The sequence below is a fragment of the Luteimonas sp. RIT-PG2_3 genome (assembly GCF_054902115.1).
Genome location: NZ_JBUBPF010000004.1, coordinates 288,358 through 346,028, shown reverse-complemented (window position 1 = coordinate 346,028; position 57,671 = coordinate 288,358). Strand labels below are relative to the sequence as shown.

General features: G+C 67.5%; 49 protein-coding genes and 1 tRNA gene (2 of these 50 only partly in view). 33 read left to right on the top strand and 17 right to left on the bottom strand.

What is annotated here, in order from left to right:
- Positions 1 to 1,196 carry the 5' portion of an amidohydrolase gene (locus ACYX7E_RS08510; RefSeq protein WP_462080139.1) on the bottom strand. Its footprint begins 424 nt before the window's first position, so only the first 1,196 of its 1,620 coding nucleotides appear in the window; the start codon lies at positions 1,194 to 1,196; its stop codon lies beyond the left edge, outside the window.
- Positions 1,197 to 1,380: 184 nt separating this feature from the next.
- Between ACYX7E_RS08510 and ACYX7E_RS08505 the strand changes: the two genes are divergently transcribed.
- Entirely contained in the window at positions 1,381 to 2,256 is an 876-nt protein-coding gene (locus ACYX7E_RS08505) for a hypothetical protein (protein ID WP_462080138.1), read from the top strand.
- 152 nt (positions 2,257 to 2,408) lie between these two features.
- Here ACYX7E_RS08505 and ACYX7E_RS08500 read toward each other — a convergent pair whose 3' ends face one another.
- The 3 genes from ACYX7E_RS08500 to ACYX7E_RS08490 all read right to left on the bottom strand — a co-directional run bounded on the left by ACYX7E_RS08500 (position 2,409) and on the right by ACYX7E_RS08490 (position 4,438).
- Positions 2,409 to 3,206, bottom strand: a complete 798-nt coding sequence (locus ACYX7E_RS08500) for a glycine zipper 2TM domain-containing protein (RefSeq protein ID WP_462080137.1) — start codon at positions 3,204 to 3,206, stop codon at positions 2,409 to 2,411.
- A gap of 103 nt (positions 3,207 to 3,309) precedes the next feature.
- A complete protein-coding gene (locus ACYX7E_RS08495; RefSeq protein ID WP_462080136.1) occupies positions 3,310 to 4,011 on the bottom strand; it encodes an alpha/beta fold hydrolase in 702 nt (233 codons plus the stop codon).
- Complete coding sequence (locus ACYX7E_RS08490; protein ID WP_462080135.1) at positions 4,004 to 4,438, bottom strand: OsmC family protein; 435 nt, start codon at positions 4,436 to 4,438, stop codon at positions 4,004 to 4,006. The genes ACYX7E_RS08495 and ACYX7E_RS08490 overlap by 8 nt, the downstream gene beginning before the upstream one ends.
- Positions 4,439 to 4,760: 322 nt before the next feature.
- Here ACYX7E_RS08490 and fusA point away from each other — a divergent pair, with 322 nt between their 5' ends.
- The 5 genes from fusA to ACYX7E_RS08465 all read left to right on the top strand — a co-directional run bounded on the left by fusA (position 4,761) and on the right by ACYX7E_RS08465 (position 10,151).
- Complete coding sequence (gene fusA / locus ACYX7E_RS08485) at positions 4,761 to 6,839, top strand: elongation factor G (RefSeq protein WP_462080134.1); 2,079 nt, start codon at positions 4,761 to 4,763, stop codon at positions 6,837 to 6,839.
- Positions 6,840 to 7,395: 556 nt separating this feature from the next.
- Entirely contained in the window at positions 7,396 to 7,788 is a 393-nt protein-coding gene (locus ACYX7E_RS08480) for an HU family DNA-binding protein (RefSeq protein WP_462080133.1), read from the top strand.
- Positions 7,789 to 8,062: 274 nt separating this feature from the next.
- Complete coding sequence (locus tag ACYX7E_RS08475; protein ID WP_462080132.1) at positions 8,063 to 8,722, top strand: tellurite resistance TerB family protein; 660 nt, start codon at positions 8,063 to 8,065, stop codon at positions 8,720 to 8,722.
- Between the two features lie 109 nt (positions 8,723 to 8,831).
- Entirely contained in the window at positions 8,832 to 9,395 is a 564-nt protein-coding gene (locus ACYX7E_RS08470) for a DUF1439 domain-containing protein (RefSeq protein ID WP_462080131.1), read from the top strand.
- 66 nt (positions 9,396 to 9,461) lie between these two features.
- Positions 9,462 to 10,151, top strand: coding sequence for a hypothetical protein (locus ACYX7E_RS08465; protein WP_462080130.1), 690 nt, complete (start codon positions 9,462 to 9,464; stop codon positions 10,149 to 10,151).
- A 92-nt stretch (positions 10,152 to 10,243) separates the two neighbouring features.
- Here the strand turns inward: ACYX7E_RS08465 and ACYX7E_RS08460 are convergent, their stop codons facing one another.
- Complete coding sequence (locus tag ACYX7E_RS08460; protein ID WP_462080129.1) at positions 10,244 to 10,720, bottom strand: SET domain-containing protein; 477 nt, start codon at positions 10,718 to 10,720, stop codon at positions 10,244 to 10,246.
- Between ACYX7E_RS08460 and ACYX7E_RS08455 the strand changes: the two genes are divergently transcribed.
- The 10 genes from ACYX7E_RS08455 to ACYX7E_RS08410 all read left to right on the top strand — a co-directional run bounded on the left by ACYX7E_RS08455 (position 10,719) and on the right by ACYX7E_RS08410 (position 21,107).
- Positions 10,719 to 11,072: a hypothetical protein gene (locus ACYX7E_RS08455; protein ID WP_462080128.1), complete on the top strand. Its 354-nt coding sequence runs from the start codon at positions 10,719 to 10,721 to the stop codon at positions 11,070 to 11,072. The two genes, ACYX7E_RS08460 and ACYX7E_RS08455, sit on opposite strands and share 2 nt — an antisense overlap.
- Positions 11,073 to 11,127: 55 nt before the next feature.
- On the top strand, positions 11,128 to 11,583 hold the full coding sequence (locus ACYX7E_RS08450) for an SUF system Fe-S cluster assembly regulator (protein WP_462080127.1): 456 nt from the start codon (positions 11,128 to 11,130) through the stop codon (positions 11,581 to 11,583).
- A 16-nt stretch (positions 11,584 to 11,599) separates the two neighbouring features.
- Positions 11,600 to 13,072, top strand: a complete 1,473-nt coding sequence (sufB, locus tag ACYX7E_RS08445; RefSeq protein WP_462080126.1) for a Fe-S cluster assembly protein SufB — start codon at positions 11,600 to 11,602, stop codon at positions 13,070 to 13,072.
- 185 nt (positions 13,073 to 13,257) lie between these two features.
- Entirely contained in the window at positions 13,258 to 14,022 is a 765-nt protein-coding gene (gene sufC, locus ACYX7E_RS08440) for a Fe-S cluster assembly ATPase SufC (RefSeq protein ID WP_462080125.1), read from the top strand.
- Positions 14,022 to 15,290: a Fe-S cluster assembly protein SufD gene (gene sufD / locus ACYX7E_RS08435; protein ID WP_462080124.1), complete on the top strand. Its 1,269-nt coding sequence runs from the start codon at positions 14,022 to 14,024 to the stop codon at positions 15,288 to 15,290. The genes sufC and sufD overlap by 1 nt, the downstream gene beginning before the upstream one ends.
- A gap of 62 nt (positions 15,291 to 15,352) precedes the next feature.
- Positions 15,353 to 16,585: a cysteine desulfurase gene (locus tag ACYX7E_RS08430; RefSeq protein WP_462080123.1), complete on the top strand. Its 1,233-nt coding sequence runs from the start codon at positions 15,353 to 15,355 to the stop codon at positions 16,583 to 16,585.
- 106 nt (positions 16,586 to 16,691) lie between these two features.
- Positions 16,692 to 17,240: a GNAT family N-acetyltransferase gene (locus ACYX7E_RS08425; protein WP_462080122.1), complete on the top strand. Its 549-nt coding sequence runs from the start codon at positions 16,692 to 16,694 to the stop codon at positions 17,238 to 17,240.
- Positions 17,237 to 17,569, top strand: a complete 333-nt coding sequence (locus ACYX7E_RS08420; protein WP_462080121.1) for a non-heme iron oxygenase ferredoxin subunit — start codon at positions 17,237 to 17,239, stop codon at positions 17,567 to 17,569. Before ACYX7E_RS08425 ends, ACYX7E_RS08420 begins: the two co-directional genes overlap by 4 nt.
- 423 nt (positions 17,570 to 17,992) lie before the next feature.
- The gene (locus ACYX7E_RS08415) at positions 17,993 to 18,460 is read left to right on the top strand and encodes a hypothetical protein (protein WP_462080120.1); all 468 of its coding nucleotides are present in this window, start codon (positions 17,993 to 17,995) and stop codon (positions 18,458 to 18,460) included.
- 349 nt (positions 18,461 to 18,809) lie between these two features.
- Positions 18,810 to 21,107 carry a TonB-dependent receptor domain-containing protein gene (locus tag ACYX7E_RS08410; RefSeq protein WP_462080119.1) on the top strand — a complete coding sequence of 766 codons (2,298 nt, stop codon included), beginning with the start codon at positions 18,810 to 18,812 and terminating at the stop codon, positions 21,105 to 21,107.
- A gap of 52 nt (positions 21,108 to 21,159) precedes the next feature.
- Here ACYX7E_RS08410 and ACYX7E_RS08405 read toward each other — a convergent pair whose 3' ends face one another.
- Positions 21,160 to 21,819 (bottom strand): HutD/Ves family protein, encoded by a 660-nt coding sequence (locus ACYX7E_RS08405; protein WP_462080118.1) that lies wholly within the window; start codon positions 21,817 to 21,819, stop codon positions 21,160 to 21,162.
- 277 nt (positions 21,820 to 22,096) lie between these two features.
- Complete coding sequence (locus ACYX7E_RS08400; RefSeq protein ID WP_462080254.1) at positions 22,097 to 22,423, bottom strand: ComEA family DNA-binding protein; 327 nt, start codon at positions 22,421 to 22,423, stop codon at positions 22,097 to 22,099.
- 204 nt (positions 22,424 to 22,627) lie between these two features.
- Between ACYX7E_RS08400 and ACYX7E_RS08395 the strand changes: the two genes are divergently transcribed.
- Complete coding sequence (locus tag ACYX7E_RS08395) at positions 22,628 to 24,121, top strand: M20 family metallopeptidase (protein WP_462080117.1); 1,494 nt, start codon at positions 22,628 to 22,630, stop codon at positions 24,119 to 24,121.
- A gap of 245 nt (positions 24,122 to 24,366) precedes the next feature.
- Positions 24,367 to 24,633 carry a GlsB/YeaQ/YmgE family stress response membrane protein gene (locus ACYX7E_RS08390; RefSeq protein ID WP_462080116.1) on the top strand — a complete coding sequence of 89 codons (267 nt, stop codon included), beginning with the start codon at positions 24,367 to 24,369 and terminating at the stop codon, positions 24,631 to 24,633.
- Positions 24,634 to 24,719: 86 nt separating this feature from the next.
- Here ACYX7E_RS08390 and cysC read toward each other — a convergent pair whose 3' ends face one another.
- Entirely contained in the window at positions 24,720 to 26,549 is a 1,830-nt protein-coding gene (gene cysC / locus ACYX7E_RS08385) for an adenylyl-sulfate kinase (RefSeq protein ID WP_462080115.1), read from the bottom strand.
- The gene (gene cysD, locus ACYX7E_RS08380; RefSeq protein WP_462080114.1) at positions 26,549 to 27,475 is read right to left on the bottom strand and encodes a sulfate adenylyltransferase subunit CysD; all 927 of its coding nucleotides are present in this window, start codon (positions 27,473 to 27,475) and stop codon (positions 26,549 to 26,551) included. Before cysD ends, cysC begins: the two co-directional genes overlap by 1 nt.
- Before the next feature lie 185 nt (positions 27,476 to 27,660).
- Between cysD and ACYX7E_RS08375 the strand changes: the two genes are divergently transcribed.
- The 5 genes from ACYX7E_RS08375 (at position 27,661) to ACYX7E_RS08355 (ending at position 34,814) form a co-directional block, all read left to right on the top strand.
- The gene (locus ACYX7E_RS08375) at positions 27,661 to 29,481 is read left to right on the top strand and encodes an assimilatory sulfite reductase (NADPH) flavoprotein subunit (RefSeq protein ID WP_462080113.1); all 1,821 of its coding nucleotides are present in this window, start codon (positions 27,661 to 27,663) and stop codon (positions 29,479 to 29,481) included.
- 108 nt (positions 29,482 to 29,589) lie between these two features.
- Entirely contained in the window at positions 29,590 to 31,353 is a 1,764-nt protein-coding gene (gene cysI / locus ACYX7E_RS08370) for an assimilatory sulfite reductase (NADPH) hemoprotein subunit (protein ID WP_462080112.1), read from the top strand.
- Positions 31,350 to 32,087, top strand: coding sequence for a phosphoadenylyl-sulfate reductase (locus ACYX7E_RS08365; protein ID WP_462080111.1), 738 nt, complete (start codon positions 31,350 to 31,352; stop codon positions 32,085 to 32,087). Before cysI ends, ACYX7E_RS08365 begins: the two co-directional genes overlap by 4 nt.
- Positions 32,088 to 32,641: 554 nt before the next feature.
- Positions 32,642 to 33,889 (top strand): beta-ketoacyl-[acyl-carrier-protein] synthase family protein, encoded by a 1,248-nt coding sequence (locus ACYX7E_RS08360; RefSeq protein ID WP_462080110.1) that lies wholly within the window; start codon positions 32,642 to 32,644, stop codon positions 33,887 to 33,889.
- A gap of 10 nt (positions 33,890 to 33,899) precedes the next feature.
- Positions 33,900 to 34,814 carry a crotonase/enoyl-CoA hydratase family protein gene (locus tag ACYX7E_RS08355; RefSeq protein WP_462080109.1) on the top strand — a complete coding sequence of 305 codons (915 nt, stop codon included), beginning with the start codon at positions 33,900 to 33,902 and terminating at the stop codon, positions 34,812 to 34,814.
- A 30-nt stretch (positions 34,815 to 34,844) separates the two neighbouring features.
- On the opposite strand, the gene ACYX7E_RS08350 is transcribed toward ACYX7E_RS08355, so the two are convergent.
- A complete protein-coding gene (locus ACYX7E_RS08350) occupies positions 34,845 to 36,953 on the bottom strand; it encodes an ATP-binding protein (RefSeq protein WP_462080108.1) in 2,109 nt (702 codons plus the stop codon).
- Positions 36,954 to 37,048: 95 nt separating this feature from the next.
- On the opposite strand from ACYX7E_RS08350, the gene ACYX7E_RS08345 reads away from it, so the two are divergent.
- On the top strand, positions 37,049 to 37,294 hold the full coding sequence (locus ACYX7E_RS08345; protein ID WP_462080107.1) for an acyl carrier protein: 246 nt from the start codon (positions 37,049 to 37,051) through the stop codon (positions 37,292 to 37,294).
- A gap of 500 nt (positions 37,295 to 37,794) precedes the next feature.
- Here the strand turns inward: ACYX7E_RS08345 and ACYX7E_RS08340 are convergent.
- Positions 37,795 to 37,870 (bottom strand) — tRNA-Phe (locus tag ACYX7E_RS08340).
- A gap of 256 nt (positions 37,871 to 38,126) precedes the next feature.
- Here ACYX7E_RS08340 and ACYX7E_RS08335 point away from each other — a divergent pair.
- The 5 genes from ACYX7E_RS08335 (at position 38,127) to dxs (ending at position 44,627) form a co-directional block, all read left to right on the top strand.
- Positions 38,127 to 38,615, top strand: coding sequence for an LEA/WHy family protein (locus ACYX7E_RS08335; protein WP_462080106.1), 489 nt, complete (start codon positions 38,127 to 38,129; stop codon positions 38,613 to 38,615).
- Positions 38,616 to 38,703: 88 nt separating this feature from the next.
- The gene (locus ACYX7E_RS08330) at positions 38,704 to 40,494 is read left to right on the top strand and encodes an acyl-CoA dehydrogenase C-terminal domain-containing protein (protein ID WP_462080105.1); all 1,791 of its coding nucleotides are present in this window, start codon (positions 38,704 to 38,706) and stop codon (positions 40,492 to 40,494) included.
- A gap of 109 nt (positions 40,495 to 40,603) precedes the next feature.
- On the top strand, positions 40,604 to 41,287 hold the full coding sequence (locus ACYX7E_RS08325; protein ID WP_462080104.1) for an HNH endonuclease: 684 nt from the start codon (positions 40,604 to 40,606) through the stop codon (positions 41,285 to 41,287).
- A 161-nt stretch (positions 41,288 to 41,448) separates the two neighbouring features.
- Complete coding sequence (locus tag ACYX7E_RS08320; RefSeq protein WP_462080103.1) at positions 41,449 to 42,627, top strand: hypothetical protein; 1,179 nt, start codon at positions 41,449 to 41,451, stop codon at positions 42,625 to 42,627.
- A 74-nt stretch (positions 42,628 to 42,701) separates the two neighbouring features.
- Positions 42,702 to 44,627 carry a 1-deoxy-D-xylulose-5-phosphate synthase gene (dxs, locus tag ACYX7E_RS08315; RefSeq protein WP_462080102.1) on the top strand — a complete coding sequence of 642 codons (1,926 nt, stop codon included), beginning with the start codon at positions 42,702 to 42,704 and terminating at the stop codon, positions 44,625 to 44,627.
- 204 nt (positions 44,628 to 44,831) lie between these two features.
- Here the strand turns inward: dxs and ACYX7E_RS08310 are convergent, their stop codons facing one another.
- From ACYX7E_RS08310 to ACYX7E_RS08285, 6 genes are all read right to left on the bottom strand, one after another.
- Positions 44,832 to 47,225, bottom strand: coding sequence for a TonB-dependent siderophore receptor (locus ACYX7E_RS08310; protein WP_462080101.1), 2,394 nt, complete (start codon positions 47,223 to 47,225; stop codon positions 44,832 to 44,834).
- Between the two features lie 210 nt (positions 47,226 to 47,435).
- Complete coding sequence (locus ACYX7E_RS08305; RefSeq protein WP_462080100.1) at positions 47,436 to 48,503, bottom strand: FecR family protein; 1,068 nt, start codon at positions 48,501 to 48,503, stop codon at positions 47,436 to 47,438.
- Positions 48,500 to 49,072: an RNA polymerase sigma factor gene (locus ACYX7E_RS08300; protein WP_462080099.1), complete on the bottom strand. Its 573-nt coding sequence runs from the start codon at positions 49,070 to 49,072 to the stop codon at positions 48,500 to 48,502. The genes ACYX7E_RS08305 and ACYX7E_RS08300 overlap by 4 nt, the downstream gene beginning before the upstream one ends.
- Before the next feature lie 178 nt (positions 49,073 to 49,250).
- Positions 49,251 to 50,345, bottom strand: coding sequence for a TraB/GumN family protein (locus tag ACYX7E_RS08295; RefSeq protein WP_462080098.1), 1,095 nt, complete (start codon positions 50,343 to 50,345; stop codon positions 49,251 to 49,253).
- Between the two features lie 268 nt (positions 50,346 to 50,613).
- Positions 50,614 to 52,797 (bottom strand): glycoside hydrolase family 3 N-terminal domain-containing protein, encoded by a 2,184-nt coding sequence (locus ACYX7E_RS08290; protein WP_462080097.1) that lies wholly within the window; start codon positions 52,795 to 52,797, stop codon positions 50,614 to 50,616.
- 177 nt (positions 52,798 to 52,974) lie between these two features.
- On the bottom strand, positions 52,975 to 53,961 hold the full coding sequence (locus ACYX7E_RS08285; protein ID WP_462080096.1) for a LysR family transcriptional regulator: 987 nt from the start codon (positions 53,959 to 53,961) through the stop codon (positions 52,975 to 52,977).
- Positions 53,962 to 54,171: 210 nt separating this feature from the next.
- Between ACYX7E_RS08285 and cysG the strand changes: the two genes are divergently transcribed.
- From cysG to ACYX7E_RS08265, 4 genes are all read left to right on the top strand, one after another.
- A complete protein-coding gene (gene cysG, locus ACYX7E_RS08280) occupies positions 54,172 to 55,671 on the top strand; it encodes a siroheme synthase CysG (RefSeq protein ID WP_462080095.1) in 1,500 nt (499 codons plus the stop codon).
- Positions 55,672 to 55,744: 73 nt separating this feature from the next.
- Complete coding sequence (gene cysK, locus ACYX7E_RS08275; RefSeq protein WP_462080094.1) at positions 55,745 to 56,719, top strand: cysteine synthase A; 975 nt, start codon at positions 55,745 to 55,747, stop codon at positions 56,717 to 56,719.
- Between the two features lie 24 nt (positions 56,720 to 56,743).
- Entirely contained in the window at positions 56,744 to 56,947 is a 204-nt protein-coding gene (locus ACYX7E_RS08270; RefSeq protein WP_462080093.1) for a DUF2292 domain-containing protein, read from the top strand.
- A gap of 183 nt (positions 56,948 to 57,130) precedes the next feature.
- Positions 57,131 to 57,671 carry the 5' end (the start) of an OprO/OprP family phosphate-selective porin gene (locus tag ACYX7E_RS08265; protein ID WP_462080092.1) on the top strand. Its footprint extends 1,073 nt past the window's final position, so the window shows 541 of its 1,614 coding nt (coding positions 1-541); the start codon lies at positions 57,131 to 57,133; the stop codon falls past the right edge of the window.

Here is a 57,671-nt window from a genome sequence, read left to right as displayed (position 1 = left end):
ATGTCGGACGTCGCATGCGTGGGCTGCATCGAGGCCGTGACCTTCAATGCCGCGAAGCGCGGGATGTCGTCCAGTGCGACGATCTGCGCATGCTCGATCCGCCAGCGGTGGTCGCTGCGGGCGCGATCGCCGAGCACGCGCGCATAGGTATCGAGCACGATGCGGTTGCCGCGATCGCCGATGGCATGGGTCGCGACCTGCAGCTTGCAGGCATCGCCCTTGCGCACGATGCGTTCGTAGTTGGCTTCGTCGACGATCAGCAGGCCGCGGTTGCCCGGATCGTCGCTGTAGTCCTCGATCATCGCCGCGCCGCGGCTTCCGAGCGCGCCATCGATCAGCAGCTTGAGCCCGCGCATCTGCAGGCGTCCGCCGGCATGCTGGTAGGGTCCGTTCGCGCACAGCCACGCCAGCGCTTCATTCTCGCCGTCGGCATAGGCACTGACCCGCAACGGCAGCCGCCCTTCATCGGCAAAGCGTCGCAGCTGCAGGAAATCCTGCTGGCTGGTGCCCATGTCGTGGACGCCGGTCAGCCCCTGCCGCACCGACATCGCCAGCGCACGTTCGAGCGCATCGTCGCGCGAGGCCTGCGTCGCCGCGGGCACCACCACCGACACCACGCGCTCGGCCAAGTCGATGAACACGCCGGTCGGCTTGCCGTCAGCATCGCGGATGATCTGGCCGCCATCGGGCTGGCCCGATGCCAGCCAGCGTGCGCTGGCGGGATCCTGCGCGGCCGCGCGCAGCGCCGCGGAGTTCGCCCACGCGGCATGCCCATCCACGCGCGACAGCCAGACCGGACGATCGGGGAATGCGGCATCGAGGTCGGCCACGGTCGGGAAGGCCTTGCCGGGCCAATGGTTCTGGTCCCAGCCACCGCCGAGCAGCCAGGCATCGTCGGGCAGCGTTTTCTCGAAGGTGCGCAGCCGCTCGATCACTTCGGCCATGTTGCGGGTGCCGACCAGGTCGGCATGGGTCAGGGCCTGGCCCAGCCCGACGATATGCGCATGCGCATCGATCAGTCCGGGCACGACGGTCGCCGCACCGGCATCAATGCGCCGGGCATCGGGATACTGCGCCTGCAACGCGCGGGCATCGCCGGTCGCGACGATGGCACCGCGGGCATCCCAGACCATCGCCTGGACCGTCGGCCTGGCAGGATCCTGCGTATGGATGCGCGCCGCCTGCAGCAGCGTCAACGCATCGTCCCCAGCATGCAAGGACGTGCACGCCATTAGGGCCAAAGACAACACCGCGATCCTGCAACGCATCCCGCACTCCCCCAGCGACAAGAGTGCGGATGCTACTACGCGCGTGCGGCGCTGTCCTTTGTCGGCGCGGCGATCCGTTAGCCTGATGGCCACCGAACCGGAGAACCCCGCGATGACCAGGCTCGCTTTCGCTGCCATGGCTGCTGGACGCCTGCGCCGTCATGCCTGCGCCATCGCAGCGCTGTCGCTGCTGGCCGCCGCCTGCAGCCGCACACCGCCTATCCAGCTCGAACCCACATGGACCGCGACGGGCCTGCTGGACCCGGAAAGCCTCGCGCTCAGCGAAGACGGCAGCGTCCTGTACGTCTCCAATGTCGATGGCGATGCCTCGGCCAAGGATGGCAAGGGCAGCATCAGCAGGCTGGGACGCGATGGCACGATGCTCGAGGCCGCCTGGATCGACGGCCTGCATGGCCCCAAGGGCATCGCCGTGCGCGACGGCCGCCTGTATGTCTCCGACATCGACACCCTGGTCGAGATCGACATCGCCAGTGCCACCATCGTCAAGCGCCATGCCGTCACGGACGCACAGTTCCTCAACGATGTCGCCATCGCCGACGATGGCAGTGTGCTGGTCAGCGACTCCAGCGCCGGACGCATCCACGTGCTGCGCGACGGCCAGGTCTCGCCCTGGCTCGACGATCCGCTGCTGGCCCGCGTCAATGGGCTGTTGCCGCAGGCCGATCGCCTGATCGCAGCGACCATGGAAGGCCGCTTGCTGGCGATCGACTGGAAGACACGCGCCATCGCGCCGCTCGCGAAAGGCCTGGGCAAGGCCGATGGCATCGGCGCGCTGGCCGAGGGCGGCTTCGTGGTCAGCGATTGGCCGGGACGCCTGTTCCATGTCGATGCGCAGGGCCGCAAATCGATCCTGCTGGACCTGCGCAAGCAGGAGCACACGATCAACGACCTGCTGCTCGACGGCGACGCGCTCTACCTCCCCAACTGGGAGCCCGGCACGATCACCGCCTACCGGATCAAGCGCTGAAACCTCGCTGCCAACATCAGATCAGGTAGAGGTCAGCGCACGGCATTGAACGACTCCGCGTGCATCTCCGTGCGCATCACCGCCGGCAGCAGGCAGCAAAGGCCGACGGTTGCACGGGCTGACGGCTGCAAAGGGCGACTTGTGCAGGCCGGCTAATCCGCCCGCACATCGACGCGGATGCGGATGCGTTCGCCGGGGTGATGGTTGGTCCGGGTCACATAGTCGCGGCCAGCGTAGCGGTAGGTCACGTCATAGGCATTGACGCCAGCGGCGTCCGGATAGCCGTAGGCGCCCCCCTGGCGATCGTCCGCGCCGTAGTAGCGGCTGCCGCCACCCTCGCGATAGACGCGCCCATCATCCTGCACCGGCTCGCACACGGTGACCACGCCGTCGCGCGGCTGGCGTGCGCGACGGTTTGCGTCGTAGATGCCGCGACCGGCCATGCCGCCGACCATCGTGCCTACCGCGGAGCCGACATAGCGGCCACTGCCATCGCCGATCTTGCTGCCCAGCACGGCACCGGCAATGCCGCCGACCACGGTCGCGATCGTGCGTCCGTTGTCGGTGCGACGCTCGACCTCCCGCACAGTATCGCGATCGCCGTAACGGTCTGTCGTGACCTCGCGTCCGTAGGCATCGTAGTCACGGTCATCGCCACGCCCGTCATCGACGACCTCGCCATATTCGTTGCGGCGGTAGCATCGCTGCTGTCCGCGCGCGCCTGCGTCACGCGCGTCGTAAAAGACCGGATGGACGCTGACCACCTGGGCGTATTCGTAGTGCACGTTGTCGGACTGTATGTTCCGCCCGTCACCGTCGCCGTAAGCGCGCTGATCGAGCGGCGGATAGGACTCGCGCCCGGCGGGATAGGCATAGGTCTGCGCCAACGCGCCGCCTGACGCGCCGGCCAGCAATGGCAGCGCAAGGACCGTGTAGAAGATGGGGTTCATGGTCGACTCTCCACGCCGGCATCGGCGTGAGGCTCACGCTAGAGATGCGCGGCTAAAGGCGTGCTGAACTGAAAACGCTTGCAGGTGCGCTGTCCAGATGCGTTTATCTCGTCGACAGCCAGGACAGCACCCCGGCCGCACAATCGGCCGCGGTCCGGCCCAGCAAGGGACCAACGTGGCTGACCGCAGAGACCTGGATCATGTCCGCGTGCCAGTCGGCCGCGAGCGCTGCGGTCAGGGCCGGCGGCACCTCGTCGTCGACCATCGAGGCCACGCACAGCACCGGACAATCCGGTGCCTGCACGCGGATGCCGGCATGGCTTCGCCGCAACACCTCGCCGCTTTCGTCGCGCCAATGCGTGAAGGCCAGCCGGGCCATGGCGTCGTCGGCGTCGGGCAGTGCACGATGGGTCGATGTCAGCCTTGCGTCCGTGCCCCATGGCACGATGTCGGGCCACTGCCGTTGCGGCAGCTGCGAATGCCAGGGCGCCGGCGGCAATGGATTGACCAGCACCAGCGCATCGGCATGTTCGGCGCAACTGGCCGCCAGCAGGCCGCCCAGGCTGGCCCCGACCAGCGCACGTGGCCGGGGCAGTTGCGTCAGTGCCTGGAAAACCTGGCTGCGATAGTGTTCGAAGCGCGTCTGCGCCAGCCCCGACGCTGCCGGCTGCAGGTCGGGGCTGTCCACGCGAACGCCGGCGGCCTCGAAGACCTGCCGCCATACGGTCCATTCCCAGCCGCCACCACCGGCGCCATGCACGCACAGCACCGACAGTCGCGCACCGGAGAACAGGCCTTCATCCAAGCAATTCCGCCTCCAGCGTGATCGGCACCGCGCTCAAGGCCTTGGACACCGGGCAATTGTGCTTGGCATCGTCGGCAATCTTGCGGAACTGCGCGTCGTCGATGCCCGGGATCTTGGCCTTCATGCGCAGGCGGATCTGGCTCAGTGCCGGCCCGCCTTCCAGCGACAGGTCGACTTCGGCCGTGGTGTCGATCGCATCGGGGGTGAATCCGGCTTCGCCAAGCTTGGCCGAGAACGCCATCGTGAAGCAGCCCGCATGGGCGGCAGCGATGAGCTCCTCGGGATTAGTGCCCTTGACGTCGCCGAAGCGGCTGTTGAAGCCATATGGGGTCTGGTCGAGCAAGCCGCTCTGCGGCGTGTCCAGGCGTCCCTTGCCGGATTTCAGGTCGCCTTCCCAGTGTGCGTTGGCCTTGCGGGTAATGCCCATCGGTCTACTCCTCGACAAAAGAGTCGACACATTACCGCGCGCCCCGTTACGACGCCGTGCGTGGCCCTCGACCGCCCCTGCCGGACCTCCTGCACATCCCCTGCATCTGCTGCGATGCAACGCGACGCTCGCGATGCCGGCGCGCTATCTTGCAGGTCCGCCATGACCGCCTGCCGGGTCCAGCCCCGAACGGCAGCGTCTCCCCGGCAGTCAGCCATGACGGCTCCAGCGGCACGCGCCGCACGCCCGGCCCTCACCGGCCGGACTTTCCGATGTCCATCGATGCCGCCAGCGGCAGGACCCAGCCAGGAGAGTCAGGCATATGCCGTACAGCACCGAGCAGATCCGCAACGTCGCGCTGGCCGGGCATCCGGGTGTTGGCAAGACCTCCCTGTTCGAAGCCCTGCTGCATGCCGGCGGCACCCTGCAGGCAGCCGGCAGCGTCGAACGCGGCAATACCCTGTCCGACCATGACGCGATCGAACGGCAGCGTCGCCACTCCATCGATGCCGCCATCGCGAGCCTCGACCACGCGTCCACCGCATCCACGACGTCCGCGCCCGCCAGCATCCACGTCAACCTGATCGACACGCCCGGCTACCCGGATTTCCGCGGCCCCGCCCTGGCCGCATTGAGCGTCGTCGAGACCGTCATGGTCGTCGTCGCTGCCGACAACGGCATCGAGCACGGCACCGAACGGATGATGGCGCGCGCGAAGGACCGCGGGCTGTGCCGGGTCATCGTCGTCAACAGGATCGATGCCGGTGCGGCCGCCTGCGCGACCATACTGGACGCGCTGCGCGAACGCTTCGGCAACGAAGTACTGCCATTGAACCTGCCCGCCGGCGATGGCACGCGGATCGTGGACTGCTACGGCCAGTCGACCGGCGACAGCGACCTGGGGCCGGTCGCCGACTGGCATCGGCGCATCATCGACCAGGTCGTGGAGATCAATGAGACGGTCATGGACCGGTACCTGGACCAGGGCGAAGACGGCCTGGACCAGCAGCAACAGCACGACGCCTTCGAACAGTGCCTGCGCGAGGGCCACCTGCTGCCGGTGTGCTTCGTGTCGGCACGGACCGGCGTTGGCGTGCGCGAACTGCTGGACATCATGGCGCGCCTGTTCCCGCATCCCGGCGAGGCCAATCCGCCGCCGTTCCAGAAAGGCCTCGGCGACCAGGCACGGCCGTTCACGACCACGCCCGATCCGCAGGCACACGTGGTCGCGGACGTGTTCCGCATCGTCAACGATCCCTTCGTCGGCAAGCTCGGCATCTTCCGCGTCTACCAGGGCACGGTGCGCAAGGACACCGCGCTGTTCGTCGACGACGGCCGCAAACCGTTCAAGGTGGGACACCTGTACCGCATCCGCGGCAAGGAGCACCTGGAGATCGAACAGGCCGTGGCCGGCGACATCGCGGCGGTCGCCAAGATCGACGACCTGCATGTCGATGCCGTGCTGCACGACAGCCACGACCAGGACCACATCCACCTGGCGCCGATCGATTTCCCGCGACCGATGTTCGGCCTGGCGATCCAGGCCAGCAGCAAGGGCCAGGAACAAAAGCTGGCCAACGCGCTGCACAAGCTGGCCGAGGAAGATCCCTGTTTCCATGTCGAGCACGAAAGCGAGACCAACGAGACCGTCGTCCGCGGCCTGTCGGACCTGCACCTGCGCATCCAGCTCGAACGCCTGCGCGATCGCCATGGCGTCGAAGTGGAGACCCACCCGCCGCGCATCGCCTACCGCGAAACGATCGCCGGACATGCCGAAGGCCACCACCGCCACAAGAAGCAGACCGGCGGCGCCGGGCAGTTCGGCGAGGTGTTCCTGCGCGTGGAGCCGTTGCCGCGCGGCGGTGGCTTCGAATTCATCGATGCGGTCAAGGGCGGCGTGATCCCGGGCCAGTTCCTGCCCGCCGTGGAGAAAGGCGTCCGCCAGGTCATCGCCGAAGGCGCGCTGGCCGGCTATCCGATGCAGGACATCCGCGTGACCGTGCATGACGGCAAGTCCCACGCCGTCGACAGCAAGGAGGTCGCCTTCGTCGCGGCCGGACGCAAGGCCTTCCTGGATGCGGTCGGCAAGGCCGGCCCACAGGTGCTGGAGCCGATCGTCGACCTGCAGGTCAACGCGCCCGAATCGAGCATGGGCGACATCAGTGGCGGCCTCGCCGGCAAGCGCGCGCGCATCAACGGCACCGATGCCGGCACGCGCGGCGACATTGTCGTCAAGGCCCAGGTCCCGCTGTCGGAACTGGAGGGGTATGCGGCCGAACTCAAGTCCGCCACCGCCGGCCAGGGGCGTTACAGCCTGGACTTCAGCCACTACGAACCGGTGCCGCCGCAGGTCCAGAAACGCCTGGTCGATGCCTGGAAGCCACGTCACGAGGACGACTGAGCAACGCATCCACGTGCGCAGTTCGCGCCTTTTCCCTGCCGCAGTGCGGCATCCACGACGCGTGCGAGGCGCGGATGCATCGGCGGTGCTGCATGCGCCATTGACCATCGGTCATCTGCACATGCCACCCACGCCATGACCCAAGGCCCAGGTATCCGGAGGCGGATGCGCATCGGCAACACGCTCGCGACGCTCCCGCCTTCGCCCTTGCCTCGCGTAGACCGGCAGCGTGATCGCACTTCAAAAACGAGCAAATCAGGCTACTTAGCGCTGATCCTTCATGCAGTGGATCGCGAGCATTCGCGGCAAACACCGGCAACGAACGCGCACGAACGCAGCGCAGCCGCACCCGAGGCGCCGCGCCCATCGTGGATCGCGCAGGGACGATCCCCATCGTCCGGCATGAACCGTATCCCCGCCCGATTTTGGATGCACGCGAAAAACCACTGTTTTTTTGCCGTTTCCTATTGGCGATTCGATTGTGATGCCCTACATTTCGCATGCCGGCACGTTCGGCCCTAGACATCACAAACCCATCAGAGGGAATACAAGACCCATGGCAAAGAAGAAGGCCACCAAGAAAGCTGCTCCGAAGGCTGCTCCGAAGAAGGCCGCTGCCAAAGCCGCAGCTCCGAAGCCGATCAAGGAAGCACTGAGCAAGTCGGGCCTGGTTGCACACATCGCCGAAGCGTCTGGCGTTGTTGCGAAGGACGTGCGTTCGGTCCTGGCGACGCTGGAATCGGCCGTGCACGGCTCGATCAGCAAGAAGGGCGCCGGCGCGTTTACCCTGCCTGGCCTGCTGAAGATCACGGTCGTCAACGTTCCGGCCAAGCCGAAGCGCAAGGGCATCAACCCGTTCACCAAGGAAGAGCAGGTCTTCGCGGCCAAGCCGGCCTCGGTGAAGGTGAAGGTCCGCCCGCTGAAGAAGCTCAAGGACGCGGCCGCCTGATCCAGGCAGTCCAAGCCTGACAGTCGACTGCGCTGCCAGGCTGCGATACGAACGGGACGGCTTGCCGTCCCGTTTCTTTTGGGAAGCATCGCCACGGCTTGCCGTCCCGATTTTTTTGGAAAGCATCTGCTGAGGGCTTGCCGCCGCCCATCCCTGAACGTCGGCAAGGCGGCTTTCATCTTTGCTGACGCCACCCACCTACAATCGTGAGGACTGCGCTGCGATGGCGCCTTGCGCATCCGCCCGCCCCCACCTTCCTCTCACGAGATACGCCATGAGCCTCCAGGGATTCCTCGACCACCTGCTGAAATCCGCCACCTCCAGTTCGGGCCCCGCATCCGGCGGCGCGCCGATGGGCAATGGCCCGGGCAGCCTGCTCAATGCCGATTTCGGCAAAGGCGCGCTTGCCGGCGGTGCACTGGGCCTGCTGCTGGGCAAGAACAAGAAGACCCGCAAGCTGGCCACCTACGGCGGGTTGGCAGCGATTGGCGTCATGGCCTACAAGGCCTACGGCGACTACAAGCAGAAGCAGGGCGACAGCACCGCGCCACAGACGGTCGACCGCCTGCCGCCTCCGCAGGCGGAGACGCACAGCGCCGCGATCCTGACCGCGCTGGTCGCTGCGGCCAAGGCCGACGGCCATGTCGACGATCGCGAGCGTGCCGTCATCGAAGGCGAGTTCTCGCGCCTGCCGATCGGCTCCGACGTCCAGCAATGGCTGCAGCGCGAACTCGCCAAGCCGCTCGATCCGGTCGAAGTGGCCGCCAGCGCGACCACGCCTGAAATCGCCTCGGAGATGTACCTGGCCAGCCTGGTCGCGATCGACGAGCAGAACTTCATGGAGCGCACCTATCTGGACGAACTGGCACGCCAGATGAAGATCGACCCGGAACTCAAGGCCAGCCTCGAGCAGACCTATCGCCAGCAAGGTTGACGCCCTCATGGAAGCACCTGCGTATCGATCGCAGGCGCTTCCGGCCTCCCCGCCGACATCGCGCCCCCACCCGGGGACGCACCTTCCCCATCCCACGCGAGGAATCCAGATGCGCATTGCAACGCGGACTGCCCTGATGCTGCTGGTCGTCTCGATCCTGGCGGCCTGTTCGACGATCGGCGCGGTCTCGGCCTGGCTCAACAACCAGGTGGCGTTTACAGCGCCACAGATCCAGCGCCATCTCGATCGCCGCTTCCCGCGCGAGTTCGACAAGCTCGGCGGCCTGGTCTCGGTCACGCTGGACAATCCGCGCGTATCGATTCCGTCCGGCAATTCGCGCATCCGTCTCGACTTCGATGTCGGTATCGGCGCGCTGGGCAGCCAGGGCGCGACCACCGGCCGTCTGGCGCTGGCCAGTGGCCTGCGCTACGAGCCGGCGACGCAGGGCCTGCACCTGCAGGATCCGGAAGTCCTGCAGTTCGAGCTGCCCGGCTCGGGCGCGTTGCTGCAGGGCGGCGCGCGCGGCATCGTCAACAGTCTGCTGGCCGAGTACGCGCGCACCGAGCCCGTGTACCAGCTCGATCGCGACCTGCTCGACAAACTGCCGGCTGGCAAGCGCATTGGCGAGGTCGACGTCCAGCGTGGCACGATCGTCGTCCACCTCGACCGCTGACCGCCCAAGCAGCCTCCACGCCGTCCAGCGCCTGCCCCTTCCGCCCGTCCTGCTTCCGGAGCTTTCATGCGTACGCCCACCGCCTTGCTGACCTTCTCCCTGGTGGCATCGCTTGCGGCCTGCGGGGGCGACGCGGGGACGCAGTCACATGATCCCGACAATCCCGATGCGCTGCCGCAGCCGCAGGCCACCAGTGGCGGCATCACCGGCATGCCGTCGAAGCCGGGCCCGGGTGAAGTGCCGCTGACCGGCGAACCGCCCGCGTCGCCGCCGCCGTTGTTGCCGGCCGAAGCGTTCGGGCTGCCATCGCTGGAGGACAACCCGGAAGCCGGGCTGCGCGAGGCCGACGCCGCAACGGGCGATCAGGCCGTCGCCGCCAGCGAGCCGGGCCCGGCCGAAGCCGCCGCCGTGGTCTCGGGCTACTACGCTGCGATCAACACCCGCAACTATCCGCTTGCCTATGGCCTGTGGTCCGATAGCGGACGCAGCAGCGGACAGACCCCGGAACAGTTCGCGGCGGGCTTCGCGCAGACGGCCACCGTCGCGCTTGCGACCGGCACGCCGGGCGAGATCGAAGGCGCTGCGGGATCACGCTTCATCGAGGTCCCGGTGTCGATCACGGCGACGATGAGCGATGGCAGCCTGCGCCGCTACAGTGGACGCTATACCCTGCGGCGCGCGGTCGTCGATGGCGCCAGCAACGAACAGCGCGCCTGGCGGATCGCGTCAGCCGACCTCAAGCCGGTCGCGCCCTGATCGTCTGATCCGCTGACAAGTGATCCGCTGACAAGGGTCCGACCGGAAGGAGCGTGCCGCGCGGATGCCGCGCGATCGCGCCCCCGGATGCCTCAACGCTTGGGCTGCAGCATGGTCCCGGTGCAGTCCTTGGATCCGCAGCGGCAGCCCCAGAGCTTCTTCAGCTTCGCGGTATGCCGCTCGTCGAGCGTGATGCCGTAATTGTAGGTCAGCTCTTCGCCGGCCTTGATGCTGCGGATGGCCTCGATGTAGACCTTGTCCTTGTGACGCTTGCCGTTGCTGTTTTCCTCAATCACCGCTTCGCAGTTCGGGCTGCAGCTGTGATTGATCCAGCGCGCGATATTGCCGTCGACGTTGGCGTCGATGACATAGTCGTCGTTGAGCGTGAACAGGAAGGTGTGGCCGTCCTCATCGACGTCGGCATACGCCGCATCGACGTCGTCATGGGTCCGCAGCAGGCCCTTGTAACGGACCACGCGTTCGCCCTTGGCGAGCGCGTCGATGGCGAACACGCCATTGCCGTGGATGGACGACAGGCGGGCTTCGATCTTCTTCTGCTTCTTCGTCATGGTCTGGCGGCTGGCAATGGAGCCGGCATTGTCGCAGCAATCACGGCAAGCCGGCCAGCGCGGCCATGGTGGACGCATCGACGCCGACGGCACGACCCAGTCGCTGCCGGCGATCAGACAACCCGCCTGGTCGGTCATGGCCGATGGCGTCGACACCGGCGGCATCGACACGGTCGCGCGGACCGGACCCGGTACCAGGGCACTCGGCCGCGCACGCCCTTGCCCCTTCACCCTTGCCCCCTTGCTTCCTCACTCCATGCCCCTCCCCCTCGCGATCACGCAGGCGCGATCAAGCAGGGCTACGGTCATCGCGCTGTCGTGCCAGCGTCACGCCGCAACCGGCGGAGATTGAGCCGGCGGGAAGGAAAGCGTACAATTTCGGTACGCTTTCGAGGCCCAGCCCATCCATGCTCCGCGTGACCCGACTGACCGACTACGCCACCGTGGTACTGACCGTCATGGCCAGCCATCACGATGCCGTGCTCAGCGCCGCCGAACTGGCCGAACTGGCCGGCCTGGAAGCGCCCACCGTCAGCAAGCTGCTGAAGCCGCTGGCCCAGGCCGAACTGGTCGAGGGCTTCCGTGGCGTGCGTGGCGGCTATCGGCTAGCCCGACCGGCGTCCGAGATCTCGCTGATCGAGATCGTCGAGGCCATGGAAGGTCCGCTGGCGATGACCGAATGCAGCCTGGACCACAGCCAGTGCGGCATCTCTCACCAGTGCGGCGTGCGCGCCAACTGGCGGCGGATCAACGACGTGGTCTCCGACGCGCTGCGCAACGTCAGCCTGGCGCAGATGCTCGACAACACTCCCTCCCCGGGCAGCAGCGACCGGCGCATCGCCGCGCAGCTGACCCATGCATAGACAGTAGGCAGCCCCCATGGCCACCGACATCGCAGAACCGATTGCGAACAAGCCGCTTCAGAACGAGGCGATCCACGAGCAGCTGGGCCGTCGCTACGACGCCGGCTTCATCACCGATATCGAGTCCGACAGCTTTGCGCCCGGCCTGGATGAGGACGTCGTCCGCGCGCTCTCGGCCAAGAAGGAAGAGCCGCAGTGGATGACCGACTGGCGCCTGGCGGCCTACCGCCACTGGCTGACCATGCCGGTCCCGCACTGGGCCAAGCTCGACATCGCCCCGATCGACCTGCAGTCGGTCAGCTATTACTCGGCGCCCAAGGCCAAGTACGCCTCGCTCGACGAAGTCCCGCAGGAGCTGCTCGACACCTACGACAAGCTGGGCGTGCCGCTGCATGAACGCGCCAGGCTGGCCGGTGTCGCCGTCGACGCGGTGTTCGATTCGGTGTCCGTGGGCACGACGTTCCGCAAGGAGCTCGCCGAGAAGGGCATCGTGTTCTGCTCGATGTCCGAGGCCATCAAGGACCATCCCGACTTGGTCAAGCAGTACCTCGGCAGCGTGGTGCCGGTCGGCGACAATTATTTCGCCGCGCTGAACTCGGCGGTGTTCTCCGATGGCAGCTTCGTGTTCATCCCCAAGGGTGTGCGCTGCCCGATGGAACTGTCGACCTACTTCCGTATCAATGCCGGCCACACCGGGCAGTTCGAGCGCACGCTGATCATCTGCGAGGACAAAGCCTACGTGTCCTACCTCGAAGGCTGCACCGCGCCGATGCGCGACGAGAACCAGCTGCATGCGGCGGTCGTCGAACTGGTCGCGCTGGAAGACGCCGAGATCAAGTACTCGACCGTGCAGAACTGGTACCCCGGCGACGAGAACGGCAAGGGCGGCATCTACAACTTCGTCACCAAGCGTGCCGAATGCCGCGGCGACCGCAGCAAGGTCACCTGGACCCAGGTCGAGACCGGATCGGCGATCACCTGGAAATACCCGTCCTGCGTGCTGCTGGGCGACGACTCGACCGGCGAGTTCCACTCGGTCGCGTTGACCCATCATCGCCAGCAGGCCGACACCGGCACCAAGATGATCCATGTCGGCAAGCGCACCAAGTCCAAAATCGTCAGCAAGGGCATCAGCGCCGGACGCGGGCAGAACACCTACCGCGGCCTGGTCAAGATCGGCAGCGGTGCCGAGGGTGCGCGCAACTACACCCAGTGCGACTCCCTGCTGATCGGCAAGCAGTGCGGTGCGCACACGTTCCCCTACATCGAGGTCAAGCATCCGACCGCGACCGTGGAGCACGAGGCCACCACCTCGAAGATCAGCGACGACCAGATGTTCTATTGCCGCGCGCGCGGCATCAGCCAGGAAGATGCGGTCAGCCTGATCGTCGATGGTTTCTGCAAGCAGGTCTTCCGCGAACTGCCGATGGAGTTCGCCGTCGAGGCCAAGAAGCTGCTGGAAGTCTCGCTGGAAGGCTCGGTCGGCTGAGACCCGCGGCAGACGGGAGGGAGGATCGCGTCGCGACGCCCCTTCCGGCCCTGCCGGATGGCACCGACCCGCCGACGTCCACAGCCCCCCTGCTCCACGGCTGCCTGCTCCACGGCTTCCGGCCTGCCGCTCCAAGGCCAGCACATGTTCCCGCATCCCCATTCCCCATTCCGACTCCCATTGCCATGCTGAAAATCGACAACCTCCACGCCTCGATTGGCGAACGCGAGATCCTCAAGGGCCTGACGCTGGACGTGAAGCCAGGCGAAGTGCACGCGATCATGGGCCCCAACGGCGCGGGCAAATCCACGCTGGGCAACATCCTGGCCGGTCGCGAGGGCTATGACATCACTGCCGGCAGCGCGCGCTTCGAAGACGGCGACCTGCTCGAACTCGCGCCCGAGGAACGCGCCGCGGCCGGCGTGTTCCTGGCCTTCCAGTACCCGGTCGAGATTCCCGGCGTCAACAACACCTATTTCCTGCGCAGCGCGCTGAACGCGCAGCGCAAGGTCCGCGGCGAGGCCGAACTCGATTCGATGGAGTTCCTCAAACTGGTGCGCCAGAAGCTCGCCGTGCTGCACCTCGACGACCGCCTGTTGCACCGCGGCGTCAACGAGGGCTTCTCCGGCGGCGAAAAGAAGCGCAACGAGATCTTCCAGCTCGCGGTGCTCGAACCCAAGCTCGCAATCCTCGACGAGACCGACTCCGGCCTCGACATCGACGCGCTCAAGAGCGTCGCCGATGGCGTCAACGCGCTGCGTTCGCCCGAACGTGCGTTCATCGTGATCACCCACTACCAGCGCCTGCTCGACTACATCAAGCCCGACGTCGTGCATGTGCTGGCCGATGGCCGCATCGTGCAGAGCGGCGGCCCGGAGCTGGCGCTGCAGCTGGAAGAGAAGGGCTACGCCTGGATCAAGGATCGGGTCGCGCCGGAGGCGGTCGCCTGATGAGTGCCCTGCTCGAATCGCTGGCCGCCGGCTTTTCCGGTGATGCGGCACGCAAGGCCGCACTCGATGCCGCGCTGCGCGACGGCCTGCCCGGCCCGCGCAGCGAAGCCTGGAAGTACACTTCGCTGCGCGCGCTGGAGCGGCGCACGTTCGCCACCGCGCCCGCCAATGCAGCCGCGACCGGCATCGACGCCACAGCGGGCCTGGCCGACATCCCGGCGCCGCGCCTGGTCTTCGTCAATGGCCATGCCGACACCGGCCTGAGCGACCTCGACGGGCTGCCCGCGCACGTCAGCGTGCGCCTGCGCACGGCCGAAGACGCGCCGGCCGAAGCGCCCACGGACGACGTCCAGGCCCGCCCCGGCGATGCGGTGTTCCGCAGACTCAACGCCGCACTGGCCAGCGATGGCGTGGTCGTGCACGCGTCCACTGGCGCCAACGACGGAACCGCCGTGCACCTGGTGTTTGTCGGTGTGCCCGCTGCCGGCGACCTCGCCTGGCACTTGCGCCACGATGTCCTGGTCGACGCCGGCGCGTCGCTGGCCGTGATCGAGCATCACCTCGACAGCGATGCCCACCGCCATCTCGACAACACCGCCACGACCGTCCGCGTGGCCGAAGGCGCGCAGCTGACGCATGTGCGCATCCAGCGCAAGATGGCCGGTGCGACCTCCTTCCTGCATACCGACGGCCAGTTGCGCGCCGATGCGCGCTACACCCGCATCGATGTCGAACTCGGCGGCGGCCTGACCCGCCACGAGCTCGACGTGCAACTGCTCGGCGACCGCGCGCAGCTGACCGCCAACGGCGTGCTGCTGGCGACCGGCCGCGCCCACGTCGAAACGCGCCTGGGCATCCGCCACCACGCCCGCGACACCAACTGCGGCCTGATGTGGCGCGGCATCGGCGATGCGCGTGGGCGCGTGGTCTTCCACGGCGGCATCACCATCGAAGCCGGTGCCGACGGCACCGACGCCCGCCTGTCGAACAAGAACCTCCTGCTGTCGAACACGGCCGAGATCGATACCCAGCCGGTGCTGGTCATCCATGCCGATGAAGTACAGGCCGCGCACGGCGCCACGGTCGGCCAGCTCGATGCCAACGCGATGTTCTACCTGCGTTCGCGCGGTTTGCCGGAGGCCGCGGCGCAGCAGTTGCTGACCACCGCCTTCGTGCGCGAGCCGCTGGCGCCGATCGCCGCCGGCGCATTGCGCGAAGCGGTACAGGCGCAGTTGAACATAGCGCTCAGCCAGACGGACGCGCGATGAGCGGATCGCCGTCCACCGCTCCGTCCCGTGATGGCGCTGCCGCAGGGTCGTCTGTGCCGCCCATGCCGTCCGTATCGTCCACGATCGACTGGCAGGCCGTGCGCGCGGACTTCCCGCTGCTGCAGCGCCAGGTGCACGGCAAGCCGCTGATCTACTTCGACAACGCCAACACCGGCCAGAAGCCGGTGACGGTGATCGAGGCGGTGGACGGCTTTTACCGGCACCACAATGCCAACGTCAGCCGGGCCGTGCACCAACTCGGCACCGAGGCGACCGAGTCCTACGAGGCCGCGCGCAGCAAGCTCGCGACGTTCCTCAATGTGCGCACCGACGAGTTGGTGCTGTGCAGCGGCACCACGTTCGCGATCAACCTGGTGGCCTATTCCTGGGCGCTGCCGCGCCTGCGCGCCGGGGACAAGATCCTGGTGTCGCGGATGGAGCACCACGCCAACATCGTGCCGTGGCAACTGGTGGCCGAACGCACCGGCGCCACGATCAAGGTCGCCGAGATCCTCGAGGACGGCAGCCTGGACCTGGACGCATTGCGCGCGTCGATGACCGCGGACGTCAAGCTGATCGCCCTCGCCCATGTCTCCAATGTGCTGGGCACGATCAACCCGGTGCGCGAGATCTGCCGCGAAGCGCGCAGGCACGGCATCGTCACCGTCATCGACGGCTCGCAGGCCGTGCCGCACCAGGCCGTCGACATCGCCGCGATCGGCTGCGACTTCTATGCATTGACCGGCCACAAGATGTGCGGCCCGACCGGCACCGGCGCGCTGTGGGCGCGACGCGAACACCTGCAGGCGATGCCGCCGTTCATCGGTGGCGGCGAGATGATCAAGCAGGTCAGCTTCGACGGCACCGTGTTCAACGACGCCCCGCACAAGTTCGAGGCCGGCACGCCGAACATCGCCGGCTTCGTCGGCCTGGGTGCGGCCGTCGACTACCTGTCCGCGCTGGGCATGGCGCAGGTCGCGTCGCGCGAGGCCGAACTGCTGGCACATCTCACCGAAGAACTGCAGCGCGTGGATGGCCTGCGCATCTTCGGCGCCGCGCCGCACAAGGCCGCCGTGGTGTCGTTCCTGGTCGAAGGCGCGCATGCGCACGACCTGGCGACGCTGCTCGACCTGGAGGGCGTGGCGATCCGCTCTGGCCAGCATTGCGCGCACCCTTTGTTGCAGTTCTTCGGTGTCGCCGCGACCTGCCGCGCCTCGCCCGCGTTCTACAACACGCACGAGGAAATCGAGGCCTTCGTGGCCGCGCTGAAGAAGGTCCGCACGCTGCTGGGCTGAGCCCTCCGGCCCAGCCGGTGCACGCTGCCAGCCCTCCCGACAGCAGGCTGGACCGCAGCATCGGGACGACTGCCAACGCCCGCGAGCGGACGCTAGAATGCCTGCCATGCAGACCATGACCTTCCGCGATGCCACCGAGGACGACATTCCCGTCCTCGTCGACCTGGTGACCAGCGCCTATCGTGGCGACAGCAGCCGTGCCGGCTGGACCACCGAGGCCGACCTGCTGACCGGCAACCGCATCGACATCGAGGTCCTGCGTCGCGACCTCACGCGCGACGGCAGCCGGGTCGTGCTGGCGTACCGCGACGGCGCCCTGGCTGCCTGCGCGCATATCGCGATCGAGGAAGGAGCCGGTTACTTCGGCATGTTCGCAGTGGCTCCGGGCCAACAGGGCGGCGGCATCGGCAATGCCGTACTGGAAGAATGCGAACGCTACGCCCGCGAGGAATGGCGCCTGGCGACGATGCGGATGATGGTCATCGACCTTCGCCACGAACTGATCGCCTGGTACGAACGCCGCGGCTATCGTCGTACCGGCATCCACAAGCCGTTCCCCTATGGCGATGCCCGCTTCGGCGAACCCCAGCGCGACGACCTGCGCTTCGAGGTCCTGGAAAAGCCGCTGGTGCAGGATGCGGTGGCCCCGGCGTGAGCGAGATCTGGACCTTCATCTGCGCGACCGCCGAACTGTTGCCGGGCGAACTCCGCCAGGGCTTCGATGAGGTCACCGGCACGCCGCTGGTGGTCTTCAACCACCAAGGCGAGCTGTACGCGCTGGAAGACCGCTGCAGCCACGAGGACTTCGAACTCTCGCCCGGCGAGTACGACGCGGAGGCCGGCACCATCGAATGCGTGCTGCATGGCGCCCGCTTCGATGTCCGCGACGGCCGGGCCCTTTGCGCCCCGGCATATGAGCCGGTCGCCAAGTTTCCGGTCAAGGTCGAGCACGGCGGCGTCTGGAGCCGCGACGACCGCGACTGACGCGCGCCACGCGATCCGGGCCGCATCCGGGCGACGCGGCTGGGGCCCGCGCAGCTGACGTCCACGCCACTGACACCCTTTCTCCACACGTGACCGCTCGTCGGGCCACCGCGACGGCATGCGCGCAATCTCCTCGATGTCCACTTGGCGATGTCCTGTCGACTGCCGCCCGGAGCCGTCATCTGCCCCGTGTCGCGACGCCGCGTTGGGCAGCGGCAAGACCTTGTTTCGGCCTTCGCGGCCTAATCGAGGCTGCCGGAAGGACCTGGGCGACCAGCCCGCACCCCCCTGATGTCCTCCCGACGCCCGCCTTGCAGCGTCGTCGGAGCATCCAACCGGGTTCCAAGAAGAATGACTCTTGTTAACCCTTGCGGATAGCAACCATTCTCATATAATCATTCCCTTGATCTGGGGCCTTGCCCCGTGGGGATCTTCGGGACCGTGCAACCGCAGCCGCTCAATCACAGGAGCCATCCACGCCAGCACCTCGCGCCCGCGCGCCTGGTCACGCTGCTGGCACTGGTGTGCCTGCTGCTTGGCGCGGCATCGACGGCCATCGGCAGTACGCCATGCCTCGCGTGGTCGGCATCCAGCGCTCCCCTGCAGAGCATCGCCGCACCTGCCGACGAGGGTGCGCCCCCCTTCGCCTCCCCCCGCACGCATGTCGGCAAGGTCCGCCGCCCAGCGGGCTGGACTCCGCAACCCGGCACGATCGCCCAGTCGCTGCTCACCGAGATCGCCGCCTTCGTGCTGGCGTTGAATGCCGGCAGCCTTGCGCTGGCGGCCCGCGATCACGCGGCACCCGCACAGGTTCCGCTGGCGACGACCGCCGCGTCGGTACCCGCGCACCAGTACCCACCAGGACAGGCGCCTCCCGGCCCGCACGCCTGAAGCCGCGCGGATCCGCTTCCGCGGCTTCGCTGACCGGCCTGCCCCAGGCGCCCTGGCTGCGCTGACGCACCTACGCAGACCCGCCTGAGCAGAGCAGTTCTGACCAGGCCCGCTTGAATCACATTGCCCGAGCCACCGCTCCCGGGCAGGTTCGTTTCCGCCTGCGTGCCTGTGCCCGCACCACCGCGCCTGCGTCGACACAGGTTCGACGCCCGCCCCTTGCTTCGCCTTCCACTGCCGTCCCGGTGGCTCCACCGGTCGCACGTGCCCCTTACCCTAGCCTCTTGAGAACCCTCCCATGTCCCGATCCCTCCGACTTCGCCGGAACGCGCTCGCCGCGACCATCCTGATGTCCTTGAGCACTGCCGCCGCCGCGCAAACCGCGCTGCCGCAGGACGATGCCAAGAACCTCGACACCGTCGTGGTGACCGCCGCCGGCTTCGAACAGAAGCTCACCGATGCGCCGGCCAGCATCAGCATCGTCACCCGGGAAGAACTGGTGAAACGCCCCTACATCACGCTGATCGATGCAGTGCGCGATCTCGAAGGCGTCGACGTTGGCGAGACCTCCGACAAGACCGGCCAGAAGACCATCAGCATGCGCGGCATGGGCTCGGACTACACCCTGATCCTGATCGACGGCCGCCGCCAGAACAACCACGGCGACATCTATCCCAATAGCTTCGGCGGCAACCAGTTCAACCATATCCCGCCGCTGGACATGATCGAACGCATCGAAGTGATCCGTGGCCCGGCTTCGACGCTGTACGGCGCCGACGCGCTCGGCGGCGTCATCAACATCATCACCCGCAAGGTCGGCGACCGCTGGTACGGCTCGGCGACGGTCTCGCACAACTTCCAGGAAAACGATGATTTCGGCAGCGACAGCACCTTCGACTTCGCGGTGATGGGCCCGCTGGTCGAAGGCAAGCTCGGCATCGGCGTGCGCGGCTCCTGGTACGAACGCAATGCCTCCACGCCCGAGTACGAAACCATCACCGCGCCCGACGGCACGACCTTCGAACGCTCGCTGGGCTTCGGTGGCGGCGGCAAGACCGTCGACAACACCAACAAGAGCGCGGGCGTCACGCTCAGCTGGACGCCGACCGACCACCAGAGCGTGATCTTCGACTACGACACCTCCAGGCAGGTCTACGACAACACGCCGTACGTCAACAATCTGGGCACGGAGACCTACCCGCTGGGCACCGTGGACGGCCTCGCAGGCCTCTGGCGCGCCGCGCCGCAGGTCGGCTACACGGCAGACCAGAAATTCACCCGCGACCAATGGTCGGTCACGCACCAGGGCCAGTGGACATTCGGCAACAGCTTCGTCTCCCTGGCCGGCATCGAGACCGGCAACCATGGCCGCACGCTGCCGTTCACGGTCGAAGAGCGCCTGCTCCATCGCGACATCTACTGCAGCAATGCCGCGACCTGCGCCACCGGTCCCTACGCCGGACAGACGCACGCGCAGCGCCAGCAGTTGCTGGTCAGCACCTTCCTGCCGCGCCCGAAGCGCACGATGGAAAGCAGCCAGTACACGCTCGACGCCAAGCTCGATTTCGCGATCGGCGAACAGCATCGCTTCATCGTCGGCGGCCAGGTCATCGACGGTGAACTCGAGGATGGCGTGTTCGGCATGGAGGGCGGTGGCGACGGCGCGGGTACCGTGCAGGAGCACAAGATGTGGGCGCTGTTCGCGGAGGACAACTGGAGCCCGATCGACGCGCTGACCATCACCTTCGGCCTGCGCCACGACGACCACAACGTCTTCGGCAGCCAGCTGAGCCCGCGCGCCTATGCGGTGTGGGACCTCGGCCCGGGCTGGACGCTGAAGGGTGGCGTCAGCACCGGCTACAAGACGCCCAAGACCACCGACCTCTACGACGGCATCACCGGCTTCGGCTCGCAGGGCACCCTGCCCTTCGTCGGCAACCCCGACCTGCAACCGGAAACCAGCGTCAACGGCGAAGTCGCGCTGTACTGGACCTCGGTCGACAACGTGCACAACTTCAACGTCACGGTCTTCCGCAACGACTTCAAGGACAAGATCACGCGCGGCGAAACCAACCAGAGCTGCGCGCAGACCGGCGGCGTGCGTCCCTGCGCCAACCTCGGAGACTTCGCACTGCTTGGCTACACGAGCTACGCGCAGAACATCAACATCGACGAGGTCCGCATCCAGGGTGCAGAAATTGCAGGACGCTGGGGCATCAGCGAAAGCTTCTCGCTGCGCGCCAACTACACCTACACCGACAGCGAGCAGCTCAGCGGTACGCAGCAGGGCCTGCCGCTGACCAATACGGCCAAGCACATGGCCAACGCCACGCTGAGCTGGCAGGCCAGCGAGGCCTTCAGCATGCAGCTCATCACCGAAGCACGCTCCAAGCGCTACCGCGACATGCTCAACGGCGTGCGTCGCGACTACGAGGATTACACGGTGTTCCACCTCGGCGCGCAGTACCGCTTCAGCGACCACGTCAGCGTCAACGCCCGCATCAACAACCTGCTCGATGAAGACTTCACGACGTTCCAGACGGTGTGGACGCAGACCGGAGGCGTCTATGCTCCGACCTACCTCGACGATTTCAACAACAAGGACAAGTCGCGAAATCTCTGGCTGAGCCTCAACGTCAGCTTCTGATCGCCGTCCGCCCCCGGTGCGCCATGCGCCGGGGGCAGGCTGGCCCCGCTCATCACGGCAGCGGATCGATCCTGATCAACAGGGCCTCGCCGCCGCCATCGAGGGCATGGCGCTGCCGCTGCGCACCCGCGCGCAGCAGGACGGTGTCGCCAGCGCCGATGTCGATCTCATCCGGACCCGGCATCCGCGCCTGCCCGGCCAGCAGATGGACCACCCAAGTCTGTCCAGGGTCGACGAACACGACCATGCCGCCAACCAGCGGCCGATGCAGCAACTGCGCCGCGACGCGATCGCGTCGCCACATCAGATTGAAATCCTCGGTGCGACCATCGGTCAGCACCCCGGTCACGCCGCGTTCGCCGGCAAAGCGCAAGCGCTGGAACGGCCGCTCCAGCAGATGCTCAACGCCATCGTCGAAGCACAGCCGCAGGCCATGCCCCTGCAGCAGCACCAGCTCGCGATCAATACCGGGGAACGTCGAGAACGGCGCGTCCTGCTCGATTTCGGCAATCGATAAACGCCACAACCAGTCATCGGCCGCCACGGCTGGGCCATCGGCGACCCGCCTGGAGTCAGCAGCCGCGACAGCACCGGGTTCGACATGGATCTCGCGCGTCCAACCGGCGCCGTTCTTCCACCGGCCGCGCCGATACGAGGCGGACGGGATCCACTGCGCGAGCGTGGAAACAGGATGTTCGGCGGGTATGTCCATCGTGGAAGTGTAGCGCCCGCGCCTCAAGCCCTGCGCCAGGCTGGCACACGCGGCGTCCCGCGAGCGCCTGCCTCCACGTGACGGAATCCCCCGCCGGGCACTGCGATGCCAGGCGGGGGACATACCTCCATGTCGCGGCGATCCTGCCGCATGTCGGGCGTCCTGCCCTCCTCTCCCGGTACACGCCTGCGTGGATGCCACAGGCAGGCGCCGGGGTTCCACTGCGTAGGCCCGCGTCCCTGCTGACCTGCGCTGATCCGGGTCTGCTCTGGATCGATCAGTTGCTGCGCGCGACCGTCCTGGCCGCAGCGGGCTGCTGCCGCTCCGGCGCGGGCGGCGTCACCACGATCAGCTCGCGATTGCGTTCGACCGTTTTCAGGCCGATGCCGGTGACCAGCGCCAGTTGTTCGGCGCTCTTGAACGCGCCGTTGACCTTGCGGTATTCGACGATCGCCTCGGCCTTCGCCGGCCCGACGTTGTGCAGCACACGTTCCAGCGTGGCGGCATCGGCGGTGTTGATGTTGACGGTCTCGTTGGCAAGGGCGTGGCCCATCAGCGCGAACGACAGCAACAGCGAAGCAAACAGCGTCTTGAGGGTATTCATGTTCATGTCCATTACTCCTGTCGATGGATTCCTTTCCTGCCGGCCCGTTGCCTGCAGCCGGTGAATGAAGTCTCCGCTGTGGGCCTGCGCCCGCGTATCGCCGGAAGCTGCACCGCACACCCGGTGAATGCCCCATTGCGGCGTAGGAAAAGTCCCAGGACGGTCGCGGTAGAATTGGCCGACACGCCAGCAGGACCAGACACGATGGACGCCCGCAAGATCGAAGACTTTGTTTCACGCAAATGGGACGACGACATCGTCCCGCAGCTCGTCGAGTACATCCGTATCCCCAACAAGTCGCCGATGTTCGATGCCGACTGGGAAGCGCATGGCCATATGGAAGCTGCGGTGGTCCTGATGGAGCGCTGGGCCAGTGCGCAGGACGTCCCGGGCATGACGGTCGAGGTCGTGCGCCTGGCAGGCCGTACGCCGCTGATCTTCATCGACATCCCCGCCAGCCACGGGGGCAGCAACGACGATTGCGTGCTGCTGTACGGCCACCTGGACAAGCAGCCGGAAATGACCGGCTGGGACGAGGACCTCGGCCCCTGGACGCCGGTCATCAAGGGCGACCGTCTGTATGGCCGCGGCGGCGCCGACGACGGTTACGCGATCTTCGGCTCGCTGGCCGCGATCCTGGCGGTGCAGGCGCAGCAGTTGCCGCATGCGCGCTGCGTGGTGCTGATCGAAGCCTGCGAGGAATCGGGCAGCTACGACCTGCCGGCCTATGTCGACCATCTCGCGGGACGCATCGGCAAGCCGTCGCTGGTGGTCTGCCTGGATTCGGGTTGCGGCAATTACGACCAGCTGTGGTGCACGACCTCGCTGCGCGGACTGGCTGGCGGCAACCTGACGGTCAAGGTGCTGGAGGAAGGCGTGCATTCGGGCGATGCCTCCGGCGTGGTGCCGTCGAGCTTCCGCCTGCTGCGCCAGTTGCTGTCGCGGCTGGAGGACGAGACCAGCGGCCGGATCCTGGTCGAAGGCCTGCACGCGCAGGTGCCGTCCGATCGCCTGGTGCAGGCGCAGAAGTGTGCCGACGTGCTCGGCAACGAGATCTACGACAAGTTCCCGCTGCTGCCCGGCATGACGCCGATGAGCGACAACCTGGTCGAACTGGTGCTCAACCGCACCTGGCGTCCGGCGCTGTCGGTCACCGGGGCCGATGGCCTACCGCCGCTGGCCTCCGCCGGCAACGTGCTGCGTCCACAGACCTCGGTCAAGCTATCCCTGCGCCTGCCGCCCACCGTGGAGGGCGCACCTGCCGGCGAGCTGTTGAAGGACGTCCTGCTGCGCGATCCACCGAATGGCGCGCAGGTCACGCTGGACCTCGAAAAACCGGCGACCGGCTGGAACGCGCCGGCCATGTCGCCGTGGCTGGAGAAGGCGATCGACACCGCCAGCGCGGAGTTCTTCGGCAAGCCGGCGATGTACATGGGCGAAGGCGGCTCGATCCCGTTCATGGGCATGCTCGGCGAGAAGTTCCCGGGCGCGCAGTTCATGATCACCGGCGTACTCGGCCCGCACTCCAACGCGCACGGCCCCAACGAGTTCCTGCACATCCCGATGGGCAAGCGGGTCACCGCCAGCGTCGCCCGCGTCATCGTCGAGCACCACCTGGCCAGCCAGCGCGGCGAGACTTCGGGCGTGGCGGTCGCGGCCGACAGTGGCGATCGCCACGGCGACCACGGCTGCTGCTGAGGCCATCGGCGGCCGCGATCCGGCCGCCTGCGGCCATGCCGCGAAGATCGCCCGCCGCGCGGGCCTCTTCGCGGCACGACGGCTGACGCGGGTGAGGCATCGTCCAGCAGCGAGCCAGCCCAGGCCTGCCCCAGCCCAGCCCCAGCCTTCCATGGGAGCTGTTTCCCGGGGCTGCCGCCCCCCGATCCGGCGGCCTTCCAACCTGCTACGCTGCGGTCCACCACCGACCTGACGAAGGGGGCTCCATGGAACTGTTTGGCAGCAGCAACTGGCTCTACATCATCCTGATCGGCCTGATCGTGGGCGTGCTTGCGCGCCTGCTGAAGCCAGGCAAGGACGGCATGGGCATCATCCTGACCATCGTGCTCGGCATCGCTGGCGCATTGCTGGCGGGCTTCGTCGGGCAACAGGTCGGCTGGTATGCACCGGGCCAGGCTGCCGGCTTCATCGCCTCGACGGTCGGCGCGATCGTGATCCTGGTCATCGTCGCCCTACTGCGAAAGAAGCGCTGAACCCCCGCTGGCGACCCCAGCGGCACAAAAAAAAGCCGGGCATGTGCCCGGCTTTTTTGTTGCCTGCTCCGCGCTGGGCCTCTCGATCAGCCCAGCAGGTAGTCCACGACCTGCTGCGCCAGGGCTTCTGAGGATTCGGACACGGTGCCGAGCACCAGTTCCGCATGCTCCGGGGCTTCGTACGGCGAATCGATGCCGGTGAAGTTGGGCAGTTCGCCGCGACGCGCCTTTGCGTACAGACCCTTGACGTCGCGACGCTCGGCTTCGGCCAGCGGCGTATCGACATGGACTTCGACAAAGTCACCATCGGCGAACAGCGCACGCGCCGCCGCACGCTCGGCACGGAACGGCGAGATGAAGCTGACCAGCACGATCAGGCCGGCGTCGGTCATCAGCTTGGCCACTTCGGCCACCCGTCGCTGGTTCTCGACGCGATCCTCGTCGGTGAAGCCGAGGTCGCGGTTGAGGCCATGACGGACGTTGTCGCCGTCGAGCAGGTAGGTATGCAGCCCCTGCGCGAGCAGCTTGCGTTCCACCAGGTTGGCGATCGTCGACTTGCCGGCACCGGACAGGCCGGTGAACCAGAGACAGCGTGGATGCTGGCCCTTCAGCGCCGCGCGCGCGTTGCGGTCGACGTCCAGCGCCTGCCAGTGGATGTTGTCCGCGCGGCGCAGGCCGTGGCGGATCATGCCGGCACCGACGGTGGCACGAGTGATCGCATCGACCAGGATGAAACCGCCGAGCGCGCTGTTCTCACGATACGGCGCAAACGCCACCGGCGCGTCGAGCGACAGCACGATCTCGCCGATGTCGTTGCTCTCCAGGCGCTTGGCGGCCAGGGGCTGCAGGCTCTGCGGATCGAGCTTGTGCTTGAGCTCGCTGACCCGCGCGCCCACGGTGCGCGTGGCCAGCTTGAACTGGTAACGACGACCCGGCAGCAGCGGCGCGTCGTCGAACCACAGTACGTCGGCCTGCAACTGGTCGCTGGCGGCCAACGGTGCCTCGGCGGCCGCGATGACGTCTCCGCGACCGGCGTCGACATCGTCGGCCAGGCGCAGGTTGACCGCCTGGCCGAGCACGGCCTGCGCGGCCGGGTGGCCCGACACCACCAGTTCGGCGATCGTGCTCGGCGCGCCATCGGGTTCGACCCGGATGTGGTCGCCGACACGCAACAGGCCCGATGCCAGCGTCCCCGCCAGCCAACGCTGGCCGGCGCCATCGCGCAACACCGCCTGCACCGGCAGGCGGAACGCGGTGGTCGCATCCGCCAGGGCCACGTCCACGGTTTCGAGATGCTCGAGCACGCTCGGGCCGTCGTACCAGGTCACGTTCGGCGAGCGCGTGGTCACGTTGTCGCCGACCGCGGCCGCCAGCGGAATCGCGACGACGTCGGCAATGCCCAGGCGCGCGGCATGCTCGCGGTAGGCGTCGGCGATGCCGTCGAACAACGCTTGGTCGTAGCCGACGCGGTCGAGCTTGTTGACCGCCAGCAGCACATGGCGCACGCCGAACAGCGAGGCGATCGCGGTGTGCCGGTAGGTCTGCGGCAACAGTCCCTTGGTGGCATCCACCAGCACGATCGCAAGGTCGGCGACCGATGCGCCGGTGGCCATGTTGCGGGTGTACTGGGCGTGTCCCGGGCAATCGGCGATCAGGAAGCGGCGCTTGGCCGTCTCCAGATGGCGCCAGGCCACGTCGATGGTGATGCCCTGCTCACGCTCGGCTTCGAGGCCGTCCAGCAGCAAGGCGTAGTCGATGTCGGCGCCGCGCGTGCCGTGGCTCGCACTTGCTTTCTCGAGCGCGGCGCGCTCATCGTCGGGCACGCGGCCGGCTTCGTGCAGCAACCGTCCGATCAGGGTGCTCTTGCCGTCGTCGACGCTGCCGCAGGCCACCACGCGGAGGAAGTCACGCGCCATCAGAAATACCCCTCGCGCTTCTTCTTTTCCATCGAATCCCCATCGGCGTGGTCGATCAGTCGACCCGCCCGCTCGCTCATGCCGCTGCCTTCCATCTCGTCGATGATGGCGTCCAGGCTGGTCGCCTCCGACTCCACCGCGCCGGTCAGCGGATAGCAGCCCAGCGTGCGGAAACGGACCCGGCGCTCTTCGATCCGCTCGCCGGGCTGCAGCACGAAGCGTTCGTCGTCGGCCATGATCCAGGTGCCGTCGCGCCGGACCACCGGACGTTCGGCGGCGAAGTACAGGGGAACCACCGGAATGCGCTCGCGGCGGATGTAGTGCCAGACGTCGCGTTCGGTCCAGTTGGAGATCGGGAACACGCGCACGCTGTCGCCCGGGGCGACGCGCGCGTTGTACAGATCCCACAGTTCGGGACGCTGGCGGCGTGGGTCCCAGCGATGCTGGCCATCGCGGAACGAGAACACGCGCTCCTTGGCCCGCGACTTTTCCTCGTCGCGACGAGCACCGCCGATCGCGGCGTCATAACCGCCGAGCGCCAGCGCCTGCTTCAGGCCCTGGGTCTTCATGATTTCGGTATGCACCGCCGCGCCATGCGACTGCGGACCGACGCCGTCGCGCACGCCGTCGGGGTTGATGTGCACGCGCAGCTCCAGCCCGGTTTCCTCGGCACGCCGGTCGCGGAAGGCGATCATCTCGCGGAACTTCCAGGTGGTATCGACATGCAGCAGCGGGATCGGCGGCAGCGCCGGCGCGAACGCCTTCAGCAGCAGGTGCAGCAGCACCGAGCTGTCCTTGCCGATCGAGTACAGCAGCACGGGATTGCGGCATTCGGCCGCGACCTCGCGCAGGATGTGCAGGCTCTCGGCTTCGAGGCGGTCGAGGTCGGCCGCGCTGGCGCGGGAGCTGGGAGGTGTTCGGGTCATGTTGTCAGAGGGTACGCGGGCCAATGTGGCGCCGCCAACGGGAGGGTATTTAGCCAGTCCGGCGATCCCGCCGATAAATGACCGCAGGGCATGACCCAATAACCTACGGTCCTTTCCGCCCATCACAGTGTCTCTCTAGGCTTTGCCGCACTCCCCGGATTCCCGGACACGGCCGTTTTTGCCCGATGTCACTTCCCTCCGCACTGTCAGCCCCGCCCCTCGCCAGCGAAACGGTCGACGCGATCGCCCGCGTTACCTCGCAGCTCGACGCCGCCGGGCTCTGGTGGCTGTCGGGCTATGCCGCTGGGCTGGCCAGCCATCGCGGAGGTACCGCGCTGGCCGCCCCGTCGTTGCCGGCGCGCCATGACGCCGCGGCCGAGGCAGCCACGTCCGAGCGCCTGACCATCGTCTACGGCAGCCAGACCGGCAATGCACGCCGCGTGGCCGAGCGCCTGTCGACGGAGATCGAAGCCTCGGGCCTGCCGGTCAGGCTGCTGCGCGCGGACGCCTACCCGGTCCGCGAACTCAAGGCCGAACGCTATCTCTATATCGTCATCAGCACCCAGGGCGAGGGCGACCCGCCGGACGACGCGCTGGACCTGTATGCCCTGATCACCGGCAAGCGCGCACCCAGGCTCGAGCAACTGCATTTCGCCGTGCTCGGCCTCGGCGACTCCAGCTACCCGCAGTTCTGCGCGGTCGGCCAGCGCCTGGACGAGCGCCTGGCCGAACTGGGCGCGACCCGCCTGCTGGCACGCGGCGACGCCGACCTGGACATCGACAGCGTCGCCACGCCGTGGCACGCGCAGGCCCTGGCTGCGGCGAAGGACGCGCTCAAGCCGCGCGCCTCGGCCACGATCACCCCGCTGCGCCCGGCCGCACATGCGCCGTCAGCCTTCCATCGCGATCACCCCTTCCAGGCCGAGCTGCTGGTCAACCAGCGCATCACCACGCGCAACAGCAGCAAGGACATCCGCCACATCGAGCTGTCGCTGGAGGGCTCCGGCCTGCGCTACGCCCCTGGCGACGCGCTGGGCCTGTGGCCGCGCAACCCGCAGCCGCTGGTGGATGCCGTGCTGGAGACGCTGTCGCTCGACGGCGACGCCGTGGTGACGGCCGACGACCAGCCACTGCCGCTGCGTGACTGGCTGCGCGACAAGCGCGAACTGACCCGGCTGGCCCGCCCGTTCATCGTGGCCCATGCCGAACGTGCCGGCGACGCGGCCCTGGCCGCCCTGCTGGCGCCGGACCAGTCGGCGCAGCTGAGCCGCTGGATCGAGACCAGCCAGGTCATCGACCTGCTGCAGCAGGCGCCGGACGCCTGGGACGCCCAGACCCTGGTCGGCGCGCTGCGCCCGCTGACGCCGCGCCTGTACTCGATCGCATCCAGTCAGAAGGTCGCCGACGATGGCGTCCACCTGACCATCGCGCATGTCGAATACGCCGCCGGCCAGCAGACCCGCTGGGGTGCGGCCTCGCATCAGCTGGCCTCGGCCGCGGAGGGCGATCGCCTGCCGGTGTACATCGAGCCCAACGAACGCTTCCACCTGCCCGCCGACGCCTCGCGCGACGTGATCATGATCGGCCCCGGCACCGGCGTCGCGCCGTTCCGCGCCTTCGTGCAGGAACGTGCCGAGACCGGCGCCAGCGGCCGCAACTGGCTGTTCTTCGGCAACCCGCATTTCAGCAGCGACTTCCTGTACCAGCTGGAATGGCAGCGCGCGCTCAAGTCCGGCGAGCTGTCGCGCATCGACCTGGCGTTCTCGCGTGACCGCGCGCACAAGGTCTATGTGCAGGACCGCATCCGCGAACAGGCCCGCGAGCTGTACCAGTGGTTGCAGGACGGTGCGCATCTGTACATCTGCGGTGCGATCAGCATGGGCAAGGGCGTGCACGAAGCGCTGCTCGATGTCTTCGCCGGCCAGAACGGCGGCGACCGCGATGCCGCCGCCGAATCGCTCAACGAACTCCAGCGCCAGGGCCGCTATGCCCGCGACGTCTACTGAGCCGTCGATCCGAGTGCAGGCCACACGGGCAACCGCCGACATGACCCTCCCCACCCGACACCGCAGGTCGCGCCGCCCGGCGCACCCACGCCACCAGGTTTCCGCAGCATGAGCGCCCATTCCGTCGAAGACATCAAGGCCAGCAGCGCACGCCTGCGTGGCTCGCTGCTGGAAAGCCTGGCCGACCCGGTCACCGGCAGCCTGCGCGAAGACGACCAGACCCTGATCAAGTATCACGGCAGCTACCAGCAGGACCAGCGCGATATCCGCGAGGAGCGTCGCCTGGCCAAGCTCGAGCCGGCCTACAGTTTCATGATCCGCACGCGCACGCCCGGCGGTGTGGTGTCGCCGACGCAATGGCTCAAGCTCGATGCGATCGCGACCACCTGGGCCGAGCGCGGCCTGCGCATCACCACGCGCCAGGCGTTCCAGTACCACGGCATCATCAAGACCGCGCTGAAGCCGACGATGCAGGCGATCAATGCCGCGCTGATCGACACGCTGGCCGCTTGCGGCGACGTCAATCGCAACATCGCGGTGGCCGCCAATCCCCGCTTCTCGCAGCTGCACGCCGTGGTCCAGGCGCAGGCCGAAGCGGTGTCCACGCACCTGCTGCCGAACACCCGCGCCTACTACGAGATCTGGCTCGACGAAGAGCAGGTCGCCGGCAGCGGCCAGGAAGTGGAACCGATCTACGGCGACCGCTACCTGCCGCGCAAGTTCAAGATCGGTTTCGCGATCCCGCCGTGGAACGACGTCGACGTGTTCGCACAGGACCTCGGCTTCGTCGCGATCGTCGAGCAGGACGGCCAAGGCCAAGACGTGCTCGCCGGCTACAACGTGCTGGTCGGCGGCGGCATGGGCGCCACCCATGGCGACCCGGACACCTACCCACGCCTGGGCAACGTCATCGGCTTCATCACCCCAGACCAGGTCATCGCCTTCGCCGAGGCGGTGGTCACCACGCAACGTGACTTCGGTAATCGTGAAGTTCGCAAGCGCGCGCGCCTCAAGTACACCATAGATGATCATGGCGTCGCGTTCTTCAAGGATGAGGTTGAACGGCGCGCGGGTACCTCTCTCTCCCCCGCGCGACCGTTCGTTTTTGATCACAATGGCGACCGCTTCGGCTGGGTCGAAGGCAGCGATGGCCTGCACCACCTGACGCTGCGACTGCCCGCCGGCCGCATCATCGATGGCGTGCTGGACGATCGCGGCGAACCGGTCCAGCACCTCAGCGGACTGCGCGCGATCGCGCAACTGCTGGAGACCCACGCCCCGGATGCGCAGTTCCGGATGACGCCCAACCAGAACCTGGTCGTCGCCGCGGTGCCTGTCGCCCTGCGCGCACAGATCGAGGCGCTGGTCACCGGCCACGGCCTCGACGGCTACGAAGCCGCCAGCCCGCTGCGCCGCAATGCACTGGCCTGCGTCGCCCTGCCCACCTGCGGCCTAGCGATGGCCGAGGCCGAGCGTTACCTGCCCGAATTCGTCACCAAGGTCGAAGCCCTGCTCGCGCAGCACGACCTGTCCGACGCGTCGATCCACCTGCGCCTCAGCGGCTGCCCCAATGGCTGTTCGCGTCCCTACCTGGGCGAGATCGCCCTCGTCGGCAAGGCGCCCGGCCGTTACAACCTGATGCTCGGCGCCGATCACCGCGGCCAGCGCCTGAACACCCTGTACCGCGAAAACATCACCGAAGCCGAGATCCTGTCCGCCCTCGATCCGCTGTTCGCCGATTACGCAGCCTCGCGCCATGCGCACGCGGGCTTCGGCGATTTCCTGGTCAGCACCGGGGTCGTGGCGATCCCTGAAAAGGATCGCCGGATCGAACTCTCCCTCCAGCGCCAATCCGAAGACGTCGCCGCATGAGCCCGCCCGATCCGATCACCGCAGCCGAATCCACCCAGTCGCTGGCCGAGCTCAATACCTGGCTGGCCGGACGCACCGCGCAGCAGCGCGTCGCCTGGGCACTCGAGAACACCGCCGGCACGCATGCGCTGTCGTCGAGCTTCGGCGCGCAGGCCGCCGTCTCGCTGCACCTGGTGACCCAGCAGCGTCCCGACATCCCGGTGATCCTGGTCGATACCGGCTACCTGTTCCCGGAAACCTACCGCTTCATCGACGACCTGGCCGATCGCCTGTCGCTGAACCTCAAGGTCTACCGTCCGCAGATCGGCATCGCGTGGATGGAAGCGCGCATGGGCCGGATCTGGGAAGAAGGCGCCGAAGGCATCACCCGCTACAACCGCCTGCGCAAGGTCGAGCCGATGCAGCGCGCACTGCGCGAACTCGACGTGCGCACCTGGTTCGCCGGGCTGCGTCGCGGCCAGAGCAGCAGCCGCGCCAACATCGACTACCTGCAGCTCAAGGACAACCGCTGGAAGGTCCATCCGATCGCCGACTGGAGCGACCGCGACGTCTGGGATTACCTCCACAAGCACGACCTGCCCTACCACCCCTTGTGGGAAAAAGGCTACGTCTCGATCGGCGACGTCCACACCACCCGTCCGCTGGAAGCCGGCATGAACGAAGAGGACACGCGCTTCTTCGGGCTCAAGCGCGAATGCGGCCTGCACTTCGACGACGAGACCCAGGCCGCCTGACCGAGCGGCCGCCGCTCGCCGACACGCCCACAGCCCCGCCCTCCGGCGGGGCTTTTGTTTGTGGCATGTCACGCATCGCGGTAGCGGTACCGGGCGATGACACGCGCGGAGCATGGCGGCTGACGCGTGCCCGTCGCGGTTGCCACGCGGATCAAGATCAGCCCTACGCTGGACAATGCGCGGTCAAAGATCCGCCCCGCGCAGGGCGGATCTCGATCCGCCGAACGTCCGCCCACCGCTCCCCAAAATCTCCGCCATGCATCGCCGCGCCTTCTTCAGGCAATCCCCGTCCGACTGCTCGCCGCGAATAAATCGCGTGTCAAGTCACGCCATGACTACACCCCATGACGGCATGCTGGTCGCGGCAGGATCACGTGCCGAAGCAGGGCAATGTCCCGAACTGTGACCGGCACGCCGACAGCACAGAGCGTCCGATGACGGTGCCACGAAAACGGTGCTAACGTCCCGGCTACGTACAGCCATCCCGCCGCTGGGCGTGCTGGGGAACGAAAAGCGAACAGTACGGCTTGCGGTCTAACCTGGAATAGACACGCATGACTCTGCACGACGTTGCGATCACCGGCATGGGGGTGATCTCCCCGATTGGCCTCGACATTGCCGAGGCCACCGCGGCCCTGTACTCCGGGGCCTCGGGCATCCAGGCGATGCATGCGCCGCCGATCGCGAAGGCGTTTGCTGCAGGCGTGGTGCCCGCGAGTTTCGAGGAACATTTCCCCAAGCTCGAGCGTCCGTTCCTCGACCGGACCCAGCACATGGCCATCCTCGCCGCGCGCCAGGCGATCGCCCAGGCCGGGCATACCGAGTTCTCAGCGTATGGTCAGCGCGCAGGCCTCTACTATGGCAACGTCAACGGCGGCACCGCGACCGCGCTGACCTGGTTCGAACAACTGCTGGTCCACGGAAAGGGCGTGTCCCGTCCGTTCACGTCGATGGCCATCATGGGCAATGCCGGTGGCGCGCAGATCGCGATCAGGCACAAGGTGCTCGGTCCGGTCATCACCAGCGCGAGCGCATGCGCATCGTCCGGCGTATCGATCGGCGAGGCCGCGCGGGCGATCGCGCATGGCTATCTCGACGTCGCCGTGGCCGGTGGCGCCGAAGGTCCGCTGACCTCGCTGGTCATGGGCACATTCGACGGCACGCGCGCGATGTCGGTGCCGGATCCGGAGGATGTCAGCCGGACCTGCAAGCCGTTCTCGAAGCAAAGATCCGGCCTGGTGCTGGGCGAAGGAGCCGCCTTCATCGTGCTGGAGAACGCCAGCCATGCGCGCGAACGGGGGGTCGAGATCCTCGGATACCTGACCGGATATGGCATTTCATGTGACGCCCATCACATTGGGATGCCTGAATCGCCCGGACAGATTGCCGCCTTGCGCGCGGCGGTTGACGATGCTCACCTGCGACCTGGGGACGTCGCCTACATCAATGCGCACGCGACGGCAACCCAGGGTGGCGACGTGATCGAAGCCGAGTCCATCAGAACAGTCTTCGGCGACGGCACGGACGCGCCTGCAGTGAGCTCGACGAAGTCGGTCCACGGCCACCTGCTCGGTGGCGCCAGCGCCCTCGAGCTCGTGCTGACCCTGATCGCGATGCGCGAAAGTCTTCTTCCCGCCAGCGGGAACCTTGGCTCACCGGACGAGCGCTGCAGCGTCAACCATGTGGGACCCAGGCCCCGCCAGCAACAGATCGACCACGCCCTCAGCTTCTCGTGCGGCTTCGGCGGCACAAACGTTGCACTCGTCGTTTCCAGAATACCCAGACCGCTTCCCCCGACCTAAGGAGTCCTCCGTGAACACCGCCGCCCCCATCCTGTCCCAGACGTCCAACCTCTCGACCACCCCGTACCGCGTGGCGACGCAGCTGCGCCAGCTCGCCGAACGGACGCTGTGGGTCAACTTTGGACCGGAACCGACCACCGGGGTCCACAACTTCACGCCGGATCTGCTCGCCGAGTTCCAGAAGCTGATCGGCGACATGAAGATCCCCGCCGGGGCGGCCGGCCGGGGCGTGGGCCACCCACCGCCGTATGCGGTGATCCAGTCGAGCCATCCGACCTACTTCAGCCAGGGCGGCGACCTGCGCTTCTTCCTGTCGTGCATCCAGCGCCGCGACGCGGAAAAGCTGCGCGAATATTCGATGACCTGCCTCGACGCGATCCATGCCTGGTCGACGTCGTTCAAGTCCGACATGACCACGATCTCGCTGGTACAAGGCCGTGCACTGGGCGGTGGTTTCGAGCTCGCCCTGAGCGCGGACTACATCATCGCCGAGGAGCAGAGCGACTTCGGCTTCCCGGAGATCATGTTCGGGCTGTTCCCCTGCACCGGCGCGATGAGCCTGCTGTGCGAACGCGTCTCGCCGCGCCAGGCCGAGCGCATGATGACCCAGAAGAAGATGTACAAGGCCGGCGAACTGCTGGAGATGGGCATCATCGACGAAGTCTGCAAGCAGGGCTCGGGCGAGCTCGCCGTCGAGCGTTTCATCCAGCAGCACGCCTCGCGCCGCAAGTCGCGGATGAAGATGCGCCAGGCTTCCCATCGCCGTGCCTCGCTCGACTACGCCGAAGGCCGCCAGGTGGTCAACGACTGGGTCGAGGTCGCGATGCAGCTCGGGCCGGACGAGATCCGCGCGATGGAAATGCTGATCATGATGCAGGTCAACGAGCAGCCCGAGACCGCCAGGCCGCTGAAGCAGGTCGCGTAACCCGCGGGCCTCCCGCAAACAGGCATCCGGTCAGCGGTTGACGACCTTCTGTGGCAGGAACGCCTCCTTGGCGCCATCCAGCGCCAGGCAGGTCTGGGCCACCGCGTTGGCGAGTTCGCTCTGCCAACGCGGCGGATCCGCGCATAGCATGTCGTTGGACATCGTCATCAACCGGTCCGACAGCGCCGCCAGGCGGACCGCACCGACGTTCAGCGACACGCCCTTCATCGCATGCGCCTGGCGATGCACCTGGTGCAGGTCGCGGGACGCGATCGACACGTCCATCTGGTCGGACAGCTCACTGAGGTCGGACATCGCATCCGAGATGATCTTGTGCAGGAACTCGGGCGTGTCCTTGATCTCGCGCAGCCCCTCGATGACCGCCATGTCGACGAACTCGACCGGCACGGCACTGAGCTCGACCGCCGAACGCCGCGCCGCCGGCGCTTCCGGCTTGACCGCGACGCCCTCCCCGGGAAACACCTGCTCGAACGCCGCGCGCAGTTTCTCGAACGTCAGCGGCTTGTAGATGACCCCGGTCACGCCGAGGTCCTCCAGCATCTTCGTCGTCATCGCCGTGGTGTCGGCGGTGATGAAGAACGTCGGCGACAGGTTGATCCGGCTGTAGGCGTAGGTCTGGTAGACGGTCGCGCCATCGACGTCGCCCATGTTGTAGTCGAGGAAGATCATGTCGTAGGTGTTCGCGCTCAGTTTCACGATCGCATCGTGTCCCTTGTCGACCGCGGTCACCTGGTGGCCGTCCTTGAGCAGCATCTCCTTCATCAACGCCAGGTTGGTGGCGTTGTCGTCGGCAACCAGCACGCGCTTGCCGGTCACCATCGTTACATCGTGCTTGCGCACGCCCGCCTCGGCCTCGGCCTCGTTGGCGTCGACCGGCAGCAGCAGCTCGAAATGGAACACGCTGCCCAAGCCCAGCGCGCTCTGGACCTTCAGCTCGCCGCCCATCTTCTGCACCAGCTCGCGCGCGATCGAGATGCCAAGACCGGTACCGCCGTACTTGCGGTCGGCGCCATCCTCGACCTGGAAGAACGGCTGGAAGATCTTGTCGTGGTGCTCGGGAGCAATGCCGATGCCGGTGTCCTCGACCGCGAACCAGATCCGGTAGGCATGGTTCTCGACCTGCACCAGCCGCATCCGCAGCACCACCGATCCCGAGTCGGTGAACTTGACCGCGTTGCCGGCCAGGTTGGTCAGCACCGCGACCAGTTGCTGGTGGTAGCCCATGACCGGCAACTTGATGCTTTCGTCGAAGTCGAGCTCGACCATGACGGCCTTCCCGCCGACCAGCGAGCGCATCGACTTCAGGACATGCGTGCCGGTATAGGCCAGGCTGAACGAGCGCGGCGGCTCCCGCTTCGCCGAGGTCCGATCCTCGGCCGTCGACAGGTCCAGCAACTGCTTGATCTCGGAGTCGAGCGTCTTGGCCAGGTTCTGGATGGAACGCGCGCGCGACACCGTCGCGGCATTGGGCGCCTCGACTTCCAGCAGCTGCGCATCGGCGACGATGCCGGTCAGCGGCGTCCGCAGCTCATGGCTGACCTTGGCCAGCAGTTGCGACTTGGCGCGGCTCTCGACCTCGGCGACTTCCTTCGCGGTCTGGATGCGCTTGATCAGGCTCGCCGCGTACAGGGGCACCACGATCAACAGGATCGCGTGCGAGGCCACGAACAACAGGTGCTGTGGCAGGAAGTCGGAGGTCATCACGACCAGGGCGAAACCGGCCAGCGAGGTCAGCTGGCAGATGTGCATCGGCAGCGCGCCGACCCGGAATCCGAAGCCCATGGTCGTGAACAGGTAGAACCCGACCACCAGCGTCGAGGACTCGCCGGCGAAGTACAGCCACATCGACAGCATCAGTGGATCGATCACCGCCGTGATCAGCACCAGCTCCCAGTTCGTCAGCGACGTCGGGTGCGTGGCCAGGTAGCGGGCACCGAAGGCATAGATGCCGTACAGGCACAGCATGCCCAGCACCAGCGCCATGCTGATGCTGGACTGGTACGGACCGAACGTATGGATGCCCACGACCGTGAGCGCCACCGCGACACCGAACTTCAGCCTGAAGTTCGCCTGCGCGACGACGTTCCGATCCAGCTCCTCGTGGTTGCTACGGTCCATTACACTAGGCCTCGCCATCCCCTCTCCTGCCTGCAAGCGACTTCAACGACCAAGCACGCAGGAACCATGCCAAAACCGATGTGAAGGAGTACCCGATGGATAAACAAAGCATCATGCATCGCCTGCAGGAAATGCTCAACGAGCGGGTCGACGTCACGGTCCCGCTGACCGGCGAGACGACCATCCAGCAGCTGGGCATCGACTCCATCATCCTGGTCGACTTCATGCTGGACCTCGAGAGTGAGCTGAATTTCACGTTCAAGTCGATGGATCTGGCGAAAGACGCCAACCTGGACCAGATCGTCGACCTGGTCTACGACAGCCTCGGCCCAGCCGCCTGATCTTCACAGGCAAGTGAGGGCGCGTCACTTCTGGCCGCTCATTGACACTGTTGGCGTCGCCGCGGGCGTCGACAGCTGAACAGGCACACACACCGCCCCACCTCGGCCATCAGGTCATCTACCGGCAAGCACCCGACAGCAGGGCGCGCCCGACGTGACACTCCGGTCATCCCGCAGATGCGAAATCGCCCACCGGCGCGCCATCCGGACGGGCCAGCAGACGCAACGATTCCGTGCGATACACGCACGTACAACCCGTGCGCCGTCTCGCATCGTCTTGAGCCGGGCACACCACGCGAGCTGTTGATCGCGTTGATCGGGCCAGACGCGACCGCCCGACCCTGCACCATCCCGGACACATGCCGATCCGTATCGTTTTCGGCAGCGCATCGTCGGTCACGCATCTCACGTCACGCCTGGATGGGAACCGCAGAATCGCGGATGCCAGAAACGCAAAAGGCCAATCAGCGATTCAATCGCGGACTGGCCTTGCATTCCAATGGTGGCCGGGGAGGGAATCGAACCCCCGACACGGGGATTTTCAATCCCCTGCTCTACCAACTGAGCTACCCGGCCACGACGGGAGGCGGCATGATACGGATCTGGCCGCCGGACGGCAACCTTTTGCAGCATCGGCCAGACGGATGCCGGCCGTCAGGCCATGCGTCGCGCCTCTGTCGCGGGCACGCGCGACGCGACCGACCCGGTCTGCGCAGGCAGACAAGGCCATTCCGGGCGTTGACGGATGCAGCCGGCTCCGCCATGCGCCACGAAGGCAGCCCCATGGATGAAGGTAGTATCCTGCCGGGCGATTGAACCTGGAGCTGATGCGATGAAGTTGAGCCGCTTGGTGGGATGGTCCGCGACGCTATCGTTGCTGGTGTTGGTCGCCGCCTGTTCGAGTTCGGGCCCGGTGCGGCGCATTTCCGAACCCTCGGCCAGCATCCAGCAGTTGACGGTCCAGGCCGACGGCAACTGGTCGGTGGACCTGCGCCTGCAGAATTTCAGCAGCATCCCGATGCGCTTCGAAGGCGTCTCGCTGGACGTCAGCGTCGGCGACGAGGCCGCCGGCAAGCTGGTCGTGCAGCCGGCGTTGGAGATCGGCCCGGAATCGGCGGACGTGGTCACCGTGGCGCTGCAGCCGTCGCCGAACGCGCGCATCGTGCTGGCCGATGCGCTGGCCGGCAACCGCAGCGTCTCCTACCACCTCGAAGGCACGCTCGATGCCGCGCCCAACGACCGCAACAAGAGCCGCAGCTATACGTTCAAGCGCGACAGCGCGCTGAGCCCGGTGCCCGGCCTGGCCGGCGTGCTGCGCTGACGCCGCGCCACCGCAAGACCCGCCCCACCCTGTCGCCACCGCAACACCGCGACGGTCCATTTCTTTCACTATCGGATCACCACGACGCATGAGCACCTACCAGCCGCCCCTCCAGGACATCCGTTTCGCCCTGTTCGACGTGCTGGGTTCGGAAGCGGTGTTCTCCACGCTCGGCTTTGCCGATGCCGGCCGTGACACCGTCGAGGCGGTGCTCGACGAATCCGCGCGCTTCTGCAGCACGGTGCTGGCCCCGCTGAATGCCGTCGGCGACCGCCAGGGCGCGCAGTACGACAAGGCCACCGGCGACGTCACCACCTCGCCCGGCTTCAAGGAGGCCTACCAGCAGTTCGTCGATGGCGGCTGGGGCGGCATCTCCGCGCCCGCCGAGTTCGGCGGCCTTGGCCTGCCGCATGCGCTGGGCATGCCGCTGGAGGAGATGATCAACGCGGCCAACCTGGCCTGGGGCAACTTTCCGCTGCTGTCGCACGGCGCCGCCAACGCGTTGCGCCTGCATGGCGAGGACTGGCAGCGCGAAGTGTTCCTGAAGCCGCTGATCTCCGGTGAATGGACCGGCACGATGTGCCTGACCGAGCCGCATTGCGGCACGGACCTCGGCCTGCTGAAGACCAAGGCCGAGCCTGTGGCCGACGGCGCCTACGCGATCACCGGCACCAAGATCTTCATCACCGCCGGCGAGCACGACCTGACGCCGAACATCATCCACCTGGTGCTGGCGCGGTTGCCGGATGCGCCGGCTGGCAGCAAGGGCATCTCGCTGTTCATCGTGCCCAAGTTCGAGGTCGGTCGCGACGGCGCGATCGGCACGCGCAATGCCGTGCGCTGCGGTGCGCTCGAACACAAGATGGGCATCCATGGCTCGGCGACCTGCGTCATCAACTTCGATGGCGCGCATGGCTACCTGATCGGGCAACCGAACAAGGGCCTCGCGGCAATGTTCACCATGATGAACACCGCGCGCCTCGGCGTCGGCCTGCAAGGCCTGGGGCTGGCCGACCGCGCGTACCAGAACGCGCTGCGCTATGCCCGCGACCGCCTGCAGTCTCGCTCGTTGAGTGGCCCCAAGACGCCGGACAAGCCGGCCGATCCGATCATCGTCCACGCTGACGTCCGCCGGATGCTGCTGACCTGCAAGGCGCTGACCGAAGGCGGCCGCCTGCTGGCGTACCACGCCGGGCAGCAGGTCGACCTCGCCGACCATGCCGGCAGCGAGGAGGAGCGCCGACAGGCCGACGACCTGCTCGGCTTCCTGACCCCGATCGTCAAGGCCTGCCTGACCGAGTGGGGCGTGGAATGCACCTACCACGCGCTGCAATGCTTCGGCGGCCACGGCTACATCGCCGAGCACGGCATGGAGCAGCTGGCGCGCGACGCACGCATCACCACGTTGTACGAGGGCACGACCGGCATCCAGGCGCTGGACCTGATGGGCCGCAAGATCATGCAGTTGCAGGGTGCCGGACTGAAGGTGTTCCTGGGCCAGATCGAAGCCTTCTGTGCCGCCCATGGCGACGACGACGCACTGACCGAGTTCATTGCGCCCCTGCGCGCCAAGGTCGGCGAATGGCAGCAGCTGACGCTGCAGATCGGCAAGCGCGCAAGCGCCAATCCCGAAGAGGTCGGGGCCGCCGCCTACGACTACCTGTTCTATTCGGGCTATGTCGCGCTGGCGTACTGGTGGGCGCGCAGCGTCGCGGCTGCGGACGCATCGTCGTTGTCGGCCGGATTCAAGCAGGCCAAGCGCGAGACCGCGCGTTTCTATTTCGCACGCCTGCTGCCGCGCACGCTGACCCACGCCGCAGCGATCGGTTCCGGCGCCGCGCCGCTGATGGCACTGGACGCGGACCTGTTCGACGCCTGAGCACTGTCCGACGCCTGCGCCAGGGCACTGCCGCGCTTCCCGGGGACCGCCATGCGGCCCCGGGGCACGCTGCGCAATTGTCATCGAATGGGTATATCCTCGGCCCTCGATGGAACCAGACAGAGCGACACTTCGCCTGATCCGAACCGGCGCCTCGACGCACCGGGATCCTGCTGTCGTCCCTGACGCACACGCCGCCCGCTCCCTGCCCGCCCGTCTCGATGCCGTCCGCCTGCTGTCGCTGGACGCGCACGGCCGCGCCTTGAACTGGATCAGCTGGCAGGACGCCAGCTGCCTGTATGTGCGCGGCGCGGTGGCGTGGACCCTGGGCGATCCCTGCCTGCAGGTACATGGCGGCACCCGCCGCGACACCGGCCTGCAGAGCGTCCTCGAGCTGCACCCGATCATCGCCTCGCGCAGTCACGTGCATCCACGCGCGATGGATCCGACCCCGGCGCTGACCAATGCCGCGCTGTTTGCCCGCGACCAGTCGCTATGCCTGTATTGCGGCCGCGACTTCAGCCGCCAGATGCTGACGCGCGACCACGTGGTGCCGTTGTCGCGCGGCGGCCAGGACACCTGGGAGAACGTGGTCTCGGCCTGCTTCCACTGCAACTCGCGCAAGGGCGGACGCACGCCGCAGCAGGCCTCGATGCCGCTGCTCGCGGTCCCGTACCGGCCAAGCTGGATCGAGCACCTGATCCTGAGCAACCGCAACATCCTGGCCGACCAGATGGCGTTCCTGACCTCGCACCTGCCCAAGCATCCGCCGCGCGCACGCCGGACCGCCTGATCACACCCGCATCACCTGCTCCCTTCCTGCGAGGACTTCCCGCAAGCGCCGGCCCCGTGCGTCGCCGCGCACCAGCGGACGCCCCGGCCGCGGCGCGACCTGCCACGCCCAGCGCCCAGTCGCTACACTCGGTCCATGGACGCAACCTGCGGAACTCTGCGATGTCGTTGACCATTGGCTTGACCGGCATGGACCCCGCCACCGAGTCCGCGCTGCGCGCGCTACTGGCCGAGGCCAATGCGCGCCTGGATGGGCAATGGCAACTGCTCCCCGAGGCGGAGGCCGAACACGTGCTGGTCGACATGGACAGCATGTATGGACCGATGAGCTGGCTGCGCCTGCATGCCGCCGGCAAGCAGGTGGTGGGCCTGACCTCGGCGCCGCGCACATTGACGCCCTACCGCTTGGCCCGCCCGTTCGATGTCGACAGCGTCGTCGCAACCCTCAGGGACATCGCGGCCAATGCCGGCGCGCAGCCGGGAGACCACGCGCGCAACGCCGCGCAGGACCCGGGCACGTCCGCGACCGGCACTGCACCCGCAACGCTGCCGGAGGTCTCCGCGGCCGCGACCGCGGGGCCTGCGCTGTCGGCTCTGGCAACTCAGGCGACCCAGATGGCGGATACCGCAGCGATCGCTGACGTAGCGACACCTGCCACTGCTGCCAAGCTCGACACGGCACCAGCCCCGCCGCTCGCAGGCGCAGCGTCGCCTCCGCCTGCCGGGAAGCACCAGCACAGTTCACCGGACACCTCTCCGGCCGCCACCGCCCCCGGCCAACGCAGCCTGCTCGCCTGGCTTTCGCCCGGCGCGCTGGTCGGCCAGCGACGGCTGGCCCGGAGCAGCGGCCCGACCCTGCTGATCGATGCCGATGCCCGCACCTATCACGGCCCGGCCACACTGAAGCCGCTGGCGCAGTATTTCGACGGCACCCTGCCCGCCGATGCGCTGGCGGCCACTGATCCCGACCAGTGGCAGCGCGAGGCCGCCGCCGCGGGCGCCGCGCAGCCGTTGTCCCGGCTGGTCTGGCTGGGCGCGCTGTTGGCCGGCAATGGCACGCTGCTGCCGCCGCTCGAAGCCGATGGTCGCTACCGCCTGCACAAATGGCCGCAGACCGAACGTGAGTTCCCCAAGCACTTCCGGATCGCGACCGCGATGATGAAGGGCCCGGCCAGCGTGGCCGAGATCGCCGAGGCCAGCGGCATCGCCGCCCCCGACGTTGCCGATTTCATCAACGCCAACCTCGCCACCGGCTATGCCGAAGCCGTGCGGGACGCTGCCCCGGTGGCGGCTGAACCGGCCCGCACCGGCGGCTTGCTGGGCCGCCTGCGCAAGCGCTGACGCCTGCGCCGGGGCCTGGCGGTCATCACGCCGCTGCCACCCCGATCCGGCGGCGCAGGATTTACAATGGCCCCATGATTGATTCCACGCGCTATCCGCGCCTGTCGTGCATCAGCGATCCGGGCGACCTGCGTCGGTTCGACGAAGCCGAACTCCCCGAGATCGCCAACGAACTGCGGGCCTACCTGATCGAATCGGTCGGCAAGAGCGGCGGCCACTTCGGCGCCGGCCTCGGCGTGATCGAACTGACCACCGCGCTGCACTGGCTGTACAACACCCCCGACGACCGCATCGTCTGGGACGTAGGCCACCAGACCTACCCCCACAAGATCCTGACCGGTCGCCGCGACAGCATCCACACCGTCAAGCAGAAGGACGGCGTCGCGCCGTTCCCCAAGCGCGAGGAATCCGAGTACGACACCTTCGGCGTCGGCCACTCGTCGACGTCGATCTCGGCCGCGCTGGGCATGGCCATCGCCAACGCCCACGCCGGCAACGACCGCAGGGTCGTGGCCGTGATCGGCGATGGCGCGATGACTGCGGGCATGGCCTACGAGGCCCTGAACCATGCCGGCGGCATGGACGAAGAGCCCAACGTGCTGGTGATCCTCAACGACAACCGCATGTCGATCAGCGAAGCCGTCGGCGGCCTGACCCGGATGCTGGGACAGATGACCGGCAGCCGCACGCTGAACGCCCTGCGCGAGGGCGGCAAGAAGCTGCTCGGCGACAAGCGCAGCAGCGGTCCCGCGCGCTTCGTGCGCCGCTGGGAAGAACACTGGAAGGGCATGTTCGTGCCGTCCACGCTGTTCGAGGAAATGGGCTTCCATTACACCGGCCCGATCGACGGCCACGACATCAAGGCGCTGGTCGCGGCGCTGAAGACGCTCAAGGGCCTGAAAGGCCCGCAGCTGCTGCACGTCATCACCACCAAGGGCAAGGGCTACGAGCTCGCCGAAGGCGACCAGATCGGCTATCACGCGGTCTCGCCGTTCGACCCCACCGTCGGCATCGTCGGCAAGCCGGGCGCCAAAAAGCCGACCTATACCGATGTCTTCGGCGACTGGCTGTGCGACATGGCGGCGGCCGACGACAGCCTGCTCGCGATCACCCCGGCGATGCGCGAAGGCTCGGGTCTGGTCCGCTTCAGCAAGGAATATCCGCAGCGTTACTTCGATGTCGCCATCGCCGAGCAGCATGCGGTGACGCTGGCGGCCGGCATGGCCTGCGAAGGCGCCAAACCCGTAGTCGCGATCTACTCGACCTTCCTGCAGCGTGGTTATGACCAGTTGGTGCATGACGTCGCGATCCAGGACCTGGACGTGCTGTTCGCGATCGATCGCGGCGGCGTGGTCGGGCCCGATGGCGCGACCCATGCCGGCAACCTCGACCTCAGCTTCCTGCGCTGCGTGCCCAACATGGTGGTGATGGCGCCTGCCGACGAGAACGAATGCCGGCGGATGCTGTCCACCGGCTTCCGCCACACCGGTCCCGCCGCCGTCCGCTATCCGCGCGGCAGCGGTCCCGGCGTCGCGATCCAGGCCGACCTGGACACCCTGCCGATCGGCAAGGCCGAGCTGCGACGTCGCGGCGAGCGCCTGGCCCTGCTGGCGTTCGGCGCGGTCGTGCCGGCCGCCGAACAGGTCGCCGCCGAACTCGGCCTGACCGTGGTCAACATGCGCTTCGTGCGGCCGCTGGATCGTGCCTTGCTGCTGGAACTGGCCGCCAGCCACGATGGCTTCGTGACCATCGAGGACAACGTCGTGGCCGGTGGTGCCGGCTCCGGTGTTGCCGAGCTGCTCAATGCCGCAGCGGTGACCCTGCCGATGCTGCACCTCGGCCTGCCGGACGGGTTCCAGCACCACGCCAGCCGCGAAGACCTGCTGGCCGAAGCCGGCATCGACGCGGCCGGCATCCGCGCGGCGGTCCTCAAGCGTTGGCCGGCGATCGCCGGCATTCCGGCAGCGGCACGGCCCAATCCGCTCAGCGCGGCCGGCTGACTCCGCCCATCCGCCCATCCGCCTATCCGCCCAGCGCTACCCGCTGGGCCGATGCGCAATCCAGCGGCCGGGTACGCTGCCGGATCCGCAATCAACGACCCGCGATCTGCCCGACGTGCGCCCCCATCGGCTGGCCGTCTCCGCTGATGCTTCGAAATGGCCTGCGTTCCCGCAGGCCACTGTCACCCGTGTGCCGGGATCGCTTCAGAGATCCAACTGGGCCGAGAACATCAGCGACCGTGCCGGGCCGAGTGATCGGTTGAGCAGCCAGTAGTCCTCGCCGGTCAGGTTGTTGATGTTCATCCGCAGCGTCAGGTTGCGTTCGTTCTTCAACGGCAACACGATCCGGCCGCCGACATCCAGCGTGGTGAACGCGTCGATCGTGGTCAGGTTGAACTGGTCGGCGTACTGGCGACCGGTATGGAACGCGCCACCCGTCAGCGTCAGTCCCGGGATCGCGGCCACGTCATACTCGGCATACAGCTTGATCGATGTCTTGGCGACGTTCTCGGGCGACTTGCCGTCCAGGTCCGGGTCCTTCTTGATCTTCGGGTCCAGCAGGGTGAAGCCTGCGATCAGCGTCAAGGCTTCAGTCGGCTTGCCCGAGCTGGTGAACTCGAAACCACGATGGACCTGGCGCCCGTCCTGCACATAGCGCGGGCTGGTCGGATTGCTGATGTCGTAGTACTCACGGCCACGATCGATCTCGAACAGCGCACCGGTCAGCAGCATGCCTCCCCATTTGTACTTGGCGCCAATCTCGGCCTGCTTGCTGACCAGCGGCGGCATCACGTCGCCGGCATTGACCACCGGATAACCGTTGTGCTCGACGCCTGCCTGGCCACCTTCCTCGAAGCTCTCCATGTAGTTGCCGTAGACGCTGAAACGCTCATCGAAGCTGTACAGCAGGGTTGCCGCGGGCGTGGTCTTGGACGCCTCGTAACCCCACGCGCGGCCGCCGAACTCGTCGTAGCCGGTGATCTTCAACCGGGTATGGGTCAGCCCCAGCATCGCGGTCCAGTTGCCGAATGCGATCTCGTCGCCGACCAGGAAGTTGCTGTTCTGCGAACGCTGGGAAATGTATTTGGGAGCCGCCGCCGACGGCGCCGGTGGCGGCAGCGGTGCGGGGAGATCATGGAAAGGCGCGTCGAAGGACAGTGGGTCCGCGTAGACCACCCAGCCTCCGGTGCGGAAATTGGTCTGCCGGTTGCGATCCACGAACATGCCGGTGGTCAGGCGATGGTCCAGCGCGCCCGTGGTAAACGAGGCATCGATGAACAGATAGCCGTTGTCGTCGGTATTGTCCGGATACTCCCACTGGCTGCCCATGGTGGTGTAGGTGTCAGCGTCCACATAGAAGTTGTTGTTCGCCGCCAGGTCCATTTCACTGGTGCGATGCTTCAGCGCCGCGCGCAGGAAGATCGAAGGGCTGATCGACCAGTCCACGCGCGCACCGATGTTCTGCTGCTTGCTCTTGGTGAAGGTGTAGGCCTGGCCGTAATACTTTTCCACGTCCGGCGCATCCGGGAACGGCATGCCGGCCGGGATGGTCCAGTAGGGCTCGCTGCCGCGCATCTCGTAATCGGCATGCGAGGCATTGAACTGCCACAGCGCACTGCCGACGGTCCAGTCGAGCGCGACACTGGCCAATGCCCGCTTGATCGAGCGGTAGTCAACGGCGGTGTCGCCGTCCTGGGCCAGGGCGTTGAAGCGATAGCGGACCTTGCCTTCGCTGTCGATCGGACCGCCCAGGTCCGCCTGTAGCGAGAAGTTCTCGCCACTGTTGTTGTTGAGGATGAAACGGGCCAGCGGCTCGCGCGTCGGGCGCTTGAGCACGTAGTTGACCGTGCCACCGACATTGCCGGCGCCATACAGGAAGCCCGACAGACCGGTCATGACCTCGATGCGCTCCTTGTCCTCGATGTCGATGCCGGTGAAGCTGGTGTTGGACAGGCCATCGACCTTGTTGACCTGGTTGATCGGAAAGCCACGCAGGATCGCGCCGGAATAGAAGCGCGACTGCGGATTGCTGAGCTGCACCACCGGATTGATCCGGAACAGGTCGTCGGCCGAAGACGCAATGCGGTTCTGCACCAGTTCGGCAGGAATGATGTTCATCGAGAACGGTGTTTCCATCACCGAGCGGCTGCCGAGCGGACCCAGCTGGGACACGATCTCGCTGCGGTAGCCTTGCGACGCGAGGCCGTCACGGTCGGCCGTGACCAGCACCTTGTCGAGCGTATCGACATCGCTGTTGGCGGTCGCGCTGACGCGGCCGGGCCGGGCGCGGATCAGGATCAGGCCGTCGGCGGTGACCTCATAGCTCAGTCCGGTACCGTCGAGCAGGGTCTGCAGCGCGGATTCGATGGTGTACCGGCCGCTCAGCGACGGAGAGCTCCAGCCTTCAACCAGGCTCTGGGAGTACAGCAGCTTGTAACCCGAGGTCAGGGCGAGCGATTGCAGGGCATCGTCCAGCTTCTGCACCGGCAGGTCGAAGTCGTGGACGGCCGTCCTTGACGGCGTATTCGCCTGCGCCTGGGCGAAGGCCAGCCCCTGTACGCCGCCGGCGAATGCCACGGCGATGAAAAGCGCGAGCAAGCTTGGCTGGGGGCGACGCGCTGTCGGCCGCTGTGTCGGGTGTTGCATCGGTGTCTCCATCGTGGGCGGAATGAGTCGAACACCACTCAATACGCAGCCGAAGGAAAAATGTGCACCCGCAGGCGAACAACCGCCCGGCGGCGCCAGGCCAGCGACGTCGGTCCAGCGACGTCAGGCGAGCCACATCCGGCTTGCCACATCCACATCCGGCTAGCGAAGACGCAGCTGGAGCGTGTTGCCGTCGCCACGCTCCACCGCGACCGGCAGGTAGCGTTCGATGGCGCCGACGAAGGCTTCGGCATCCCCGGCCTCGAACACACCACTGATCCGATGCCCGGCCAATGCGCTGTCGGTGATTTCGATGCGCGTACCGGAATAGCGGTTGAGCCGCTGTACCGCATCGCCCAGCGTCTCCGAGCGCAGCACGATCCTGCCCTCCAGCCATGCGGTGCTGGCCTCCAGGTCGGCCTTGGCGACCACGGGTCGCGCGCCCTCGCGTTCGACCTTCAAACCCTGGCCCGCGACCAGTTCGATCGGCGCCTGCTCATTCACCGCCTCCACAGCGTCCTCCGCGCGCGCAGGCGCCTGCAGCATGCGCGCAGGCGCGACCGGACCGGACAACACCGCGACCCGGCCCTCCATCATCGCCACGCGCACCTGGCTGCCGACATGTTCGACCGTGAACACGGTGCCCAGTGCGACGATGCTCTGGGATCCGGCCAGCACGCTGAAGGGCCGTCCCGGATCCTTGGCGACGAAGAACTGCGCCTGTCCCTGCTCCAGCCGGACGACCCTGGCCTCGTCGCTGTAATCGACCCGCAGCACGGTGGCCGCATCCAGCACGATCCGCGAACGGTCGTCCAACTCCACCACGCGACGCTCGCCGATGCCGGTGCGGTACTCGCCCGGGCGATAGCCATACGGCGACAGCTGCCAGGCCATGACCGCCATCAGCAACGACGCCGCCATGCCGGCCATCAACCATCGCCGGCGCGGACGCGTCGACGTGGGTGGTCGATGGATCTCGGGCTTGTGCAACTGCTGGATCGCCTGCGCACGGTGCAACTCGAACTCAGGGGCCTGGGCATGCCGATCCAGCGCGCGTGAGGTTTCCTCGATGCGACGGAACGCCGCCGCGTAGGCGGCATCGCCGGCCAGACGTTGCTCCAGCACCCGCTGGTCCTGCGCGCTCCATTCGCCATAGGTGCGCTGCACGTAGGCTTCCGCCGCCTCGTCATCGATGCCTTGCGCCGCATCGGGCTGGGACCATTTGTTCATGACCGGGCCTCCTGCAGGTGACGCAGCCGCGACAGGTGCGCCAACCCCTTGGCCAAGTGCTTGTTGACCGCGCTGACGGAGATGTCCAGCGCATCGGCGACCTGGGCGATGCGCATGTTTTCCAGCTTGACCAGGACCAGCACCGTGCTGGTGCGCGGACTGAGCTGCGCCAGCGCGTCGACCAGCAGGGTCAGTTCCTGGTGCCGTCCGAGCAGCTCTTCAGGCGTTCCCGCGGCCGGCAGCTGATGCTCGCCCGCATCTTCCCAGCGTGCCAGCGGCGCATGGCTCTTCTGGCGACGGCAATGATCGTTCCAGCGGTTGACCGCCGCCCGGAAGACATAACCCTTGGCCTGTTCGGTCGAGACCCAGGCGGCATGCACCAGCACGCGCAGCAGCACGTCCTGCGCCAGGTCGTCGGCCTCGGCGGCATTGCGGGTCTTGCGCTTGAAATACCGGACCAGCGCCGGACGCATCTGCGCGACGAAGCTCGGTCCGTCGAGGGACACGTCATCGACCAGCAGCGACGGCTCGCCATCATGGGTACTGCCGCCAAAGGAAGACTCGATCATGCGGTCTCACGGCTATCGTTCGGACCGCTTGATTCTGCCCCAACCAAGCCGGCCGCCAAGCCCGGCAAAGAAGGCGATCGGGCCCATTGCGCTGCCAATCGGGCCAGACCCTTGATGAACACGGTCATCCGAGCAGGCGCGACCGCCGCTCGGCACGCATCTGCGCGTTCAGGCACCGCTACTCGGGCTCTTCGATCGTGTATCCCTTCGCACGCAAGCGCGCCAGATAGCGCTCGGCCAGTTCCATCGGCAACGTGGCGAAACTGGTCTGGTGCGAGGCCAGCGCCTTATCGGCCGCCGCGACCCATGCCTGGGCCAGGCGCACATCGATGTCGTCGATGCCGAGCTTGCGGGCGAGACCGGTCGCCGTGACTGCGCGCATGCAGACGGCATACTGGCTTTCATAGGGCAGCGCGCGCAGCGCCTCGATGTCGCCGACGGCCCAGGCGTTGGCGCGCGCACGCATCGCGTCCAGGTCGATCTCGATCCGTGACAGCGTCTTGTCGAAACAGTCCGTATCGGCCAGCGCGCTGTCGTTGAATTCACGGATCACCGCACGCGGTTCCTCGACCGGCAACTCGATCTCGACCGGCGTGATCGGCACCTTGCTGCGCTTGGCGACGCGCTCGACCACCGGCTGCACCACGCCCGACACCGCCAGCCCGGACGCTTTCATCGCCGCCCTGTACAAGGCCTCGGCGGCGAAGATCGGCCGCCACGCCTCTACACTGCGGTCGCGACCGAGATAGCGCGCCTTCAGCGGCAACCAGCGCGCGTACAGCGCGGCCGGCACGACCTCCTGCAGGCTGCGTCCATCGGGGTTCTTGCGCATTTTCAGCAGCGACGGCAACAGCAGCATGCCGCGCATCACGCCGATGTTGGAACCCAGCGAGACCGACGGCGGGGCGATCACCTCCTGCGAGCGCGCGACTACCGACTCCACCTGTGGCGAGATCCACTCCATCCGCCGGGGCATCGGCGAGACGGTACCGAGCAGATACAGGGTGTTGTCGCCGTTGCGGATCTTCCACAGGCCGGGGCCGGCATGCACGCCCGAAACCACCATGGGCGCGAGATCGACGACATCATCGTCGTCGGCAGCGGCGGACTGCGCCGCGACCGGTGACGGCTGTTGCGCGATATCGGCAAGGCCACCGGCCATCGCCGGCGAGGCCAGCAGCAGGATCAGCGCCGCCAGCAAGCCGGCATGCAGACGTGGCGCGACGGACAACGGCAAGCGCGACCCTGTGACACGCGAACGGAACGACGGCATGGCGACTTCCCTGGCAGTGATGGCGACGCCGAATCGGCGCGCCCGACGGCAATGCGATGCGACGCAGGCAGGCCTGCGACCGCAGACAGCATCCCTGCGGCGCTATACGTCGGCAACGGGCAAACGTCACGTGGAACGGCATCCATTCATGCTCGCTGCACCCGCCTGCGGCAGTGGCCTGATGGCGTCAGCCCAAGCCCTCGGCCTGCGCTGGGGCCAGCACGTCAGGCCAGCATGGCGGCGTCTGGCTTGCTTTGGAGTGCGCGCGTCACCGCGCCGGCGGCAGCAGGGTGAAGCGGACGGACTCACCGGTCGTCGACGAGCTGCAGGCCCAGAGATCGAATTCGCCCGGCTCGGCACGCAGCTGCATGTCGTTGCCGGTGAACGCCAGCTGGTGGCGGTCGATGCTGAAGTCGACGTCGAGGGTCTGCCCCGGCTGCAGCAGCAGCTTGCGGAACGCCTTCAACTCGCGCACCGGCCGCACGCGGCTGGCGACACGGTCGTGCACGTACAGCTGCACCACGTCCTCACCGGCGACATCGCCGGTATTGGTCACCGCAACGCGGACCTTCAGGCTGCCGTCCCACGCCAGCGTCGACGCATCCAGCGTGGGCGTGGCGTATGCGAAGCGCGTGTACGACAGGCCATGCCCGAACGGGTACAGCGCCTCGTTCGGGAACTCGCGCCAGCGCGCCTTGAACTCGCACATGTCCGGCGTTTCGGGACGGCCGGTGCGCGGGTAGTTGTAGAACAGCGGCTGTTGGCCCGAGTCGTGCGGGAAGCTGACCGGCAACCGGCCCGACGGGTTGTAGTCGCCGAACAGCACGTCGGCGACGGCGGGCCCGGTCTGGCTGCCGAGGAACCAGCAGGCGACGATGGCACCGGCGTCGCGCACCGCGCCCTGCAGGGCCAAGGCGCGACCATGCCGCAGCAGCACGACCATGGGCGTGCCGGTGGCCGCGACGGCCTCGGCCAGCGCCTGCTGCGCGGCCGGCACCACGATCTGCACGCGCGACTGCGCCTCGCCGCTGTAGCGCTGCGGTTCGCCGATCGCAAGCACCACCACGTCAGCCTGCCGTGCCGCCGCAACCGCCGCATCGATGCCGCCTTCGATCGCATCCTCGAAGTCGCAGCCGTCGACCACCTGCAAGCGGTCCGGATCGTCGAGCGCGGCGGACAGGCCTGCGTCGAGCGGGACATAGCGCGACTTGTCGCCAAACAGCGTCCAGCAGCCTTCGAGGTTGTCGCGGTCGCGCGCGAACGGGCCGATCAATGCAATCGCCTGCCCGGACTTGCGCAACGGCAGCAGGGCGTCGTCATTCTTCAGCAGCACCATCGAGCGCCGCGCGGCATCGCGCGCCAGCTGCTCGTGCGCAGCCAGGTGCGAGGTATCGGCCTCGCGCGCGGGATCAAGCGAACGATAGGGATGCGCGAAAAGACCGATGCGTTCCTTGACGGTCAGCACGCGGCGCACGCCTTCGTCGAGCGTCGGCAGGTCGATGTCGCCAGCGGCGACCAGGTCCGGCAGGTGCGCGGCATAGAAACCGCTCTGCATGCTGACGTCCAGCCCCGCACTGAAGGCCAGCCGGGTCGCATCGCGATCGTCGGCGGCAAAGCCGTGCGCGACCAGCTCCATGTCGGCGGTGTAGTCGCTGACCACCAGGCCGGGAAACTTCCACTGACCGCGCAGCAGGTCGGTCATCAGCCAGCGGTTGGCGCTGGCGGGCACGCCATTGATGTCGTTGAACGCGCTCATGACGGTGATCGCGCCGGCATCGAACGCGGCCTTGAACGGCGGCAGGTGGACGTCGTGCAGGGTCTGCAGCGAGATGTCGACGGTGTTGTATTCCATGCCGGCGGCAACCGCGCCGTACGCGGCGAAATGCTTGGGCGCGGCCAGCAGCGCGTCATCGGCGGCCAGGTCTGCGCCCTGGAAGCCGCGCACACGCGCGGCGGCGAACAGGCAGCCCAGCACGACATCCTCGCCGGCGCCTTCGGCACCGCGACCCCAGCGCTGGTCGCGGGCGATGTCGACGGCCGGTGCGAAGGTCCAGTGTAGGCCGGCGGCGGTCGCCTCGATCGCGGTCGCGCGCGCGGTGCGCTCGGCCAGGTCGGGCTCGAAGCTCGCCGCCTCGCCGAGCGGGATCGGGAACACCGTGCGCATGCCGTGGATCACATCCGCCGCCAGCAGCAGCGGAATGCCGAGCCGGCTCTCCTCTACCGCGACACGCTGGATCTCGCGACCTTCGCGGGCGCCGACGCCATTGAACAGCGTGCCGACCCGTCCAGCGCGGACCAGCTCGACAATCTCCTGGGCGCCCTTGGCATTGACCTCGGGATTGATATCGGGCGCGAAGGGGCGCGCGGCATCGGCGAAACAGCCCAGCTGCCCTACCTTTTCCTCGACCGTCATCCTTGCGATGAGGTCCTCGATCTTTGCTGAGCCCGCCATTCCTGCCGCCATGTAACCGTTTTCAACTAGTCTAGCCGAAGTTGTCCGGATGCAGGTGCATGCCCGGGACAGCCTGCCGGCAAGGCCTGGCCAGCGCAGGTGCAAGCCGGGGATCAGGGCATGCGGCGGGGCCGGATCGGCCGGCGGCCCGCCTACCGGCTAGCCGCCCGGCCGCTGTCAGAGCGAGATCGGCTGGCTGAGGTCGCGCCAGGTCGGCGGCGTCGGCCACGACGGTTCCATGTTGCCTTCGATGACGCGGCGCAGGTCGCGGCGGTCGATCTGCGGCGCGACGCCATGCAGCAGCGCCAGCGCGTACTCGCGCAGCACCCGCCCGCGCGGGATCACCGCCCAGGTGATGCACTCGGGCAGCGCCGACGGCGCCTCGCGCACGGTCAGGTCGGAGTCTTCCATGTTGCCGACCGCCATCTCCGCCAGCAGGCCGGCCCCCAGGCCGGCGCGCACATAGGTCTTGATGAGGTTCGCGTCGCGCGCCGTCATCGCGATCTGCGGCTCGACGCCGGCATTGCTGAAGGTACGGCGCAGCGAGGAATCGGCCCGGGTCGAGGATTCGTAGCTGATCAACGGATGCTGGGCCAGTTCGGCCAGCGTCGGCGCATGCGGCGACTTCGCCAGCGGATGCGCATTGGGCAGCAGCAGCACGCGCCGCCAGCGGTACAGCGGCACTGCCAGCCCGCCCTGCGGCACGCCGCCGGCGGTGCTGATCAGGGCCAGGTCGGCGGTGCCCTGGACCAGGGTCTGCAGGACTTCGGCGTCGCCCGCGGCCTGCAGGTCGACGTTGACCTGCGGAAACTCGCGCTTCATCGCCGCGATGATCGGCGGCAGCACGTAGCGGGCCTGGGTGTGCGTGGTGGCCAGCATCAGTCGGCCGGCATGCTCGCCGCGCTCGTTGGCGGCGTAGCTGCGGATGTTGGAGGCCTCGTCGAGGATGCGGCGCGCATGCTCGATGACGCGCTCGCCTGCCGGCGCGATGCCTTCCAGGCTGCGGCCCTTGCGGACGAACAACTGGAAGCCGAGCTCGTCCTCGAGCTGCTTGAGCTGCTTGGACAGCCCGGGCTGGGTCGCATGCACGCGCTCGGCGGCCAGCGTGATGTTGAGCCCGGAATCGGCGATCGCGACAAGATAGCGGAGCTGGGTGAGGGTCATCGCGGGTCCGGATCCGCGTCCCGGAAGGGTGCGCGAATATATCTTTCAATCATGATGAAAGGATTGAAGAGCATATCGGCCTGTCCCGGGGGTGTCCAGCCGGTGCGGCCCGGCCTTACATATCCATATTGCATAAGCGAAGGACCGGAAGCCATTTCCGCGCGGGCGGCGCCATGGATAGCGTCGTCGCACCTTACCGTCGCCACCACGATGTCCGCCCAGGCCGCCCCCGCCCCGCTGTTCCCGCTGTTCGCAGACCTGCGAGGCCGCCGCGTCCTCGTTGTCGGCGGCGGCCAGGTGGCCCGGCGCAAGGTCGAGGCGCTGCTCGAAGCCGGCGCCGACGTCGTCGTCGGGGCGCCGGAACTCGACGACGTCCTGTCGGGTTGGGCGCAGGCGTCGCGCCTGACCCACGTGGCCGGCACCTTCGACGCCCGCTGGCTGGACGAGGCCTGGCTGGCGATCGCTGCGACCGACGACGCCGACGTCAACCGCGCCGTGGCCGAAGCCGGCGAAGCGCGCCGGATCTGGGTCAACGTCGTCGACGATGCCACCCTGGCCCGCGTGCAGATCCCGGCCCGCATCGAGCGGGGCCCGCTGCAGATCGCGATCTCCAGCGCAGGCGCCGCGCCGATGCTGGCGCGCTGGGTCCGCGAGCAACTGGAAACCCAGTTCGACGAATCCCTGGGCACGCTGGCCGAGCTGCTGGCCCGCCACCGCGACCGCATCCGCAAGCGCTGGCCCGATCTGGGCACACGCCGGCAGGCGTTTTCGCGCCTGCTGGCGGGACCGATCATGGGTCTGCTGCGCCAGCACGACCAGGACGCCGCCGAAGCCGTGCTGGAGCGGGCACTGGGCGAGGATGCCCTGCGCCCCGTGCAGGCAGGTGACGGCGCGGCGAACCAGGCAAACGACACGGCAACGGGCACGCCGGGCTTCGTCTCGCTGGTCGGCGCCGGCCCCGGCGATGCCGGGCTGCTGACGCTGCGCGGCCTGCGTGTCCTCAACGAGGCCGACGTGATCCTGCACGACCGCCTGGTCAGCCACGAGGTGCTGCAACTGGCCCGCCGCGACGCCGAGCGAATCGAAGTGGGCAAGCAGGCCGGCAACCATCACGCCACCCAGGACCAGATCCATGCGCTGATGCTGGCGCATGCGCTGGCCGGACGCCGCGTCGTGCGCCTGAAGGGTGGCGACCCGTTCGTGTTCGGCCGTGGTGGCGAAGAGCTGGAAATCCTGCGCGCGCACGGCATCGCCTATGAAGTGGTGCCCGGCATCACCGCCGCGGTCGCCTGCGCCGCCTATGCCGGCATCCCGCTGACCCACCGCGACCATGCCCAGTCGGTCCGGCTGGTCACCGCGCACTGCAAGACCTCGCTGGACACGCTCGATTGGCCCGCGTTGGCGCAGGAGCGCCAGACCGTCGCGGTGTACATGGGCGTGGCGATGCTGGAGACCGTGCAGCAGCAATTGATCGCACACGGCCGCTCGCCATCGACCCCGTTCGCATTGATCGAAAACGGCTCGCGCCCGCAGCAGCGCGTGGTCACCGGCCCGCTGTCGGAACTGTCACGGCGAGCGAACGCGCACGCGGTACAGTCGCCGTCGCTACTGGTCATCGGCGAAGTCGCCGCACTGGCCGACAGCCTGCACTGGTTCGGTGCAGCGCCGCTGACGGCCGTGGCCACCGCCTCGATGGCGCAGGCCGCCTGACCGCCCGGCCCGTCGCTGCGCGCCGACCATCGCCTCCATCCACTCTTTCCACCACGCCCTTTCCGAGGTTCCCATGGCCATCTACGACAACATCCTCGACACCATCGGCAGTACCCCGGTGGTCAAGCTGCACCGGATCGCACCGCGGCATGTCACCGTCTATGCCAAGGCCGAGTTCTTCAATCCCGGCGGCTCGGTCAAGGACCGCCTGGCGCTGGCGATCGTGCTCGATGCCGAGGCCAAGGGCCTGCTGAAGCCGGGCGACACCATCGTCGAGGCGACCTCAGGCAACACCGGCGTGGCGCTGGCCCTGGTGGCCGCCGCGCGTGGCTACAAGTTCGTCGCGGTGATGGTCGAAACCTTCTCGATCGAGCGCCGCAAGCTGATGCGCGCCTACGGCGCCAAGGTCATCCTGACTCCGGCCGCGGAACGCGGCACCGGCATGGTGCGCAAGGCCAAGGAACTGTCGGAAGCGCATGGCTGGTTCCTGGCGTCGCAGTTCGCCAACCCGGCCAACCCGGCCTACCACCGCAACACCACGGCGGCGGAAATCCTGCGCGATTTCGCCGGCAAGCGCCTGGACTATTTCGTCAGCGGCTGGGGGACCGGCGGCACCCTCACCGGCGTTGGCCAGGTGCTGCGCCTGGCACGCCCGGAAGTGAAGATCATCGCGACCGAACCCGTCGGCGCCTCGCTGCTGGGTGGCAAGGACTGGGCACCGCACAAGATCCAGGGCTGGACTCCGGACTTCGTGCCGGAAGTGCTGGACCGCACTGTGTATGACGAACTGCGACCGGTCGCTGACGATGTCGCGATCAGCACCGCGCGTCGCCTGGCCGCCGAAGAAGGCCTGTTCGTCGGTATCTCCGCTGGCGCCACCGTTGCCGCCGCACTCGACGTCGCGCAGAACGCACCGGAAGGTTCGGTCCTGCTGGCGACGCTGCCCGACACCGGCGAGCGCTATCTGTCGACGCCGCTGTTCGAAGGCGTCATCGACGGCTCCGACGACGAGTGGCTGGCGTCGATCAGCCACACCGGCGGCATCTGAGCCAGGCGCCGGAGGAGTCAGGCGATGGCACACGATCACGCCGACGCAGGCCAGCATCCGGCCATCGCCGACACCGAGCAGCCCCCCCTGAGCCGGGCCGAACGCGCAGTGCTCGACGCGCTGCGCGGGATCAGCTTCGGCCAGGTCGAGGTGATCGTGCACTCCTCGCGGATCGTGCAGATCACCCGCAGCGACAAGTTCCGCCCCGAAGAGCGCGACAGCCTGTGAGCAGGCCTCGCGCACGCTGTTGCGGTTGACTGCACGCAGTCCGCGCAAGCGCATTCATCCAGACATACGTTATCGAAGCACGTTCCGGTGGAGGCAGGCACCGATCATGCCCGCCCCACCTTCCCTCAACCGCGGTGCCGACCGGACCTCCGGAGGCGCTTCCATGCAACTCAAGGAAACGCCATGCGATTGTTCCAACGACCTCCGGTCTCCAGGCCCCACCCCGACACACGCACCCCGGCACGTGCCGATGCGCGCACGGCCCATGCGCTTACGGGCAATGCACTCACAGTCCCGCGCGCCCTACGCACATCCTCCCTGCACGCGACCGGCGTCGCGACCACGCTGCTCGCACTTGCGATCGCCGTGCAGTCGCAGCCGCTGATGGCGGCGCCTCAGGCCGGCGCCACCACGTCAGTCCCAGCGGCTGGCCAGGACGATTTCGCCGCGCGCCTGCGTGCGGTCGAACAACGGCTCGGCATTCCCGCGACCGGCGCTGCGCAGCTTGCCGCCGACCCGGCCGCGCTCGACCTGCGCCTGCGCGAGATCGAACGCCGTCTGGCCGCACAGGACGCGCCGCCTGTCACTGCTCCGGCGACTGCGGTCGCGGCCGCGCCGTCGCAGGCACCGGTGGTATCGCTGAGCACCGACAAGGGCCTGTCGGTGAAGAGCGCCGATGGCGCGATCGACCTGAAGTTCAGTGCATTGCTGCAGGCCGACCAGC

Bases quoted from the DNA above. Each gene is read 5' to 3' on its own strand.
- ACYX7E_RS08505 (WP_462080138.1), top strand. From the start codon at position 1,381: ATGACCAGGCTCGCTTTCGCTGCCATGGCTGCTGGACGCCTGCGCCGT.
- ACYX7E_RS08500 (WP_462080137.1), bottom strand. From the start codon at position 3,206: ATGAACCCCATCTTCTACACGGTCCTTGCGCTGCCATTGCTGGCCGGC.
- ACYX7E_RS08490 (WP_462080135.1), bottom strand. From the start codon at position 4,438: ATGGGCATTACCCGCAAGGCCAACGCACACTGGGAAGGCGACCTGAAA.
- fusA (WP_462080134.1), top strand. From the start codon at position 4,761: ATGCCGTACAGCACCGAGCAGATCCGCAACGTCGCGCTGGCCGGGCAT.
- ACYX7E_RS08480 (WP_462080133.1), top strand. From the start codon at position 7,396: ATGGCAAAGAAGAAGGCCACCAAGAAAGCTGCTCCGAAGGCTGCTCCG.
- ACYX7E_RS08475 (WP_462080132.1), top strand. From the start codon at position 8,063: ATGAGCCTCCAGGGATTCCTCGACCACCTGCTGAAATCCGCCACCTCC.
- ACYX7E_RS08470 (WP_462080131.1), top strand. From the start codon at position 8,832: ATGCGCATTGCAACGCGGACTGCCCTGATGCTGCTGGTCGTCTCGATC.
- ACYX7E_RS08465 (WP_462080130.1), top strand. From the start codon at position 9,462: ATGCGTACGCCCACCGCCTTGCTGACCTTCTCCCTGGTGGCATCGCTT.
- ACYX7E_RS08455 (WP_462080128.1), top strand. From the start codon at position 10,719: ATGGTCTGGCGGCTGGCAATGGAGCCGGCATTGTCGCAGCAATCACGG.
- ACYX7E_RS08460 (WP_462080129.1), bottom strand. From the start codon at position 10,720: ATGACGAAGAAGCAGAAGAAGATCGAAGCCCGCCTGTCGTCCATCCAC.
- ACYX7E_RS08450 (WP_462080127.1), top strand. From the start codon at position 11,128: ATGCTCCGCGTGACCCGACTGACCGACTACGCCACCGTGGTACTGACC.
- sufB (WP_462080126.1), top strand. From the start codon at position 11,600: ATGGCCACCGACATCGCAGAACCGATTGCGAACAAGCCGCTTCAGAAC.
- sufC (WP_462080125.1), top strand. From the start codon at position 13,258: ATGCTGAAAATCGACAACCTCCACGCCTCGATTGGCGAACGCGAGATC.
- sufD (WP_462080124.1), top strand. From the start codon at position 14,022: ATGAGTGCCCTGCTCGAATCGCTGGCCGCCGGCTTTTCCGGTGATGCG.
- ACYX7E_RS08430 (WP_462080123.1), top strand. From the start codon at position 15,353: ATGCCGTCCGTATCGTCCACGATCGACTGGCAGGCCGTGCGCGCGGAC.
- ACYX7E_RS08425 (WP_462080122.1), top strand. From the start codon at position 16,692: ATGCAGACCATGACCTTCCGCGATGCCACCGAGGACGACATTCCCGTC.
- ACYX7E_RS08410 (WP_462080119.1), top strand. From the start codon at position 18,810: ATGTCCTTGAGCACTGCCGCCGCCGCGCAAACCGCGCTGCCGCAGGAC.
- ACYX7E_RS08405 (WP_462080118.1), bottom strand. From the start codon at position 21,819: ATGGACATACCCGCCGAACATCCTGTTTCCACGCTCGCGCAGTGGATC.
- ACYX7E_RS08400 (WP_462080254.1), bottom strand. From the start codon at position 22,423: ATGAATACCCTCAAGACGCTGTTTGCTTCGCTGTTGCTGTCGTTCGCG.
- ACYX7E_RS08395 (WP_462080117.1), top strand. From the start codon at position 22,628: ATGGACGCCCGCAAGATCGAAGACTTTGTTTCACGCAAATGGGACGAC.
- ACYX7E_RS08390 (WP_462080116.1), top strand. From the start codon at position 24,367: ATGGAACTGTTTGGCAGCAGCAACTGGCTCTACATCATCCTGATCGGC.
- cysC (WP_462080115.1), bottom strand. From the start codon at position 26,549: ATGGCGCGTGACTTCCTCCGCGTGGTGGCCTGCGGCAGCGTCGACGAC.
- cysD (WP_462080114.1), bottom strand. From the start codon at position 27,475: ATGACCCGAACACCTCCCAGCTCCCGCGCCAGCGCGGCCGACCTCGAC.
- ACYX7E_RS08375 (WP_462080113.1), top strand. From the start codon at position 27,661: ATGTCACTTCCCTCCGCACTGTCAGCCCCGCCCCTCGCCAGCGAAACG.
- cysI (WP_462080112.1), top strand. From the start codon at position 29,590: ATGAGCGCCCATTCCGTCGAAGACATCAAGGCCAGCAGCGCACGCCTG.
- ACYX7E_RS08365 (WP_462080111.1), top strand. From the start codon at position 31,350: ATGAGCCCGCCCGATCCGATCACCGCAGCCGAATCCACCCAGTCGCTG.
- ACYX7E_RS08360 (WP_462080110.1), top strand. From the start codon at position 32,642: ATGACTCTGCACGACGTTGCGATCACCGGCATGGGGGTGATCTCCCCG.
- ACYX7E_RS08350 (WP_462080108.1), bottom strand. From the start codon at position 36,953: ATGGACCGTAGCAACCACGAGGAGCTGGATCGGAACGTCGTCGCGCAG.
- ACYX7E_RS08345 (WP_462080107.1), top strand. From the start codon at position 37,049: ATGGATAAACAAAGCATCATGCATCGCCTGCAGGAAATGCTCAACGAG.
- ACYX7E_RS08335 (WP_462080106.1), top strand. From the start codon at position 38,127: ATGAAGTTGAGCCGCTTGGTGGGATGGTCCGCGACGCTATCGTTGCTG.
- ACYX7E_RS08330 (WP_462080105.1), top strand. From the start codon at position 38,704: ATGAGCACCTACCAGCCGCCCCTCCAGGACATCCGTTTCGCCCTGTTC.
- ACYX7E_RS08325 (WP_462080104.1), top strand. From the start codon at position 40,604: ATGGAACCAGACAGAGCGACACTTCGCCTGATCCGAACCGGCGCCTCG.
- ACYX7E_RS08320 (WP_462080103.1), top strand. From the start codon at position 41,449: ATGTCGTTGACCATTGGCTTGACCGGCATGGACCCCGCCACCGAGTCC.
- dxs (WP_462080102.1), top strand. From the start codon at position 42,702: ATGATTGATTCCACGCGCTATCCGCGCCTGTCGTGCATCAGCGATCCG.
- ACYX7E_RS08305 (WP_462080100.1), bottom strand. From the start codon at position 48,503: ATGAACAAATGGTCCCAGCCCGATGCGGCGCAAGGCATCGATGACGAG.
- ACYX7E_RS08300 (WP_462080099.1), bottom strand. From the start codon at position 49,072: ATGATCGAGTCTTCCTTTGGCGGCAGTACCCATGATGGCGAGCCGTCG.
- ACYX7E_RS08295 (WP_462080098.1), bottom strand. From the start codon at position 50,345: ATGCCGTCGTTCCGTTCGCGTGTCACAGGGTCGCGCTTGCCGTTGTCC.
- ACYX7E_RS08290 (WP_462080097.1), bottom strand. From the start codon at position 52,797: ATGGCGGGCTCAGCAAAGATCGAGGACCTCATCGCAAGGATGACGGTC.
- ACYX7E_RS08285 (WP_462080096.1), bottom strand. From the start codon at position 53,961: ATGACCCTCACCCAGCTCCGCTATCTTGTCGCGATCGCCGATTCCGGG.
- cysG (WP_462080095.1), top strand. From the start codon at position 54,172: ATGTCCGCCCAGGCCGCCCCCGCCCCGCTGTTCCCGCTGTTCGCAGAC.
- cysK (WP_462080094.1), top strand. From the start codon at position 55,745: ATGGCCATCTACGACAACATCCTCGACACCATCGGCAGTACCCCGGTG.
- ACYX7E_RS08270 (WP_462080093.1), top strand. From the start codon at position 56,744: ATGGCACACGATCACGCCGACGCAGGCCAGCATCCGGCCATCGCCGAC.